The organism is Cellulomonas pakistanensis (genome assembly GCF_016862755.1).
In the GTDB taxonomy this organism is placed as follows: domain Bacteria; phylum Actinomycetota; class Actinomycetes; order Actinomycetales; family Cellulomonadaceae; genus Cellulomonas; species Cellulomonas pakistanensis.
Genome location: NZ_BONO01000017.1, coordinates 1 through 55,731, shown reverse-complemented (window position 1 = coordinate 55,731; position 55,731 = coordinate 1). Strand labels below are relative to the sequence as shown.

Genomic DNA, 55,731 nt, shown 5'->3' with positions numbered 1-55,731 from the left:
GGCGATGCTCGCCGACACGATGATCCCCGAGGCGTTCGAGCGCGCCCACCTGCTGACCGGGCTGATCACGGCGCTCGGGTTCCTGACCGCGTTCGCGATCGAGCGGGCGTGACCTGCCGATTCAGGACGGTGCACCCGGGTGTGAGACAGTGCGTCTCCCCCCAGCACCGGAGGAGCTCCGCATGACCGCGTCGACCGATGTGGACCCGTCCTTCTCGTCGCTCGACGCCTACGCGCGGGAGGCGGCGGCCCGGGTGGGCGTCCCGACCGAGTGCAGCATCATCGTGCGTCGGCACCACCTGCTCGAGCAGGTGGCGAGCAGCGGCGACCGCGCCGCGCGCTGCGACCAGGTCGAGGTCACCTCCGGCGAGGGTCCCTGCGTCGTGGCGATCCAGCAGCTGCGCGGCGAGCTCGTCCTCGACGTCCTCGCAGAGGAGCGGTGGCCCCGGTGGCGCACCGCCGCCGCGGAGGCCGGATTCCGCTCGACCGCGGCGCTGCCGGGCCAGGTCGACGCCGACACCACCGTGGCCCTGAACCTCTACTCCGAGGCCGTCGACCCGTGGGACCGCGAGGCGCTGGTCCGGATGGACCGGCTCGTGCAGGAGATCGCGGAGGCGCTCCGCACCGGCGGCGCCTGACCGCTCAGCCGCCCAGCCGGCTGGCGAGCATCGCCTTGGACTGCTCGGCCCCCTTCTGGCTCTCGTGCTGCGCGCGCCGGAAGAAGTCGGCGAGCTCGCCGTCCCCCGCGCGGTCCGCGTCCCGCGCGTACTGCTCCAGGCGCAGGACGTTGCTCAGGCACGCCTCGGCGAACCAGATCAGGTTGTAGTCCTTGTCCGGGGTGCCCGTGACGCCCCCGGTCTCGCTGTCCGACATGATGACCCCCTCGTCACGCGACGGTCGCGTGGGGCCCACGCTAGGCCCGGGCCTCGCGGCGGGCGAGCGCCCGTCGCCCCGCTCGGGTCGCCGCGGGCGGGCGGCGTGCCTAGCGTGGCCGCATGACGACCAGCCCCGACCCGGACCCGTCGAACACGCCCGGCCTCGAGCCCGGCGGCGGCGTGGCGCCCGGCGACACCCCGCCCGGCGAGTCCAGCACGTCCGGCGCGGCGTTCCAGGAGCCGGACCTGCCGAGCCGCAAGGCGAACTGGTTGGTGTACGCGCTGGTCGGGGTCGTGGTGGCGCTCGGCCTGCTGCTCTTCGTCGGCTACGTGGTGGGCCTGCTGGACTGAGCCGGCGCGCCCGGGCGGCTCACGCGCGCGCCGCCGCGATCGCGTCCGCCAGGCGGCCGGTCTCGTCCCAGTCCTCGACCGGCACGCCGTCCACCAGGATCGTCGGCACCCGCACCGCGCCGAGGTCGAGCGCCGCCCGGTGCGTGGCTGCGGCGACCCAGGGCGCGAGGACGCGCGACGTCGCCGTGCGCCGCTCGGTGCCGCCGTCCGCCGTGGCCACCTCGAACGGGGTCTCGGCGACCGCCGTGAACCGCTCGACCACCGCCTCCGGCACGCCCGCGGCGCGCGCCAGGTCGGCGATCTCGAGGTCCGTGAGCGCCTCGGTGTCGTCCGGGTCGGGCTGGTGCGCCATCAGCGCGTGCAGCACGTCGACGTAGTGCTCCGGCGACCCGTCGGCGACCACCGCCAGCGCGTGCACGGCGCGCGTCGAGTACGTCCCCCCGAACCGGTCGTCCAGGAACGCGAGCGGCCGGTGCACCAGCGTCACGCCGCCGTCGGCGACCAGCACCAGGAGCGCCTCGGCGTGCTGCGCGTCGAACCGCGCGCACCACGGGCAGGCCGGGTCGGCGTACACGTCGACGACCACGTCGCCCTCCCCCGCGACGCCGACCCCGGCGCTGCTCACCGGGATCCCGCCGCGGTCGTCGGCGGCCGCGGGCGCCACGACGTCCGCGAGCGCCGGGGGCAGCACGCCCTCGGCGCCGCCGCCGTACCGGACGCCGTCGCCGGCGTCGGTCGTCGGAGTCGTCGTCGGGGTCGTCGTCGCGGTGGCGGTCCCCACGGGCGGCGCGGGGTCCGGGCCGCAGGCCGCGAGGGGCGCGGCCACGAGGCAGGCGGCGAGGAGCCCGGGCAGCAGGCGCAACGTGCGGGCGAGGCGGGTGCAGGCGGGGCGCGGGCGGGCGCACCCCGCCGGGATGGTGGTCATGGGTGGCTCCCTCGGGTCCGGGCCCTCAAGACGTCGCCGTCCAGGCTCGCACGGGCTCCGGCGCCGCCGGCGGGCCCGAGGTCCCGGGCTGCCGACCGCGACCGACCCGACGACGATGGACGCACGCGCCACCCGGCGCCCACCCGGCGCCCGTCCGCGCGCGCCGTCGAGGAGGCCGCATGACCCCGCCGACCCACGCGGCCGCCCGCCTGCTCGCGACCGCCGGCCTCGGGCTCCTGCTCGCCGCCTGCACCACCGCCCCGGGCCCGGTCCCCGCGACCGCGTCCCCGGGCGCCGTCGCCACCGCCGCCGCCGCGCCGGAGGACGTCGCGACCGGGCTGGACGTCCCGTGGTCCCTGGCGTTCCTCGGCGAGACCGCGCTGGTCAGCACACGGGAGCGCGCCGAGGTGCTCGAGCTGCTGCCCGACGGCGGCACCCGCGTCGTCGGCACCGTGCCCGATGTCGCGCCGCAGGGCGAGGGCGGCCTGCTGGGCCTCGCGGTCGACGGGCGGCACCTGTACGCCTACGCGACGACCGCGGACGGCAACCGGGTCGACCGCTTCCCGCTCACCGGCGAGCCCGGCGGCCTGGACCTCGGCCCGCGCGAGCCGGTGCTGGACGGCATCCCGGCGGCGAGCAACCACGACGGGGGGCGCATCGCGTTCGGCCCGGACGGGATGCTGTACGTCGCGACCGGGGACGCCGGCTCGCTCGCGGGCAAGATCCTCCGGGTGACGCCCGACGGCGGGGTCCCGGACGACAACCCCTTCCCCGGCTCGCCGGTGTGGAGCCTGGGGCACCGGAACGTCCAGGGCCTGGCCTGGTCCGACGACGGCACGATGTACGCCACGGAGTTCGGCCAGGACACCTGGGACGAGCTCAACGTCGTCACCCCGGGCGGGAACTACGGCTGGCCGGTCGTCGAGGGCGCCGCGGGGCGCGAGGGCTACGCCGACCCCGTCCAGCAGTGGGACCCGGACGTCGCCAGCCCGAGCGGCCTCGCCCACGTCGACGGCACCCTCTACGTCGCGAACCTCGGGGCGAGGTCCTGCGGGCCGTCCCGACCGCCGACCCGGGCACGGCGCTCGACCTGTACGCGGGGACGTACGGCCGGCTGCGGGACGTGGTCGTCGCGCCGGACGGGTCGCTCCGGGTGCTCACGAACAACACCGACGGCCGCGGCACGCCGGGTGACGGCGACGACCGGGTGCTCCGCGTCCCGCTGCCGTAGCCGATCGCACCGGACGCGGGCAGCCGACCGCTCAGCGCGCCCCGGCGCTCGCGAACGCCCCACCCGCCCCGAACGCCGCCGCCGCGAACCGCTCGCCGATCAGCCGGTGCGTCGCCGCGTCCGGGTGCAGCGCGTCGGGCAGCGGGTGCGCGTCGGCGTCGCCGGGCCCGTACAGCGACAGGCCGTCGAGCAGGTGCAGGTGCGGGTCGTCGGCGCGGCGCTCGGCGACGGTCGCCAGCGCGTCCCGGACGACGCGCAGGGTCAGCCGCCCGGTCGACAGGTCGCCGCCCGCGTTCGCGGTGAACCGGACGACGCCGTCCGCGAGCGCCGCCGGGTCGAACGCGCCGGGGCCGGGCGCGTCCTCGTGGATCCCGCAGAAGATCGGCGTCATCAGCACCAGCGGCGTGTCCGGGTGCCCGTCGCGGATGGTGTCGAGGAACCCGTGCACCGCCGCGAGGAACGTCCGCAGGCGCATGCCGTCGAGGTTCACCACGTTGATGCCGAGCTTGACGCTGATGAGGTCGGCCGGGGCGTCCCGGATGACGCGCGCCGTCGCCGGGTCGACCAGCGCGCTGCCGCCGAGGCCGAGGTTCCGCAGGTCGACGCCGCCGAGCCGGGCGGCGACCGCGGGCCAGGTCCCCGTCGGCGTCGCGGCGTTGGAGCCGTGGCTGATCGAGGAGCCGTGGTGCACCCACACCGGTCGGTCGTCGGCGACGGGTCGTACCGGGGCGTCGGCGCGCAGGGCGACGAGCTCGATCGACTCCTGGTGCGGGAGCCAGAGCTCGACCACCTTCTCCCCCGCCGGCAGGCCCGCGAACGTCGCCGTGTGCGGCTCGCCGGGCTCGAGCGCGGTCGCACCCGTGGCCAGGTCGGTGACGTACGCGTCGCCGCCGGCCAGGGCGCCGCTCGCGAGCACGGCGCCGTCCACGACCAGGTCGACGGCGCCACGGGGACGGTCGACCTGGCGGTAGGCGAGGCGCGTCGGGTGCAGGACGAGGTCGACGGCGGTGGCGGTGGTCGCGAACGCCACGCGGACGCCGGACGGCTGCGCCTCCACGGCGAGCAGCTGACCGTCGGGGAGCTGGTGGCGCACCCACGCGGGCAGGCGGTGCGGCCGGAGCCCGCGCGGGGTGCGCTCGAGCTCGGCGGGGCCGCGGACGAGGGCGGCCAGGTCGGGGGTCGGGACGTCGATCATGCGGGGTCCTCGGGGTCGGGAGCGGGCCAGGCCCGCAGCAGGGCGTCGAGCGCGTCGACGGCGCGGTCCCACGAGTCCGCCGGTGCGGGCGCGCTGTGGTCGAAGCTGCCGATGCGCTCGAGCTGGACGAAGCCGTTGATGGTGCTGCCGAGCAGCCGGATGACGTGCACCCGCTGGTCGGGCGGGATCGCGTACCCGCGGAGCAGGGCGTCGGTGAGCGCGACGACGTCGACCGCGGACGGCGCGGCCACGGCGGCGGGCCCGGCCCGGCGCTGCAGGGCGGCCCACCGGCCCGGGTGCTCGCGGGCGTAGTCGCGGAACGCGTCGGCGTACCCGCGCAGGGCGTCCCGGCCCGAGCGCCCGGCCAGGCCGGTGGCGATCCGCGCGGCCACCTCCCCCATCGCGAGGGCGGTGACACCGTCGAGCAGGGCGGCGCGGTCCCGGACGTGCGCGTACAGGCTGGCGGTCTGCACCCCCAGCCGGCGGGCGACGGCGGACAGCGTGAGGGCGTCGAAGCCGGCCTCGTCGGCGAGCGCCGCGGCGTCGGCGACGACGCGGGCGGGGGTCAGTCCGGCGCGGCTCACGAGGCCAAACCTACAACCTTTAGGCCAGAACCTCCACTGCATAGGCTCCCGCCGTGCGAGAGGATGACCGGGTGACTGCTGCGTCCCCCGCGAAGTACGTGTTCCTCGACGTCGACGGCACCTACGCCCACCACGGCGACGTCCCGGCGGGCCACGAGCGGGTGGTCCGCGCGGCGCGGGCCCGCGGGCACCACGTCCTGCTGTGCACCGGGCGACCGAAGGCGATGCTGCCGGACCACATCCGCGCCGCGGGGTTCGACGGCATCGTGGCGTCCGCCGGCGGGTACGTCGAGGTCGACGGCGTCGTGCTGCGGGACCAGCGGTTCCCCGCCGACCTGGCGGCCCGGGCGATCGACGCGCTCGACCGCCACGACGCCGCGTACCTGCTGGAGGCACCGGACGCGCTCTACGGCCGCCCCGGGGTCGACCGGCGGCTGGACGAGCTGCTGGGCGGGCACTTCGGCCGCGCCGACGGCAGCACGGACGGCGCCGCCAGCCCGCTGGAGATCCTGCGGGCGCTGGAGACCCCGGACGACCTGACGGCGTGCTCGTTCGCCAAGATCACCTACTTCGGCGCCCGCGTCCCGTGGCAGGAGCTCACCGTCGAGCTCGGGGACGACCTCGGCATCCTGCCCAGCTCGATCGCCGCGATGGGGGACGCCGCCGGCGAGATCTACCTGGTCGGCGTGCACAAGGCGCTCGGCATCGAGGCCGTCACGACGCACCTCGGCGTCGCGCGGGAGGACGTCATCGCGTTCGGCGACGGGCTCAACGACCTGGAGATGCTGGAGCACGCCGGGCTGGGCGTCGCGATCGAGGGGGCCGACCCGCGGGTGCTGGCCGTCGCCGACCTCGTGGTGGCCGGGCCGCAGGTCGAGGGCCTCGTCGAGGGGTTCGCGCGCGTCGGGCTGGTCTGACCCGTCGGCGACCCCGGGGCGCGAACCCGCCGTCACGCCGTTCTCCCTCGCGGAACCGACCCCGGCGACCGCCGGGGCCCCTAGCGTCGAGGGCGTGACCGCCCGACCGCCGACCCTGCCCCCGGCGCCGGGGCAGCTCGTCCCCCGCGACACCAGGACGGCCGAGGTGCTGCGGGCGGTCCTGGTCCTCGTGCTCGCGCTCCTCGGCGTCCACGCCGCGCAGCAGCCGGAGGAGCGGTCGCTGGACGAGCTCGTCGCCGCCCTCGACGCCGGCGAGGTCGCGACCCTGACGATCGAGCGGCCGCGCGGCGAGGCGGCCGGCACGATGCGGGTGGAGTGGACCACCGACGGCCGCGGCGGCTGGACGACCTACCAGCTCGACCCGTCCGCGCCGGGCGCCCCGCTCGACGAGGGCCGGCGCGTCCTCGCGGCGGCCGAGCGATCGCCCCGCGACGTCCGGGTCACCCGGGTGGACCGGCTGACCCCGCAGTCGAGTCCGCCCTGGGTCGTCGTGCTGGCGCTCGGCGTGCTGGTGGCGATGCTCGTGCTGCTCACCGGCGGCACCTACCCGCGCCTGGCGACGCGCTGGGCCTGGTTCTGGCTGATGTCCGCCGCCTGGCCGGCCGCCGTGTGTTCCTGCTGCTGGAGCCGACGCCGCTGGTCGGCCGCTCCGAGGTGGCGCGGCCCGCGCGCGGGCTCACGGGCGGCTGGGCGTTCCTGCTCGCGGCCGCTCTCGGCCCGTCGGTGCTCGCGGCGTTCGGGTCGTGACGACCCGGCGGGTCACCAGCCCGCGACCTGGCGCAGCCCCTCGGCCGGCGTGAGCTGCACGAGCGAGAACCCGCCCGCGTCCTCGACCTCCAGGCTCACCGCGACGGAGCGGCCCCGCTGGTGCCGGGCGACCCACTCGAGCACCTCGAGCACGTCCGCCACGTCGACCAGCCGCCAGCGCTCGCCCGGCTGCCCCGCGGACGCGTGGTAGTCGACGACGTACACCGGGTGCTCCACCTGGACCCACGAGTACCGCGTGCCCACGTCCCTGACCGCCTGCATCCTCGCCAGCCCCTCTCGCGCGACCGCTTCCGGGCCGAGTCTGGCCGCACCAGGTGAACGCCGGGCGACCGCCAGGTGGGAACTCGCTGTGCGATCCGCGGTTCACCCGGGCGCCGTCGCGTCGAGTGCCCAGAAACCCGGGGACGAACCGGGACGAACCGTCCGGGTTCGTGGACAGTCGACGCCCTGCGCACTCGCTGCCACCCACCCTTGCGCTGATAGGTCGGCCGCCGATATATATCGTTCGTGGCGATGCGACTCACCGAGCAGGCGTACCTGGTGCTGCTCGCCCTCGCGGACGAACCCCGGCACGGCTACGGCGTCGTCCAGGAGGTGCGCGCGCTCTCCGGGGGCGCCGTGCGGCTCGGGGCCGGCACCCTGTACGGGATCCTCGACCGGCTCGTGTCCGCGGGCTACGCCGAGGGGTCCGGCGAGGTGGTCGTCGACGGGCGGCTGCGCCGCTACTACCGGCTGACCCCCACCGGGCACGACGCCCTGACGGCGGAGACCGCCCGCCTCGCCGCGCTGGCCCGCCGCGCCGACCGCCTGCTGGGCGGCGTCCCGCGGCCGGGGATCGCCTGATGGGCGGCGTCGACCCGGCCTTCGCGCGCTCCGTCGACCGGTGGCTGCGCGCCTACCCGCGGCGGTGGCGCGCGGCGCGCGCGGGCGAGATCACCGCGGTGCTCGCCGATCTCGCCGAGCCGGGCGCGCGGCGGCTCGACCTGCGCTCCGGGCTCGGGCTGGTCCGTGCAGGCTGGGCGACGCGGTGGCGCGAGCACCCGCCGCTGCTCGCCTATCTCGGCTACGTCCTGCTCGAGCTCCGCCTGGACCCGCGGTACCGCGACTGGGTGCGCGACGACCTCGACGGGCCCTGGTACACCGCGCGGCAGCTGCTGCGGACGTCCCCCGTGCTGGTCGTGGTCGTGGTCCTGGGCGCGCTGGACGGCAACGCGTTCCCGTCCGACGCCCTGCCCGTCTTCGCACCGACGATGCTCGGCATGATCGCCCTGTACGGGCGGCAGTGGACGACGCGCACCGTCGCGCGCCAGCTCGTCGTGCAGCCCGGCGAGGTCGTGACGCCGAGCGGCCTCATCCCGGGGCGCGTGGCGCGCCCCCGCATCGAGGCCCGGTCCTGGCTGGCCGCCGCACGGCTGGTCGCGCTCGTGACGCTCGGCGCGTGCGCGGTCGTCCTCGCGCTGGCACCCCGTCGCGTCACGGCGGTCGTCGATGTCGCCGAGGTCGGGATCACCTCCGTCCCCGTGGACCTCGCCGCCCGCGCGGGGGCGACCGGCCTGGCCGTGCTCGGCGCGGCGGTGGGGGTCGCGCTCGCCCGGCGTACCGTGCCCGCCCGGCTGCGCGCGTGGCAGCCGATGGCCCAGCCCTACCGCTGGCTGGTGCCGCTCGGGCCGGTCGGCCGGACCCGTCTGGCGGCGCTCGTGGCCTGCTGCGCGCTGCTCGCGGCCGCGCAGCCGTCGCTCGCCGCCGCGCTCGCCGGCCCGGTCGCCGCGGTCGCCGCCGCCGCGCTCCCGGTGCTGGCCGCCGCACGCCGGGCGCTCGGGACGGGTGGGACCGCGGCGCTGGCCGGCATCGACCTCGTCCGCGCGCTCCGCGAGCAGGGCGACCGCGGCGACGCACCGGTCGACGGGCACCTGCCCGCCGCGAGCTGGCTGCCGGTCGGCGCGGTCGTGCCGCGGCCCGGGGATCCGGTCCCGACCGCGGGCACCGACCTCGCGGGACGGGGTTGACCGGTCAGCCGACCGGCGCCCCGCGCCGGGACAGCCGCGCCCCCACCGCGCGCGCCAGCCGGTGCGACGGTCGCTCGACCGCGCGGAAGAACCCCTCGGCGAGCAGCAGGGACGCCGGCACCGTCAGCAGGAGCACCGCGGGCGTCGTCCACCCGGTCAGGTAGCCGACCGCCACGACGACCGGCTCGTGCACGAGGTACAGGCTGAACGACCGGCTCCCGAGCCAGCGCACCGCGGGGTGCCGCAGCGGCCGACCGAGCGGGCCGAGCGCGGCGGCGACCAGCAGGCCCGCGCCCGCGGCCTGCAGCACCCGGGTGAGCGCGACCACGCCACCGGGCAGGTCGGCGCGCAGCCCGCCGAGGTCGAGCAGCCAGTAGCTCGTGGTCAGCAGGACCGCCGCGAGCAGGACGGCGGCCCAGGCCGGTGCGCCCCACCGCGCCGCGACCGCACCGACCCGGTCGCGGCCGACCGCGAGCACGCAGCCGAGCGCGAACAGCGGCAGCTGGTAGAGCGCGCCGAGCGCGTACGGCGCCTCGACGGGCCCGGCGACCGCGCCGAGCCACGCGGTGGCCGCGAGCGCCCCGAGGACCAGCGGCGCCCAGTGCCGGAGCCGCGTCGCGGCGAGCACGAACACGGGCAGCAGCAGGGAGAACAGCACCTCCCAGCGCAGGGACCACAGCGCCGTCATCGTCGACCCCGCCGGGCCGACGAGCAGCAGCAGGTCGCCGAGCACCCCCGCCCGGCCGAGGTCGCCGTGGTAGGTCAACCAGGGGCTGAGCCCCGCGGTGTCGCCGGTCGGCACCGCGAGCCGCAGCGCGACGGCCAGGACCACCGCCGCCCACACCGGCACGTAGAGCCGGAGCAGCCGCTGCGGGTAGTAGGCGCCCCACCGGTGGCCCTCGCGCGTCGCGGCCACCGTGAGCACGAACCCGCTGAGCACGAAGAACACCTGCACGGCGACCTCGCCGTCCCAGAGCAGGTGCAGCGGCGTCGCGGACACGGCCTGCACGAGCGCGCTGCGGGGGGCGGACGGGTCGCCGTGGGCGGCCATCAGCGCGGGCGTGAGCAGCAGCGAGTGGTGCACCAGCACGACCAGGGCGGCGACGCCGCGCAACCCGTCGAGGGCCGGCAGGCGCCCGCCGCCCGCGGCCCCGGGAGCGGGGGCGGGCGCGCGCGACCCGGTGGTCGTGGGGACGGTCATGGCACCTCCGCGTCGAGGGCCGGTGCGGGCGCCGGGGCCGGCGACCGGCCGCGCGGCCTGCCGCTCCGTTCTAGCCGCTCCCAGACCCCCGCGTGTCCGGTTTGCGGGCATTTCGCCCGTTCGCCGCACTACGCCCCTCCGTTGAGTGGAGCGTCCTGCCCGACACGCCGGGGCGTGTTCGGCAGGACGCTCCACTCCAGCCCACCCCGGGGGCACCCAGCCTCCGGGAGCCGCTCGAGCCCGTCCGCGGCAGCGCCGCGGGTCCGAGCCCGGCCGGGTCAGCCCTGGACGCGGGACAGGCGGAACAGGAACGGCCGCGCCATCCCCCGCGCGTCCATGGCACCGAGCACCGAGCCGTCGCCGACCGCGCGGAACGCGTCGACGACCGGCAGGTCGTCGTAGACCAGCGCGGCGGACACCACCCCGCGGTACCGGACCTCGCGCAGCCGCGCCCGCGGCCGCCGGGTCGACGCGAGCGGCCGGGCGACCGCGAACGCCGCCGCAGCAGGACCGGTGCGCAGGAGCGGACCGGCCCGGAGCACGAGCCCGAGCGGCACCAGCCCCGGGTGCACGGCCACGAGCCCGCGGCGGCCGCGGAACACGAGCGGGTGCACGCGCTCGTCGTCGTCGAACCGCTTGCCGAACCAGCCGAGCCGCTCCAGCACCCCGTCGAGCGGGTGCCCGGTCGGCACGCCGGTCCCGCGCCACAGCCCCCGCAGGTCGGCGGGCGGCACCGGCGGCAGCGCGTCGAACCGGTCGAGGGCGGGGTGGGCCGTCGGCGTGGTCACACGCCCAGCCTGCCCGGCGGCCGCGCGCGCGGCCCGCCGGGCGAGGTGGTGCGGCGTCTGGCCGGGGTCTCCTCCCTGCCCTTCTCGGGCCCCCTCGCGAGAACCCGACCCGTGCCAGCCCTCACCGACAGGTCGGCCGCTGGCCCAGCGTAGGCGAGCGCCCGCGCGTCCGGCTTGCCTCCGGGCGCCGCGCGTGCGGGGATGGGGCGTGCTCGCTGACCCGACAGGCGCCCGCCGGTGACCGGCCGCCCGCCGCTGCGCATCTCCGTGGTCGTCCCCGCGCGGGACGAGGAGGAGCGCCTGCCCCGCTGCCTCGCCTCGCTCGCGGCGCAGACCCGCCTGCCGGACGAGGTCGTCGTCGTGGACAACGCGAGCGGCGACAGCACGGCCCGGATCGCCGCCGCGGCGGGGGCGCGCGTCCTGCACGAGCCGGAGCTCGGCATCTGGCCCGCCGCTGCGGCCGGCTACGACGCCGCGACCGGCGACGTGATCGCGCGGGTGGACGCCGACACGGTGCTGCCGCCCGGCTGGCTCGCGCGGGTCGAGGCGCTGCTCGCCGACGACCCCGGCGCCGCGGCTGTCACGGGCCCGGGGCGGTTCCGGCTGGGCCCGGTCGGCACCTGGCTGGCGCACGTGCTGTACATGCGGCCGTACTTCGCGCTGGCCGGCCTTGCCCTCGGCGGGCCGCCGGTGTTCGGGTCGGCCTGCGCCGTCCGGGCCTCGGCGTGGCGCGCAGCGCGCCGGGACGTGCACCGCGACGACGACGTGCACGACGACCTCGACCTGAGCTTCCACCTGCCGCCCGGCTCCGTCCGGTACGACGCCGGGCTCGCGGTGTCGATCTCCGCGCGGCCGCTGCGCTCGCCGGGCGGGATGGTGCGGCGCCTCGCGCGCGGCTGGCGGTCGGTGGTGCTGCACTGGCCCGAGCAGGCGCCGTGGCGGGCGCGCGGCCGGCTCCCCGGCACCCGCCGCCCCTGAGCGCCGGCCCCGGTCAGCCGACCGCCCGCACCGGCTGCCGCAGCACGGTGCGCAGCCGCTCCGGCGCGACCCGCCGGGGGTCGCCCAGGTAGATCTCGTGGTGCGGCCCGTTCCACGTCAGCCCGCGGGCCGGCATCACCTCGTGGTGGAGCCGGGCGAGCGTCGGCGCCTCGGCGTCGTACGGCCCCACGTGCAGGATCTGCAGCGACCGGCCCTCGTCGAGCGCGAGCGGCCGCACCCGGTCGACCGGCACGTCCGGCTTCCGCTCCACCGCCGCGGCAAGCCCCGCCGCGACGTCCTCCGCGGTGACGGCGGCCGGCAGCGGGATCAGCATCGTCCAGTCCCAGTCGTCCTTGCGCCCCGTCGCGAACGCGGCCGGGTCGGCGCTCGACCACAGCCCCTCGAGCGGCCCGACGACGAACGCCTCCCCCGTGCGCGCCGTGAGCGCCGCCCGGACCGCGTACCCGGCGGTGTAGAGCGCCGACACGGCCTCGGCGTAGTCCGGCGAGGTGTTCGGGTCGCCGTGCCCGTCGGCCGCGAGGTAGTCGGCGGGCGGCACGACGACCTCGTCGACGTCCCGGGCGCTCGCGCGGTACAGGGCGGCGCGCTCGCGCCGGATGTCGATCGCCATGCGGGTCTCCCGTCCGCCGTCCTCGGCCCCGGGCCATCATGGCGCGCCGGCTCGCCTCAGCGTGGGGCCAGGGGCCAGACGACCGGGACCAGGGCGACCACGACCAGGAGCCACGCCCCGGTGGTGACCAGCCCGAGCCGCCAGTAGTCGCCGAACCGGTACCCGCCGGCGTCCCGCACGATCATGTTGGCCGGCGTGGCGATCGGGGTCAGGAACGACGCGGCCCCGGCCGCGGCGACGAGCATGAGGACCGGCTCCGCGGCGATCCCGACCGCCTCGGCGGCGGACAGCGCGATCGGCGTGACCACCAGGACGGTCGCGGCGTTCGAGACGAACTGCCCGAGCGCCACCGTCAGCAGGAACAGCGCGACCAGGAGGAGGCGCCCCTCGCCCTCCGGCACCACCCCGACGACCGCGTCGGCGAGCAGGTCCGCGGCACCGGACTCCGCGATCGCGACGGACAGCGGGATCAGCCCGCCGATCAGCACGAGGGTGCCCCAGGGGATCGCGCGCAGCGCGTGCGGCGCCGTGGTGGCGCCGGTGAGCACCATCGCGGTCGCGCCGAGCAGGCCGGCGGTCGCGGCGGTCACCGCGCCGGAGGCGAGCAGGGCGATGGTGGCGACGAGCACGCCGAGCGCCCAGGCCGCCCGCGCGCCGAGCCGGTCCGGGACGGTGCGCACCGCGGGCGGGTGGTCGTCCGGGGCGGCGGCGGGGCGGTCGGGCAGCAGGCGGTCGCCCAGCAGCACCGCCACGGCGGCCGTGACGAGCACCAGCGGCACGCCGAGCGCGGCGAACTCGAAGAACCCGAACGTCCGCCCGGTCGCCTCCTGCAGCGCGTCGGCGACGATGACGTTCACCGGGCTGCCGCTGAGCGTGAGCAGGGCGCCCGCGCTGGCCGCCGAGGCGAGCGGGATCGCGAGCCGGGAGGCGGCCAGCCCGGCCCGCCGGGCCACCAGCACGAGCACCGGCAGACCGGCGGCGGCCGCGCCGTTGGGCGTGACCAGCGCGGCGAGGACGGCCCCGAGGCCCATCAGCCCGACCAGCACCCGCGTGCGGCCGACGCCGGCGTGGGCCAGCAGCTGCCGCCCGGCCCACGCGGTGACCCCGGACGCCTCGAGCCCGTCGCTGAGCACGAACAGGCTCGCGATGAACACGACCACCGGGTCGCCGAACCCCGCCAGCGCCTGCTGCTCGGTCAGCACCCCCGTCGCGGCGAGCGCCAGGGTCGTCAGCACGGCGACGACCGCCGCCGGGAGCCGGTTCCACACGAACAGCGCGACGGCCGCCCCGAGGACGATCAGGCTGAGGGTGGCGTCGGGCACCGCGCGGCTCCGGGTCGGTGGCCGGGGGCCGCGGGTCCGGCCGTCACGGGCCCGTCTGCCGCGCGATGTCCCGCAGGGTGTCCGCCGAACGGCGCAGCGCAGCGAGCTCGTCGTCCGACATCGGGGTCGGCAGCAGCGGCCCCGCGCCGTCGTGCGAGACGACCGTGGGCACCGAGAGGCACACGTCGCCGATGCCGCGGAAGTCCTCGACCAGCGTGGACACCGGCATGACGCGGTGCTCGTCGTCGACGATCGCCTCGACGACGCGGGACCCCGCCAGGCCGATCGCGTAGTTCGTGGCGCCCTTGCCGGCGATGATCTCGTAGGCGGCGTGCACGACGTCGTGCGCGATCGCGTCGCGCCGCGCGGCGGTGAGCGGCTCGCGGCCGTCCAGCGGCTCGAGGTCCAGCAGGGGCACGCCGCCGACGGTCGCCGAGGACCACAGCGGGACGGCGGTGTCCCCGTGCTCCCCGACGACGTAGGCGTGCACGTTCTGCACCGCGACGCCGACGTGCTGGGCGACCAGGAGCCGGAACCGCGACGAGTCCAGCACGGTGCCGGACCCGATCACCTGGGCGCGCGGCAGCCCCGAGCACTGCAGCGCGGCGTACGTGACCACGTCGACCGGGTTCGTGACCATGAGGTAGACGGCGTCCGGCGCGATCGCCGCGAGCCGCGGCATGAGCGTCCGCACCAGGCCGACGGTGCGGCCGGCGAGGTCGATCCGGGACTGGCCCGGCTGCTGCTTGGCGCCGGCGGTCACGACCACCACGTCCGCACCCGCGCACGCGGCCAGGTCGTCGGTGCCCACCACGTGCGCCATCGGCAGGAACTGGATCCCGTGCGCGAGGTCCAGCGCCTGGGCGCGCACCTTCGCGGTGTCGATGTCGTGCAGCACGACCTCACGGGCAGCACCGCGGGTCAGCACCGCGTAGGCGAGCGTCGCGCCCACCGCCCCGGCCCCGATCACCGCGACCTTCGCGGTCGGCCGCGCCGCCGACCCCCGCGCGCTCGGGACCGCCTCGCCGCCCTGGACCGTCCCCGCCTGCTCGTCCGCCATCACGACCCCCTCGCCGCGTCGGTGCCGCCGGCCGGCGCCGGCGGGACCAGGCTAGGGGCGGGCCCGCTCCGACGCGCCCCGTCCGGGCCAGGCGGTCGCGGACCCCGGGTCGGGGCCCTGCTCCCAGGCCCTCGCCCCGTGCCCGCACGGCCGACGGCCCGGCACCCCCTCGCGGGGGCACCGGGCCGTCGTGCGTCCTTCGGGCGATCAGGCCCGGCGCCGCCGCGCCGTCAGCACGAGCGCCGCACCGCCCGCCAGCAGCAGCGCACCGAGCCCCGCGACGCCGGCGACCTGCGAGCCGGTGACCGCGAGGCCCGCCGGGGCATCGGGCGCCAGGACCTCGAGCTCGGCCGCGAGCACCTCGCTCACCACGCCGTCCGCGTCCGTCACCGTGTAGGTGACGCGCACCGTGCCGGCGAAGCCCGCCGCCGCCACGAACGTGAGCCGGCCGGTGGCCGGGTCGATCGTGAGCGTGCCCTGCTCCGGCGTCGGGCCGTCCACGACGGCCCAGGTGAACGGGCCGGTGCCGACCGGCGCCGGCAGCTGCACCTGCGTCGTGCCGCCGGCGGCGACCGTCGTCCGCGGCCCGCCCGTCGCGACGGTCGGCCGGACGTCGATGCGGACCACCTGCGCGGCGCTCGCCACGCCGTCCGCGTCGAGGACCCGGTAGCGCAGCGACACCTTGCCGCTGTACCCGGGCGCCGGCACGAAGGTCAGCACGCCGGTCGTCGGGTCGAGGGTCACCGTGCCCTGGTCGGGCGTCGGGCCGCCGAGCACCTCGAAGGTGAACGGGCCGGTGCCCACCGGGGTCGGCAGGGTGATCGTCGTGGGCGTGCCCGCCGGGGTCGTCGCCGGCCGCGCGGGCGAGCCCGGGGACCGGTCGTCGACCGGCGTGGCCAGCGGCGCGATCGCGAAGGTCACCGTGCCGGGGTCGGCGGTGGCGCCGTTGGCGTCGGTCGCCGTGTAGACGACGTCCACCTCGCCGCTGAACCCGGGGGCCGGCACGAACGTCACGACGCCGGTGTCCGGGTCGATCGTCGCGGTGCCCTGCTCCGGGGTCGGGCCGGTGAGGATGGCGAACCGGAACGGGCCGGTGCCCGCCGGGTCCGGCGTCGGGCCGGTGACGGGGCCGCCGGTGGTGCCCGGCTGCCGGGCGGTGCCGCCGGTGCCCTCGTCGGGCGCGACCGGGTCGACCGTGACGGCCAGGACCGCCACGTCCGAGACCAGGCCGGCCGCGTCGGTCACGGTGTACCGGACCTCGAGCGGGCCCGAGTAGCGGCGCGCCGCCGTGACCGTCGCGACGCCGTCGGCGACCTGCACGGAGCCGGCCTGCGCGGGCCCGGCCGAGACCAGGGTCCACGCGAACGGGCCGGTGCCGGTCGGCGTCGGCAGCGTGACGCCGGCGGTGGCGCCGGACGCGACGTGCGCGGCCGCGCCGTCGACCGCCGGGCGCACGCGCAGCTCGGCCCGGACCGGGGCGCTCGTGAGCCCCGAGGCGTCCGTGACCACGTACTCGGCGACCAGGACGCCGGAGACGCCCGGGGCCGGCGTGATCGCCACGCCGGTGCCGTCCTCGTCGACCGTCGCGGTGCCGAGCGCCGGCGCGAGGCCGGAGGCGATCGCCAGCGTGAACGGCCCGGTGCCGGTCGGCGCGGCCGGGGTGAGGACGGTGGCGGCCGGGGTGGCCGAGGCGGTGGCCTCGCCGTCCACGGTCGCCGCGACCGGGTCGACCACGAAGGTGACGATCCGCTCGACGGTGTCCTGGCCGTCCGCGTCGTGGCCCACGAGGGTGACGTCGAACGTGCCGCTGCGGCCCTGCGGGTCGAGCGTGACGGCGCCGTCGGCGGCGACGAAGACCGCGGTGCCGGCCGGCTGCGACGCGTCGAACCCGACGACGCCGTGGGTGGCCGGCGCGGCCGAGGTGGCCGGGGCGTCGGCGGTGCCGTCGACGGCCGGGACCGAGCCGAGGTACGGTCGGATCGCGACGTCGACCGTGGCCTCGTCGCTGGTGCCGCCGCCGTCGGTGACGGTGTAGCGGACCGGGTACGTCCCGCTGACGCCGGTCGAGGCGACGACCGACAGCGCGCCGTCCTCGGTCAGCGTGGCCTGCGCGCCGTCCAGGTCGCCGTCGCCGACGAGTGCGTAGGTGAACGGGCCGGTGCCGTCGCCGACCGGGAGCTGCGTCGTGGCGGTCGCCGCGCCGTCCGCGTCCAGGATCGCCTCGACGGAGTCGTCGCCCGCGACCGGGCGGACGGTGACGTCGACGGTCGCGACCGCGCTCAGCACGCCGGTCGCGTCCGCGACGCGGTAGGTGATCGTGGTCAGGCCGCTCGCGCCCGGGGCGGGCACGGCGGTGACGACGGGCCGGCCGCCGGACATGACGACCGTGGCGTCCGCGAGCACGCCGCCGAACGCGAGCACCGTCGCCGTGAACGGGCCGGTGCCGGTCGGCGCGCCGAGCGTCGCGGTGCCGGTGACGCCGGCGGTCGTCTCGAGCTCGCCGCCGGGGGTGGTCGGGGCGACGCGCAGGGTGACGTCCGCGGTGTTGCTCACGCCGCCCGCCGCGTCGGTGACCCGGTAGGTGGAGCGGATCGTGCCGCTCGCGCCGGCGACCGGCCGCACGACGAGCCGGCCGTCGACCACGGAGGTGCTGCCGACGCCCGGCGTCGTGTTGCCGACGACCTCGACCGTGAACGGCCCGGTGCCGACGATCGTCGGGTCGATCGTCACGTCCGCCGGCGTGGCCGAGGCGACGACGTCGGCGGCGGAGACCGCGGCGACGCGGGGGTTCCACCGGAGCTCGAGCGCCGCGGTGTTGTTCGCCAGCAGGGTGGCGTCGTCGTTCACGCTGGACAGCGTCGCGGAGAGGGTCGACGTGCCGCTCGAGCCGGCGGACGTCCGCAGGATCGGCGCGGTCACCGCGGGCAGTGCCGTCGCCGGGTCGACCGCGGTCGCCGAGATCCGCGTGCAGGACAGCTGCGACTGGGTGCTCGCGGAGCAGTCCCAGCCGGCGCCGGCCGGGGTGCCGAAGCGCGTGCCCGCGGGGGCGGTCGACTGCAGGACGACCGGCTCGTTCGCCGGGACCGGGCCCGACGCGGCGTCGGTGCGGGCGGTCAGCGTGACCGACGCGGTGTCGTCGCTCGACACCGGGGTCGCGGTCGCGGCCAGCGCCAGGTCCGACCGGATCGGGTTGACCGACTCGACGCGGAGGAAGTTGATCTCGTGGAAGTCGTTCTGGCCGCCGGTCGAGGCGCCCCAGCCGAACTTGAAGGTGGGCGTGGTGGCGAGCTTGGCGGGCTGCGGGACCGACGTGACCTCGCGGTCGCCCAGGTAGATGGTGACGCGCGGCGACGGGTTGCTCGGCGGGTCGACGACGATGCGCACCGGGACCGGCGTCGGCCGGGCGCTGCCGTTGCGCGTGGCGAGCTCGGCGGCCGGGGCCACCGGACCGAGGAGGCAGTAGCCGGTCTTCCCGTTGCCCGGTCCGCGCACGGCGACGGTGTTCTTCTGCAGCTGCGTGTTGCGGTAGGTCGTGCCGCAGGTGGCGACGTCGTTGGTCTCGACGGTGTAGTTGCCGTAGACGTCGAGGCCGATGCCGAGCAGGGCGTTCGCGACGCCATCGGAACCGGTCGCCTGGTGGTGGTAGCCGAGCGACCCGCCGAAGGCGCCGGCCCGGTCGAGCGTGTACGCGCCGTCCGTGAGGAAGAACGTGATGCCGTCGGCCAGCGTCCCGCCGTACTGGTACTCGTTGAACGTGATGTCCAGGCCGGCCTTGGTCGGGAGGGCCTTGTCGTACAGCAGGAAGCCGGACTGGTTGTTGACGTTCGCGGTCAGCCGCAGCGCGCCGGCGCCGTTCGCGTCGGCGGTGCCACCGCAGCCCGGGATCGGCCGGCTGCCGGCGTTCGACCCGGCCGTGAGGCACGGCGTGAAGTTCGTGCCGCCGACGACGTAGCTGGACGCGACGGTGGTGGCCGACATGAAGTCGTCCTGGAGCAGCACGGTGCCGGTGCCTGCGGCCTCGGCGACCGACGGGCGGCCCACGCCGAGGGCCGACACGGCGACGGTGGCCACGGCGAGCACCAGGGCCAGGACCTGCCAGCGGCGGTCCGGGGCGCCGCGGTGGCGGGCGGCGCGAGGGGCGGCGGGGGCGAGCCGGTGCCGCTGCGGGGGGAGGAAGCGCATCGCTGTCCTTGCGTCGATGGAGGGAGCAGGGGCGTTCCTCACCCGTGCGGACGTGTCATCGGGTGACGGGGTGCCGGGGTTGACCACTCCTGAGGGTGATCGCGGGCACCTCAGGTGGTAGCACCCAGGCACGCGTGGTAGGCGGACGGAGCATGCAGCCCGGCCGCGGCCGGGCCGGTGTCGGACCCCGGTGCCAGGGTGGTGACGGCTCACCGAACGGCTCGTCCCCGAGAGGACCTCGATGCGCGCGAACGCCTTCGTCCGGGTCGACCCGGACCGGCTCCAGGACCTGTCCGACCGGCTGGCGCGCACGCGGCTGGTCGGTACCGGGGCGCTCGACCGCCCGGCGGGCGTGGACCCCGCCCTGCTCGCCGACCTGCTCGAGCACTGGCGGGCGCGGTTCGACTGGCGCGCCCAGGAGGACCGCATCGCCGCGTACCCCTGGGTCGAGACCGAGGCCGCGCCCGTCCCGGTGCGCGCGATCGTGCGCCGGGCGGACCCGGACACGCCGGTCGTCCTCCTCCTGCACGGCTGGCCCGACTCGGTGCTGCGGTTCGAGCGCGTCCTCGACCTCCTCGACGACGTGACCGTCGTGGTCCCCGCGCTGCCCGGCTTCCCGTTCGCGGCGCCGATCCCCGCCGGCGGCCTGTCGTCGACGGGCATGGCCGACGCCGTCGCCGCGGCTATGCGGGAGCTCGGGTTCCCGCGGTACGTGGTGTCCGCGGGCGACGTGGGCTGCGACGTGGCCGAAGCCCTCGCGGCCCGGGACCCGGAGGCCGTGACCGCGCTGCACCTCACGGACGTCTCGCAGTACCACTTCCTCGCCGGCCTCCCCGAGGACCTCGACGACGAGGAGCGCGCCTACGTCGCCCGCGGGCACCGCTGGCAGGCGGAGGAGGGCGGCTACATGCACGAGCAGGCGACCCGGCCGGGCACGCTCGCCGTCGGGCTGGGCGACTCCCCCGCGGGCCTCGCGGCCTGGATCGTCGAGAAGCTCGTGCGCTGGACCGACTCGGACGGCGACCTGTCCCGCGCCTTCACGGCCGACGAGGCGCTGACCTGGGTGAGCGCCTACTGGCTGACCGGCACGATCGGCACCTCGTTCACCCCGTACGCCGCGGGCGGCGCCGAGGACTGGCCCCGGATCGACGCGCCGACGGTGTTCACGGTGTTCGCCCGGGACCTGGTCAACGCGCCGCGGCGGTTCGCCGAGCGGTTCTTCGCGGTGGCCGACTGGCGGGAGCACGCCGAGGGCGGGCACTTCGCGGCCTGGGAGCGGCCGGCCGAGTACGCGTGGGGCGTGCGGCGCGCCCTGGAGGTGCGGCGGGGCCGCTGAGGCGCGGCGCCCAGGTCACGCGACGTCAGACCGCGGCGGCCCCGGCCTCGCTCGGCACCCGGCGCGCGACGAGCCGGTTCAGCCGCTCGGACATGACCAGGCCGAGCGCGACGAGCACGGCGGCGAACAGCGGGAAGATCCACGTGCCCGCCCAGGCCGACAGCAGCCCGAACAGGGGCGGGGCGAGCGTCGAGCCCGTGTACGCCGCCGCCATCTGGATGCCGATGATCGCCTGCGAGCTGCTCCGGCCGAAGTTGACGGGCGTCGAGTGGATGATCGCCGGGTAGATCGGCGCGCAGCCGAGCCCGGCCACGACGAGGCCGGCGAGCGCGAGCACGTCGGTCCCGACCGGGAGCGCGATGAGCACGACGCCCACCGCGACGGTCGCGAAGCCGCCGCGGATCAGCAGCGTGTCACCGATGCGGTCGGCGACGAACCCGGCCAGGAACCGCCCGCCGGTGATGCCCAGCAGGAACAGGGAGCCGAACGCCGCCGCGGTGGCGGTGTCGACGCCGCGGTCGGTGACGAGGTACGTCGAGGCCCAGAGGATCGCGGTGCTCTCGAGCGCGCAGTACGCGAAGAAGGCCGTGAGGATCAGCAGCACGCCCGGGATGCGCAGCGCCCGCGCGAGCGGGACGTGCGTCCTGCCGGTCGACGGGTCGTCGGCGCCGCCCTCGGTGGGCTCCACGGCGCGGACGGGGTTGACCCGGCCCCAGAGCGGCAGGCTCACGAGCAGCACGACCGTCAGGGCGATCTGGATCCCGCCGACGATCCCGTAGGCACCCGACCACCCCAGCCGGGTGCCGAGGGCGTAGCTCATGATGAACGGGCTGATCGACGCGCCCACGCCCCAGAAGCTGTGCAGCCAGTTCATGTGGCGGGCGGCGTAGTGCAGGGCGACGTAGTTGTTGAGGGCCGCGTCGACCGCGCCCGCCCCGAGGCCGTACGGGATCGCCCACAGGCAGAGCAGCCAGAAGGACCCGGACAGCGAGAAGCCGACGAGCGCGGCCGCCGTCATCCCGACGCTGACGGCGGTGACCAGCCCGGCCCCGAACCGGCGGGTGAGGCGGTCGGACGCGAGGCTGGAGACGATCGTCCCGACCGAGATGATCATCGTCAGGATCCCGGCGAAGGCCAGCGGGACACCGAGGTCCTCGTGCATCACGGGCCACCCGGACCCGACCAGGGAGTCGGGCAGCCCGAGGCTGATGAAGGCGACGTAGACGATCGTCAGGAGGAGCGAGTACACGGCCTGCTGCGCCGCCTTTCCGCGGTTCGGACGTCCCTGGGGCCCCGCCGGCGGGCGTCCGCAGCGTTGCCGGGAGATCCTACCGACCGGTCGGGGTCGGCCGCGGTCGACCGTGCGCCTGCCGACCGCTCCGGCACGGCAGAGCGCCGCGGACCGGTCCCGGCCCGCGGCGCTCCGTGCCCGCCAGGACCCTCACCGCACGGCCCCCGGCGTCCGCGCGCGCTCGGCCCTCCGGCGCTCGAGGGCGAAGGCCAGGAGCACGACCGTCACGGCGACGACGTAGAGCGCCGCGCACCGGAGCAGCGCGACGTCTGCCGAGCGGCCGCGCCGAGCCAACGGCGCGACGGCAGCGGCCACGGCACCGCACAGCACGCCGACCACCGCGCCGGAGACCACCACGACCGGCACGGAGAAGAGGAGGTAGCCGAGGCTCTCGGGGTAGTACAGGGCGCCCAGTCCTGCGACCGTCAGGTACCGGACCAGGAGCACGACCGGCCCCCACACCGCGCCCCAGCCGATCAGTCTGCTGGATGTCCAGGGGCCCGTGTTCCCGAGTGCGTCGAGGTGGACGGCGCCACGTCCCTGTCTCGGCGAGGCGTCCGCAGCGCTGCGGTGATCGGGGTGTCCCGCGGCGGGCCGGTGCGACGAGCCAGCTGAATGGCCCGCCGCACCGGGATCGGGGGGTCAGCCGAGCCCGGCGAACCGGTCCGCGACGTCCGCGACCGCGTTGTTGTACGCGAGGTCGTCGTTGTACGCGGCGACCGCGGCGATCCAGGTGTCGGGGTCGGCGAGGTCGCCGGAGTCGCACAGGTAGCGCGCGGCGGCCAGGGCGGCGTCGTGGACGTTCTGCGGGTCGCTGACGCCGTCGCCGTCGCCGTCGGCCGCCCAGGCGGCCCAGGACTGCGGGATGAACTGCATCGGGCCGACGGCCCGGTCCCACCGGGTGTCGCCGTCGAGGGCGCCGCCGTCCGAGTCGGCGACGGCGGCGCGGCCGGGGGACCCGTTCAGCGGCAGCCCGAGGATCGGCGGGGAGGCGAGGCCGGCGGCGTCCAGGGCGCTGCCGCCGGCGGTGCCGTGCGCGGACTCGACCTCGCCGATCGCGGCGAGGGTGTTCCACCCGAGGTGGCACCCCGGCTGCTCCTCGGCGGTCCGCAGCGCGGCGCCGGCGTACGCGGCGAGCGCCGTGGCGGGCACTCCGGAGGCGTCCGAGGTGCGGGCGAGCCACGCGGCGTCGACCAGCTCGGCGACCGCGACGGCCGTCGCGTCGGGCGTGGGTGTGCGGCTCGGAGCAGGTCGCGGGGTGCGGTCGGGCGCGGGCTCGGCGGGCCGGGACGTCGCACCGGGCGCCGGCGCGCCGGCGGGCTCGCCGGTGGTGCCGGCCGCGGCGGTGGCGACGGCGGCCCCGCCGAGGCCGAGGCCGGCCACGACGAGGGCGGCGGTGGCGGGGCCGAGCCACCGGCGTCCCGTGGTCGCACGCGGCGCGGTGGGGCGGGGGGTCGTCATCGGGTGGTCTCCTGGGTCTGACCGCGCCACCAGGCGCGTCCGGTGGTCACGGCTCCGGCGAGCGTCAGCGTCGCGAGCGCCCCGAGGACACCGGCGAGGACCCCGCGACCGGCGGGGTCCACGGAGGTGGGCGTGGCGCCGGTCGCCTGCTGGTCGACGTCGATGGTGGTGTCGCGCTCGGACGCGTGCCGGTCGTCCGCCTGGAGGACGGCCGCGGCCGCGTGGACCTGGGCGGCGGACCGGGCGGTCAGCGCCTCGGCCGTCGCCGTGGCGCCCGTGACGGACGCGAGCTGGTCGGCGGACAGGGCGCACTCGGCACCGGACGCCGTGCGTCCGACCCACTCGGTCACGGTCGTGGTGGCGGCTGCCGCCCGCGGGTCGCCGGAGCCGACGAACACGTGCACGACGCCGGTGGCCGAGACCCGCTGGCCGGACGTGGTGGTGCCGGTCTGGGTGATCGTCACGTGGTAGGCGCCGGGCTGCGTGAAGACCCAGTGGGCGTGCTGGTGGGTGTTCAGCGGGACGGAGACGGACCGGGGGCCGCCGACGGTGTCGAACACCCGCTGGTTCGGGCTGCCGAACGAACCACCCATGTAGACGATCAGGTCGCCGGGTCCGTCGACGCCCGCCAGGGTGAAGGTCACCGGCCCGCTCAGACCGGAGGTCACGGACGGGTGCTGGGTGTTCCAGCCCAGCCAGGGGATCCCGGCCTCCTGCGTCTCGGGGATCTCCCAGATCGTCGATCCCGCCGACCCGAGGAACTCGAACCCGGCCGGGACGGTGCGGCGCGCGGTCTCCGACACGTGCAGCACGAGCCCCGCGGGGTCGCGCCAGGCGCCGGCGTCGTCCTTGGTGCGCGCGACCAGCTCGCCGTTGATGAGCTGAGAGCCGAAGTCGAAGTGGCCGCCGGTGGCCACCGTGGCGTCGGCCGCGGACACCTGGCGCGTGACCGGTGTCGGGGTGCACACCTCGGTGCCGGCGGGGATCGCCCCGGGTTGCGGCCCGCCGGGCCCCGGGTCGGGCGCCGGGACCGGGGCGGGGCCCGGGTCCTGGGACGCGGGCCGGACCGTGACCGGCGCCCAGCCGATCAGGTCGCCGTCACGGTCGAGCGCGGCGAGCTTGTGCGCGCCGGCCGTGGTGGCGGCGACGGGGACGGCGCGGACCCACCCGTCGGACGCGACCCGGTGCCAGCCGAGGTCGCGCGGCGTGGAGTACCACCACAGCGAGGCCCACCGGCCGGCCCGATCGGTGCCGACGAAGACGTCGACGGTGCCGCCGTCGGTGGTGACGGTGGAGCTCGCGGCGCGCACCGGGCCGCGCGCGGAGCCGGTGAGCTCGCTCGGGGCGACCGGGTCCGGCGCGGTGCCGGGTCGGGCGTCGCCCTCGACGATCTCCTCGGGGGTCTTGCCGCACATCTCCTCGGTGACCCGCTCGGGGTCGACGTCGCCGACGGCGAGCAGGAGGGTGGCGGAGTCGGCGCGCCGGTCGGCGCCGGAGCCGGTGGAGAACGTGGAGTCCAGGCAGTAGACGCCCTGGCGGGTGAAGGCCCAGGAGCCGTGGCCGTGCTCGTCGTAGGAGAACGAGCCCGGAGTGCCGGAGTCGGACAGCAGCATCCGGATGGCGCCGAAGCTGCCGCTCTCGAACAGGGCGAACCGGCCCGGTCCGCGGACGTCGTCGAGGGTCCAGGTGACGCGGGTGCCGGACGGCGAGACGTTCCACCCCGGCCACACCAGGGAGAAGTCCTGGGCCTGCGGCAGCACCCACGCCTCGTCGACGCCGGGGCCGAACACCTGCTGCAGATGCGCGCTGGTGACGGAGGAACCGGGCGCGGCGTAGAACGTGGCGTCCTCGACCTCGTGCGCGGTCGCGGGAGTGGTGGTGTCGTCGTGCACGTCGACGTGCAGCGACGACGCGGTCACGGTCGACAGCACGTCCATGTGGCCGACGGAGAGCACCTCCCGGCCGGACAGCGGCAGGTCCGCCCACCCGCCCTCGGCAGGATCGGTCGGGTCCGTCGGGTCCGCCGGGTCCGCCGGGTCCGCAGGCTCGGCCGGGTCCGTCGGGTCGCCGCCCGGCGCCGGGTCGGTCCCGCCGGCGTCGGGCGCCGACCCGCAGGCGGCGTCGGCGGGGATGGTCGGGCCGACGGCGATCCGCAGCGGCTGGCTGCTGGTGGACGCCGTGCCCGCGCCGGCGAGGGTGGCGGAGGTCTGCACGTCGAGGCAGTACATGCCCTCGGCGGTGAACCGCATCGACATGGTCGCGCCCTGCGTGTAGCCGGGGCCGATGTCGGTGCTCGCGGCGCGGTCTCGCCCGTCGGGTGCCGTGCCGGTCCCGAGCGCCGGGGTGCCGGGCGCGTACGGGGCGGGAGCGCTCACCGGGTCGCCGGCGACCCGGTACCAGAGCACGTCACCGGGTGCCCGCACGTCCGCGAGCGAGACCGTGAGCGAGGGATCGGCGGCGGACAGGTCGGCCGCCTCGACGCCGCCGGTGTCCAGACCGAGCGCCAGGCCGCCGGCGGCGGGCCGCTGCGGGTCGGGGTAGGTGCTCCACCCGGTCGCGCCGGCATCCCCGAGCCAGGAGTACGCCGGGTCGTCCGGCACCGCGTGCTCGTCACCCACCACCCGGAGCACCACCGGGCCGGGGTCCTCGAGCCAGGTGCCGGTGCTCTGCGCCAGCCCGGTGCGCAGCGCGCCGTCGACCACCCCGGTGCGCACCAGGTAGGCGCCCGAGGAGATCTCGGTGGGTGCGGCGCCGGCGACGGCGCCGGCGGTGGCGGCACCGGCGACGGCGCCGGCCGCGAGCAGGGCGGTCGACAGCGCGGCGGCGACCGCCCGCCGCGCGTGGCGGCGGCGCGGCGGGCGGGCGAGGGCTCGGTCGTGCGGCATCAGGTTCCGATCGGGGTGCGGGGCGAGGGGGTCAGCGGCGGCAGGGGCCGCAGGTGCCGAACACCTCGACGGTGTGGGTGACCTCGGAGAAGCCCGACTGCTCGGCCATCCGCCGGGCCCAGTGCTCGATGGCGGGGCCCTCCACCTCGACCGCGCGGCCGCAGGAGCGGCACACGAGGTGGTGGTGGTGGGCCTTGCGCTCGCAGCGGCGGTACACGGCGGTCTCGCCGCCCGCCGATCGCAGGACGTCGACCTCGCCGCGCTCCTCCATGCGGTGCAGGGAGCGGTACACGGTGGCCAGGCCGATGTCGTGACCGCGCTCCCGCAGGACCAGGTGGATCTGACGGGCGCTGCGGAAGTCGGGCAGCTGGTCCATGACGGCCACGATCGCGGCGCGCTGCCGCGTGCTGCGCTCACCCGAGGGGGTCACGCCGCCGACCTCGACCCCAGCCACGGCTCGAGGACGTCCTCGCGACCCAGCCACGGGAGCAGGCCGGCGGCGTACTCCTCCGGCGTCATCAGGATGTCCTCGAACGCCGCGCGCAGCTGCTCGCGGCCCTCGCCGACGCCGGTGAACACCAGGCACGTGTGCGGCGCCCGCCGGTGCCACAGGCCCATCGCGCCGACCGACAGCTGGCCGCCGGACCCGTCCCACACGCACAGCGAGTCCGGGCGGCTCGGGACCCAGAACCGCCCGCGGCTCCGGAACGGCCCGCTGCCGAGGCGGTGCACCTCGGCGACCATCCGCTCGGGGTGCAGCGGGCGGTCCGAGCGCAGCTCGAGCGTCCACACGCCGTTGCCGGTCGGCGCCCCGGGCACCGCCGAGGCGTGCAGCGGATCGAGCCGGCGGTCCGCCGCGCTCGCGTCGTGCCGGCTCTCGAACAGCGCGGCGACGTCGAGGGAGTACAGGCCGTCCACGCGCCGGCTGTCGGCCGCGCGCACGTGCTCGACCAGGTCCGAGGCGATCCGGTCGTCCAGCGCGGTGTCCGCGTCCTGCTCTCCCTCGGACCCGCCGGTGGCGACGAGGACCACGTCCGCGTGCCCGAGCTGTGCCGCGAGCGCCTCGCCGACCCCTCGCCGGTCGTCCTCCGTGAGAGCGATGCCGCGCTCGTCGAGCAGGTCGTCGCCCAGCAGGTCGTCCTCGACCGTGTCGCGGTCGACGGCGGTCAGGACCGTCGCGAGCTCCAGGCTGCGCAGCACGCCGCCGCGGCGGGTGGCCGCCCCGAGCGCCCGGGTCACCGGCAGCGGCTCGGCGGAGACGGGGAGCGCCAGCAGCACCGCGTCCCAGCGCGGGTCGCGCGCCAGCCGCTCGAGCGTCGGCACGGCGTCCTCCCGCACGGAGCAGCTGAGGCACGCGTGCTCGAGCGGGACCAGCACGTCCTCGAGGACGCCCGAGGCGTCGACGACGACGCGCCGGATCCCGCCGCCACCCGGCCCGTCCACGATGTCGTGCCGCAGCACGACCGTTCCGGGCCGGTCGACCACGACGGTGAAGACCGCCGAGTCCCGCAGGACCGGGTCGATGGTGGCCAGGACGGCCAGGGGCTTGCGAGGGCGCACGGGTCCTCCTCACGTGTTCTGCTCGGCGTGGGCGCGGCCCAGCATAGCGCTTGGCGGGAACGATTCTCATTCTCTATGCTGACGCCCATGTCCGCTCACTGCCAGGTCCTCGGGACGTCCCCGGGGTTCGGCCACTCCATCTCCCACTCGCACCGGCGCACCAAGCGCCGGTTCGACCCGAACATCCAGCGCAAGCGCTACTGGGTGCCCTCGCTCGGCCGGCACGTGACGCTGACCGTCTCGGCCCGGGGCATCAAGACGGTCGACAAGCTCGGCATCGAGGTCGTCGTCGCCCGGATCCGCGCCCGCGGGGAGAAGGTCTGATGGCCCGCGCCGCCGACGTCCGCCCGATCATCAAGCTGCGCTCCACCGCGGGGACCGGCTTCACCTACGTCACCCGCAAGAACCGCCGCAACGACCCCGACCGCCTCGTGCTGAAGAAGTACGACCCGGTCGTCCGCCGGCACGTCGACTTCAAGGAGGAGCGCTGATGGCCAAGAAGTCCAAGATCGCGAAGAACGAGCAGCGCAAGGAGGTCGTCGCCCGGTACGCCGAGCGCCGGCTCGAGCTCAAGGCCGCCGCGGTGAACCCGCACCTGTCCGAGGCCGAGCGGGTCGCGGCGCGCACCGCCCTGCAGGCCCTGCCCCGCGACGCCAGCCCCACCCGGGTGCGCAACCGGGACGTCGCCGACGGCCGCCCCCGCGGGTACGTGGGCAAGTTCGGGCTCTCGCGCGTGCGGATGCGGCAGATGGCCCACCGCGGCGAGCTGCCCGGTGTCACGAAGTCCAGCTGGTGAGGAGCACGACATGAAGCAGGGCATCCACCCCGAGTACCGCCCCGTGGTCTTCCGGGACATCAGCGCGGACTTCGCGTTCCTGACCCGCTCCACCGTGACCTCGGACAAGACCGTCGAGTGGGAGGACGGCCACACCTACCCCGTCGTGGACGTCGACGTGTCCTCCGCGAGCCACCCGTTCTACACCGGCAAGTCCCGCGTCCTGGACACCGCCGGCCGCGTCGAGAAGTTCCGCCAGCGCTACGGCCTGAGCACCCCCGAGGAGACCCGATGAAGGTGCGCGCCTCGCTGGCGTCCCTGAAGAAGAAGGAGGGCTCGATCGTGGTGCGCCGCCACGGCAAGACCTTCGTCATCAACAAGAAGAACCCGCGCTGGAAGGCGAGGCAGGGCTGATGGCCGTCCCGAAGCGGAAGCTCTCGCGCAGCAACACCCGCGCCCGCCGGTCCCGGTGGAAGGCGACCCCGGTGCCGCTCGTCACGGCGCGCACCCCCGACGGCCGCACGGTCGAGGTCCCGCGCCGCCTGGCGCGGGCCGTGGAGAAGGGACTGGTGGAGGTCGGCTGACCTGTCGACCCCCGACCGCGGTGCCCCGACGTCAGCAGCCCGTCGGGGCACCGCTCGTCGTCCCCTCCGACCCCCTCGACACCCCGGGTGCGTCCGGGGTCCCGGTCGCCGCTTGCGCAACACATGAAGACATGTTGATATGAACACATGTCTTCCGATCCGGTCGTCGCCGCGGCCGAGCTCTTCCGCGCGCTGGGCGCTCCCGCCCGGCTCACGATCCTGCGCGAGCTGACCGCCGGCCCGCGCTGCGTGCACGAGCTCGTCACGGCGACCGAGGCGTCGCAGTCGCTGGTCTCCCAGCACCTGCGGGTCCTGCGCGGCGCACGCCTGGTGCGCAGCGAGCGCCGCGGCCGGGAGATCGAGTACTCCCTGATGGACGTCCACGTCGGGCACCTCGTCGAGGACGCCCTGGCGCACATCGGCGAGGACGGCGCCGCCCAGCCGGGCGACGCCCCGGACCCCACCCTCGACGAGGGCCGATCGCCGGCGCACGAGCCGGCGTCCACGAGGAAGGACCTGCCATGACCGCGACCACCGAGCACGAGGTCCACGACTCCCACGAGCACGCGCACGCCGCGGACTGCGGCCACGCGGCGGTGGAGCACGAGGGGCACGTCGACTACCTGCACGACGGCCACCTGCACCACGCGCACGAGGGCCACGTGGACGAGCACCACGGTGCGGTGCACGCGACCGACGGCGCGCACGACCACCAGCACGGCGCCGACTGCGGCCACGAGGCCGTGCAGCACGGCGACCACGTCGACTACGTCCACGGCTCGCACCACCACGCCGAGCACGCGGGTCACTACGACGAGCACTGACGACACCCGACGGCGGGGCGGCGACCCAGGAACGTCGCGGCCCCGCCGTCGTGCTCCCGCCCCCGGTCCGGGGCCCGCCCGCTCAGGCCGGGGTCGCGCCCGACAGCCACCCCCCGCCGGTGGTGCTCACGCGGTGACCGGGACGGGTCGGGCACGACGGGTGCGGTTGCGCAGCGCCCGCGCCAGGCCGTGCCGGGGGGCGAGGAACCACGCCAGCAGGAACCCCGCGGTCGCGACGAGCACGATCGTGCCGCCGGTCGGCAGGTCCAGGCTCCAGGACAGGTACACGCCCACGACCGCGGCCAGCCCGCCGAAGCAGGGCGCGAGCGTCATCATCACGCCCAGCCGGTCGGTGAGCATGCGCGCGGTGGCCGCCGGGGTGATCAGGAGCGCCAGGACCAGGATGTTGCCGATGGTCTGCACGGAGATGACGATCGCGATCGTCACCATCACGTAGAGCACCAGGTCGAGGGCGAACACCGGCAGGCCGGAGGCCCGCGCCATCTCGCGGTCGAGGCTGACGGTCACGAGCTCCTTGTGCAGCAGCAGCACGCCGAGGATGAGCAGGGCGCCGGCGACGGCGACCGTGACGACGTCGCGGTCCGGGATGCCGGTGATGGACCCGAACAGGAAGTCCTGCAGGGAGCCGGCGTAGCCGGGGGCGCGGCTGATGATGACGATGCCGAGCGCGAACGCGGCGACGAAGAAGATCCCGATGATCGAGTCCTCCTTCAGGCGCCGGTTCTGGGAGAACACGGCGACCAGGACGGCCGTGGTGATGCCGGCGACCGCGCCGCCGAGGACGAGCGAGCCCTGGAGCAGGAACGCGACGGCGAGGCCGGGGAACACGGCGTGGGCGACGGCCTCGCCGATGAACGCCATGCCGCGCAGGACGACGTGGCTGCCGATGACGCCGCAGATGACGCTGGACATCAGCGCGACCAGCAGGGCCTTGGGCAGGAACGCCAGGTCGGGGTTGGTGAGGTCGGCGAGGAAGTCGATCGGGGAGATCACGCGGGCACCTCCAGGCCGATCGCGCGCAGCAGCGGGGAGTGCGGGGAGATCTGAAAGGCACGCGCCCACAGATCGGGGTCGCGCACCTCGGCGGGGGTCCCGGTGGCCAGCACGGTGCGGTTGAGCAGGGCGATGCGGGTGCAGGAGTACAGGGCGCCGGCGAGGTCGTGCGTGGTCATGACGACCGCGACGCCCTCGGCGGCGAGCTCGGTGAACAGCCCGGTGAGCAGCTCCTGGGTCGGCATGTCCAGCCCGGTGAACGGCTCGTCCAGCAGCAGCACCCGGGGCCGCAGCGCGAGCGCGCGGGCGACCAGGACGCGCTGACGCTGCCCGCCGGACAGCTGGCCGACGGGCCGGCGTCGGAGGTCGGTCAGCCCCACCCGGTCGACCGCGTCGCGGACGGCGCGGTAGTCGTCGACCCGGGCGCGGCGCAGCAGGCCGATGCGGCGGGTGCGGCCGCTGAGCACGGCGTCCTCGACGCTGATCGGGAAGTCCCACGCGAACTCGTGGCGCTGGGGGACGTAACCGACCCCTGCGCGCGCCGCGCGGCTGCTGCGCCCGGCGACCTGGACCGTGCCCGACGCGACGGGGACCAGCCCCAGCACCGAGCGCAGCAGGGTGGTCTTGCCGGCCCCGTTCGGGCCGATGAGGCCGAGGAAGTCGCCGCCGTGCACCTGCAGGTCGGCGCCCTGGAGCACGAGCCGGCCGCCGAGGACGACGTGCAGGTCCCGCACGTCCAGCGCCGTGGCCTGCGTGCCGGCCGCCGCCGCGACGGCGACGCGCTCCGCGGCGGCGGTCACCGCTCGCCCCGGGTGGGCTCGACGCGCCGGGGCGCCGTCCGGTCGGAGTACTCCGCGTCGACCAGGGCGCGGCGCCTGCGGGCGGCCAGGACGCTGCCGCCGGCGACGACCAGGACCAGGGCGACGCCGACGCCCACGAGGGCGCCGACCACCGGAGTGGGCAGCCCGGCGGAGCCGCCCGGTGCGGGCGCGGCCTCGGCGGGTGCCTCGGCGTCCCCGGCGCCGGACGGGGTCTCCTGCGCCTGCGCCGAGGTGTCCGCCGCGAGGACGGCGGTCATCGCCTCCTGGGTGTCGGTGGCGTCGCCGACCGCGAACCGCAGGACGGTGCGGTCGACGACCTGCTCGCCGCCGGTGAGGTCGGCGTGCACGTCGACGTCGAGCAGGTACGTGCCGGGCTCCGTGAACACCCAGTTGGCGTGCACGTGCGTGTTGACGTCCATCCACAGGTCCTGCGGGAACGCCTGGTTCGAGTCCCACAGCACGTTCGGCGCGCCGGCGACCCCCTCCTGCAGGAACACGTAGACGTCGCCGGGACCCTGCACGCCGTGCAGCGTCAGGGTGGCGCCGCGGTCGACCTGGGCGACGACCTCGGGGTCCTGGGTGTTCCACCCGAGCCACACGACGTCGGGGGCCTGGGTCTGCGGCACGACGTGCACGGGCGTGCCGGGCTCGGAGCCGAGGAACGCGTAGTCCGGCCCGTCGGGGACGGGCAGGACCGCGGTGTCGAGCACCCGCAGGACGGTGTCGTCCGCGTCCCGCCACACCGCCGGCACGGCACGGTCGTCACGCGCCTGCAGGCGCCAGCCGCCGTCGACGAACCGGGGACCGACGTCGACGTGCCCGGTGTCGACGACCGCCTGGTCGGCCGCGGTGCCCTCGCCGCCCTCGACCTGCTGCTCGAGCGCGGGGTCGCTGTCGCCGGCCGCGTGCGCGGCGGTGGACGCACCGCCGAGCACCGCGAGCGAGGCGGCCAGGGCGAGCGTGAGCCGGGCGGGCGCGCCGGCCCGGCGGAGGGTGGTGGTCATCGGTGGGTGTCCTCGGTCTCGTGACAAGGGGGGTGGGTCAGGTGAGGCAGCGGGCGAGCGAGTCGGCGTTGAACCGCATCAGCTCGACGTACGACCCGGCGTCCGGGCCGAAGGAGTCGGAGTAGATCGAGCAGACCCGCACGCCGGCGTCGTCCGCGACCTCGCGGAGGACGGACGAGCGCTGCGCGAGCGCCGGCTCGAGGAACACCGCGGGTACGTGCAGGTTGTCGATCGTCTCGGCGAGCTTGCGCCGGTCGGCGAGGCTGGGCTCGACCGCGGGGTTGGGCGTGACGAACCCGGCGATCGTCACGTCGTACGCCAGGCCGAGGTACGCGAACGCGTCGTGCGTCGTCACCAGGTAGCGGCGCGACTGCGGGATGCTCGCGATGCGCTCGGTGACGTAGGCGTCGGTCGCGGTGAGCTCGTCGAGGTAGGCGTCCGCGTTCGCGCGGTAGGCCCCGGCCCCGGCCGGGTCGGCCGCGACGAGGGTGTCCCGCATGATCTCCACGTAGGCCTGCGCGTTGCGCACGTCGAGCCACAGGTGCGGGTCGATCTCGCCGTGGACGTGCTTGCCGAGCACCGCCTGCGGCAGCTGGTAGATCTGCTCGTCGGCGCGGCCCAGGAACCCGAAGCCCTGCCCGGCGGGGACGGGCGCGAGCGCCTTGTTCGGCACGGAGATCACGACCTCGTCGGGGTCGTAGGTGTGCTGCACCGGCGCGGCGTCCGCGCCGTGGTCGTGCCCGGCGGCGGTCTCGTCGGCGACGACGACGAGGCCGCCGGTGTCCAGGTCGACGGCGAGGTCGGCGTGCCCCTGGTCCAGGATCGCCGCGCCCGCGGCGTCGGCGACCTCGTGCGGGTCGACCCCGACGGCGAAGGTGAACGTCCCGCCGCCCGCGTCGACGGGCTCCGCGTCGTCGGTGACGGCGAGCTGCGCAGCGAGGTCGAGCCGGTAGACGCCCGGCTCCGAGAACGTCCAGCTCATGTGGGTGTGCGCCTCGGTCGGCAGCGAGACGCTGTCGGCCCGGCCGAGCCCGTCGCCGGAGTCGAAATACACCCGCAGGGACCCGAACGACTCGGTGAGGTACCCGGTGAGCTGCCCCGGCCCGTCCATCCCGGTCGCTGTGACCTGGACCTGCGAGGCGCGGGTGGCGCCGTGCTGCGCGCCGGAGCCCTGGACCCGCAGCCCGAGCCACACGGTGTCGAGGTTGACGTTCTCGACCAGCGGGATGATCTCGGCGGCGTACTTCACCGCGGACTCCGCCAGCGAGACGTTCGGCACCCCGGGCCGCAGGTTGGCGTCGAGGGTGCGGATGATCGCGTGCTCCTCGAGCAGCATGTAGTTGCTGAACGCCACGTCGGCGTAGACCACGTCGCGCACGTCGCGCAGGGACGGCTCGTAGGAGTGCGGGTCGCCGCGGTCCGGGACGATCGACGTCACCCGCGCCCGGTCCCCGGCGACGTGCCGGGCGAGATCCGCGAGCACCGGCGTGGTGGTCACGACCTGCAGCCGCTGGTCGCCCTCGACGCCGGCCACCGGGCCCGCGCACCCGGCCAGGACCGTCACCGCCACCCCGGCGGACAGCACCCTGCCTCGTCTCGACATGCCTCTCCTCATCGCACACGCGCGCTCCCAGCGGCGCCCGGGCCTTGCCACCCGGAGCGTCCACTGTGCCATAGTGATAGTCATTATCACTGCTGACCAGAGAGGTCCATGCATGCGCACGCGCACGCGAGCCGGGACCGCGGCGCTCGGAGCGGTCACGCTCCTGGCCACGTCGCTCCTCCCGCTCACCGCCTTCGCCGCCGACGGTCCCCCGCCGGCGAGCGCGGAGAAGCGAGTCCTGTCGAAGGTGCACACCGACGCGGTGTCCACCTTCCTGAACGGCACCACGTTCGAGCTGGCGACCAAGGCCGACGTCCCCGAGGGCAACGGCACCCGCCTCGACCCGACGAGCGTCCTGTTCCACGTCGACGACGCGGCCCAGCTGCAGGTCCCGGCGGGGTACGAGTTCATCGGCCCGGTCGGCTCGACCGTGTGGATGGCCCCGGAGACCAACCCGTCCGGTGGCGCCGGGTACACCCAGCTGTGGCCCGGCTTCTCGACCGAGTCGGTCCCGGCCGGCGCGCTGGTCCGCGACGAGACGACGTTCACGCTGACCGACCTCGAGGGCCCCGGCGACCTCGAGCTGTTCTCCGGCGGCGGCCTCGGCCAGCCCAAGCGGCTGTGGTCGAGCGACGAGGGCATCTCCTCGTTCACCGTGGGTCGCACCCACATGCACGCCAACTGGGCGTTCACGGCGGCGGGCACGTACACGCTGCACGTGCGCGCGCAGGCGACCACGACGGGCGGCACCGCCCTGTCGGCCGACAACGCCTACACGTTCGTCGTCGGCGAGCTGCCGGCGGCCGTGGCGACGTCGACCACGCTGACGGCCGGCACGGCCACGGCCGTGCCCGGCGACACCGTGACGCTGTCGTCGACCGTGACCCCCGCGGGCGCGACCGGGTGGGTCGAGTTCCTCGACGGCACCACGTCCCTCGGGCACGCCGAGGTCGTCGCGGGCGCGGCGTCGCTCGACGTCACGACCCTGCCGCTCGGCGCCCGCAGCATCACCGCGCGGTTCGCCCCGGCCCTGCTGAACGACTTCGCCGGCTCGACGTCGGCGCCGACCACGGTCACGGTGACGGAGGAGACCGGCGGCGAGGAGTTCGGCATCGCCGGGTTCCGCGAGTCGTACGCCGCGGGCGACCTCATCCACCTGCGGCCGCAGGGCGTGACCCCGGGCGCCGACCAGCACCTGTGGTGGCTGGTCCGGGAGTCGGAGACCGACACCGAGTACCTCACGGGCCAGGACGTGGACTTCGTGCGCGACGCCACCACCGGCATCGACGGCGCCCAGATCGCGCTCGTGCTGCGCGGCCCGGTCGACGGCAAGCAGCAGATCATCCAGCAGTCCGCGTGGCACACCCTGCGCGTCACCGGCGCGAACGTCGGCTCCGGGCAGCCGATCACCCTCGCCGGAGTGCCCGCGTCCGCCTACGCCGGCGACCCGATCGAGGTCACCGCCGACCACGCGCCCCTCACCGCGGGGCAGACCTACCAGTGGGTCTCCCGCTCCGTGCCCTACGGCGGCCGGGACGACTGGTACGAGCTGTGGAGCAACAACCCCACCGGGACCAACCCGTTCCAGATCGACACCGGCGCCCTCACCTACGCCGAGATCGCCCTGCGGATCGTCGCGGAGGACGGCACCGTCGTCGGGCAGTCGCCGGCCATCCGCCCGGACATCACGTCACGCGAGCTGCTGCTGTCCGGCGCCCGGTCGGTGTACCGCGACGGCGAGACGCTCGAGCTCGCCTCCGAGCTCTTCCCGGCCCGCGAGGACCTCGCGTACCAGTGGGGCACCGGCTCCGAGTGGGACTTCGCCCCGATCGACGGCCAGACCCGGCCGACGCTGAGCATGCCGGTGACCACCGCGATGGACGGCACGACCGTCTCGCTGCGGGTCCTCGACGGGACCACCGGGTTCCAGGTGGCCGAGTCGAGCGTCACGGTCCGCGTGACCGACGCCGCCGCCGGCGACCAGCTCGTCCTGCTGAACGCGCTGGCCGGGCACTACCACCAGGGCAACACCGTCGCGCTGCGCGCCACGGCGGACCCCGTCGCGAGCGACACCGACACCTACCGGTGGGAGTGGAAGCGCCCCGACCAGGCGCGCTGGACGACCGTCCCGGGCGCCACGACCGCGAGCCACGACCTGACGGCCGAGCAGGCCCTGGACGGCACGGAGGTCCGGGCCACCCTGCTCACCGCCGGCGGTGACGAGCTCGCCACCAGCGAGACCGTCACCATCCACGTCGACGACCACGGCGCCGCCCCGGTCCAGAAGGCGACCGTCACGGGGCTGCAGGCGGCGTACGAGGCCGGCGACCAGGTCGAGCTCACCGCGGCGGTCGCCCCGAGCTCGGTCCTCGAGCGCTGGGAGTGGTACCTGCAGCGCCCGGGCAGCGACACCCCGGCGCTGCTGGACGACTCGCTGACCTCGACCCTGGCGTTCGAGGCCACCGAGGAGCTGGACGGCGCGGCGATCTTCGCGCGGCTGACGTTCGACGACGGTCGCGCGTACGTCGAGTCGGCCCCGGTCGTGCTCGCGGTGGACCCGGCCCAGCCGGGCGAGCCGACCGACCCGCCCGTGGACCCCACGGACCCGCCGGTCGACCCGACCGACCCGCCCGTCGACCCGACGGACCCGCCGGTCGACCCGACGGACCCGCCCGTGGACCCGACGGACCCGCCGGTCGACCCGACGGACCCGGCTGAGCCGGGCGCGTCCGACCCGAAGCCGGCGCAGGCCCCTGCCTCGCGCACCGGTGCGGAGCTCGAGGGCGTGGCGGCCGGCGGCCTGACGCTGTCGACCACGTCGCCCCGCCAGGGCGAGGTCGTCACGGTGCGCCTCGGCGCCGAGCACGCGGACGAGTGGGTCGCGGCGTGGATGTTCTCCACCCCGACACTGCTCGGCGGCGACTGGGTGCAGGCCGACGCCGCCGGCTCGATCGCGGTGCGGATCCCGGCCGACGCCCCGGTCGGTGAGCACCGGGTGGCCGTGTTCGCGGCCGACGGCACGCTCATCGGGTGGACCGCCGTCCAGGTGGACGCCTCGGCGGGCGCCACGCCGACGGACAGCCTCGCGGTGACCGGCTCCTCGGCCGCGCCGCTGGTCGCCGTCATCGCCCTGATGCTCCTCGCGGGCGCCGGCGCGCTGATCGTCAGCCGCCGCGGCCGCACCACCGTCCGCGGCTGACGCCGCGCGAGAGGGCGTGGCGGCGAGCACCGCCGCCACGCCCTCTCGTCCTGCCACCCGCACCCACGTCGGAGCCGATGCGGTGCGGCCGCTGATCCTCGGTACCCCCGCGCGACTCCTCGTCGGCCGCGCGGCCGTGCTCCTGTCGCGTCGCCGACGGGAGGTCCTGCCGCCTCGCGACCCGACCTCACCTCGTCCCGCAGCGGGACCGGGTCGACCGGGTCGTGGCCCTCGGACCACACGGACTGACCCGGAGCGCCGGAGCCCCCGGCGCAGAACGCCCCGCCGCAGCGCGATCGCTGCTGGCGGGGCGTTCCTGGTCCTGTGCGCCCGGAGGGACTCGAACCCCCAACCTTCTGATCCGTAGTCAGATGCTCTATCCATTGAGCTACGGGCGCATCGGCCCTCGGAAGGGCCGTGAAGAAGAGTACAGGCCAAGCGGCCGTCCGCCCAAACCGGATCGACGTGCGTCCCGCCACACCCCGCGCCCGCGCGCCGGGACCGCGCCCTCCGTAGGTGCCGACGCCCGCATACCGCACGCCGCCAGTCCCCGTAGCGTCCCCGGCGTGCCCCGCCCCCACACCCCCGCCGCCGTCACGTCATGGTCCGTCGCCCGCGGCGTCCTCGTCGGCGCCGCCGAAGCGCTCCCCGGCATCAGCGGCGGCACCGTCGCCCTGGTGACCGGCGTGTACGAGACCGCGGTGACCGGCGCCGGCCACACCCTCACCGCGGTGCGCCTCTTGGCCACCGGCCGCGACCGCGCCGCCGCCCGGGCCGCCGCGCGCGCCGAGCTCCGCCGGGTCCGCTGGTCGGTCGTCGTGCCGCTGCTGCTCGGCATGGTCCCCGGCCTGCTGGTGACCGTCCGGTTCGTCGCGCCGCTGCTGGACGAGCACCCCGCCCCGCTGTACGCGCTGTTCCTCGGGATGACCGCCGCCGCGCTGGTCGTGCCGGTGCGGATGGCGGGACCGCGCTGGTCGGCGCCCGAGGTCGCCGGCGCCGTCGCCGTCGCCGCGGTGGTGTTCCTGCTCGTCGGCTTGCCGCCGCAGCACCTGACCCCGTCGTACCCCGTGGTGCTGGTCGCCGCGGCGGTCGCGGCGTGCGCGCTCGCGCTGCCCGGGACGTCCGGCTCGTTCCTGCTGCTGACGTTCGGGCTCTACCAGCCGACGCTCGCCGCGCTGAACGAGCGGGACTGGGCCTACGTCGCGGTGTTCGTCGCCGGGATCGCGCTCGGGCTCGGCGCGTTCGTGAAGGCGCTGCAGTGGCTGCTCGAGCACCGGCGCCGCGGGACGCTGGTGCTGCTGTCCGGCGTCATGGCCGGGGCGCTCCGGGCGCTGTGGCCGTGGCAGGACGACGACCGGGGCCTGCTCGCGCCGGACGGGCAGGTCGGGCTCGCGGCGGCGCTGGGCGTCGTCGGGGCGGCGGTCGTGCTCGGGCTCGTCGCGGCGGAGCGCCGCGCGCGACGCCGCCGGGCCGCGGCACCCTGAGCGCGCGGCGTCAGCAGCCCACGAGCAGCGCGTCCGGCTCCACGACCTCCACGGGGTGCAGCTCCGGGCGAGCCCGGAGGAACTGCGCCGGCCGCGCGAGCACCCCGCCCGACCACGGGACGTCCGCCGACACCTCGACGACGAGCGGCGCGATCCGGGTCGCGATCGCCGAGGACGGCGCGCCCCCGAGCGGCACGACCTGCCGACCGAGCGCGATGCCCGCCGAGAGGCCGATCGACGCCGAGCGCCCGACCGGAACCAGCTCGCCGTCCACGGGCAGCGCGAGCAGCAGCGCGCCCGGCTGGGCCACGGAGCCGGTGACCGCCGTCGCGACGAGGTCGACCGCGGTGCGGTGCTTGACCTTGCGCCAGTCCCGGGTGCCCGGGCGGTACGGCTGGTCGAGGCCCTTCGCCACCAGGCCGTCGACGCCGAGCCCGGCGAGGTCGCGGAACCAGCGCGCCGCCAGGTCGACGTCGCCGGTGAGCGGCGAGGTGGACAGCGGCTCGGCCCACCCGGCGGCGAGCTCCTCGAGGGCGATCCGCCGCTCGATGAACGGGCGCGGCCGCAGGTCCACGTGCGCGCGCTGGATCACGTCGAAGACGACGAACCCGGCGGGCAGGTGCGCGGCGAGCGCCGCGGGGTCCGCCGACGACGCCCGGCGCTGCAGCGCCCCGTAGTCGACCCGCCCGGACCGCCGGACGACGAGCTCGCCGTCGAGCACGGTGCCCGCGGGGACCTGCGCGGCGACGGCGCGGGTCACCTCGGGGAAGTCCCGGGTCAGGTCGCCGCCGTGCCGCGACCGGAGCAGCGTCCGCGGGCCGTCGGCGAGCGCCAGGAGCCGCATGCCGTCCCACTTGGGCTCCCACGCGGTGCCGCCCGGCAGGTCGACCGTGTCTCCCAGGCCGGGGACGAGGCGCGCCAGGGCCAGGCCGCTGGCATCCTCCGGCGTAGGGGGCACGGCCGAACAGTACGCCCGTTTTCCTCCGCGTATGTCCTGATTCGTCCGAATTCCACCGACCGGGTGTCGCGCAGCCGGTTCGTGGTCAGCCGCGCGCGGCGGCGCCGGGCTCCGGGTCAACCTCCGTCGGGTGCAGCTCCGGCCGGGCCCGGAGGAACTGCGCCGGCCCGACGAGGGCCCCGCGGGACCAACGCACGTCGGCCGACACCTCGACGACGAGCGGCGCGATCGCGGTCGCCACGGTCGACGCCGGCCCCGGCGGGATGTCCGGCGGGGAGGCCGGCGCGAGCACCCGCCCGAGCGCCAGTCCCGCGACCGCGCCGACCGGGCGGGACCGGCCGACCGGCACGAGCTCGTCGCCGACCGGCAGGGCCAGGAGCAGCGCCTCCGGCTGCTCGACGGGCCCGGTCACGGCCGTCGCGACCAGGTCGACGACCGACCGGTGCTTGACCTTGCACCAGTCGCGCGCGCCGCCGCGGTACGGCTGGTCCAGGCCCTTGGCGACCAGGCCGTCGACGCCGGTGCCCGCGAGGTCGCGGAACCAGCGCGCGGCGACCTCGACGTCGCCCGTCACGGGCGACAGCACCAGCGGCGCCGTCCACGGCCCGGCGAGCTCCTCGAGCGCCATCCGCCGCTCGAGGAACGGCAGCTCCCGGACGTCGACGTGCTCGCGGCGCAGCAGGTCGAACGCGAGGTACTCCGCGGGCGCCGCCGGGCCGCGCGCGGCCAGCCGGTCCTGGAGCGCCGCGAGGTCGAGCCGCCCGGACCGGCGCACCGCGAGCTCGCCGTCCAGGACGGTCCCCGCGGGCACGCTCCCCGCGATCGCGGCGACCACCTCCGGGAACGCGCGGGTGACGTCCTCGCCGTGCCGGGAGCGCAGCGCGGTCGCGGGGCCGTCCGCGAGCGCCAGCACCCGCATCCCGTCCCACTTGGGTTCCCACGCGGTGCCGCCGGGCAGGTGCTGCGCCTCGGCGAGGCCGCGGACCGGGCGGGCGAGCGCGAGCTCGACCCTGTCGTCGCGGGTGTGGCGCACGCTCGCCTCCTCAGGCCGTCGCGTGGGGTCGCACCGGAGCCGGCCCGACCGCCGACGCCGTGCGCATCCCGTCCGACGCGGGCGGGCGCCGGCCGGGGTCCGGGTCGCCGGCGACGCGGACGTCGAGCGCGAGGGTGCCGCCGCAGTCCGCCGCCGGCGCGGAGTCGGGCAGCGACGCGGTCCCGTGCACGGTGACCGGCCCGTCGTCGACGACGCCGAGGTCCACGCGGGCGCCCCGCAGGCGCGCGGCGCTGCCCGCCGCGAGCACGGCCCCGGTGTCGTCGCTCAGCGTCAGCTCGACGTCGCGGTCCCCCGGCCCGGTGGCCTCGTCGAGCACGAGGGTCAGCGCCGCGGGACCGGCGCCGCCCGGGTGGGCGGTGACGTGGAACGACGTCGACGCGCCGGGCGCGGGGACGGGGACGTGCACCCGGCCGGCCGCGCCCTCGCGCAGGTCCACGCCGGTCGTGGGCAGGGCCGTCGAGACGCCGAGCGCGCCGGCCCCGAGCACCCCGGCGACCGTGGTCGCGATCCCGGCCGCGACCACCCGCGACACCAGCCTCCGCACCGCCGTCCTCCCTTGTCGGTCGTCGGGCGGCGCGCGCCGCCCGGGCGTGGGACACGTCGCCCCGCCGGCGGCGGCGCAGGGCCGACGGGGCCGGCGGCGGACGACCCTGGCCGGCCGTGCGCGGCGGGCGGGCGTCCCTGGAGAAGTCGTCCCGCCGCGGCCGCGCGCACCGCACGCCGGTCGCGGCGCCGGAGCGCGTCCCTCGCGAGCCGCGACGTCGTCGACGCTACGTCGGACGCACCACTCAGCCGCCGCACGGGGCGCGCGGTGAGGGGTCGCCACGGCGCGGCACCCGGCCCGCGCGGGTGCGTGTAGGTGGCACGCGCCTCCGGCCGACGCGCGACGGCGGTCAGAGCGCCGCCGCCACCGCCCGCCCCGCGGTCCGGCCGGTGAGCAGGCACCCGCCGAGGAACGTCCCCTCCAGCGCCCGGTACCCGTGCGCACCGCCGCCGCCGAACCCGGCCGCCTCGCCCGCCGCGTACAGCCCCGGCACCGGCGCCCCGTCCAGGCCGAGCGCCCGCGCGTCGAGGTCCGTCTGGATGCCGCCGAGCGTCTTGCGGGTGATCACCCGCAGCCGCACGCCGATCAGCGGCCCCGCGGTCGGGTCGAGCACGCGGTGCGGCCGGGCGACGCGCAGCAGGCGGTCGCCGCGGTACCGGCGGGCGTTCCGGATGCTCTGCACCTGCGCGTCCTTGGCGAACGGGTTCGCGAGCTGGGCGTCCCGCTCGCGGACCTGCCGTTCGATCGCGCCCGGGTCGAGCAGCGGCTCGTCGGTCAGCGCGTTCATCCCGGCGACGAGCTCGCGCAGCGTGCCCGCCACCACGAAGTCCTCCCCGCGGTCCTTGAACGCCTCGACCGGCCCGGGTGCACCGCGGCCGAGCCGGGTGCGCAGCAGCAGCCGGTAGTCGCGCCGCGTGATGTCGGGGTTCTGCTCCGACCCCGACAGCGCGAACTCCTTCTCGATGACGCGCTGGGTCAGCACGAACCAGGAGTGGTCGTACGGCTGCAGGTCGGGGTCCGCGCGCAGCAGTCGCAGCGTGCCGACGGTGTCGTGGCCGGGCAGGCCGGGCGGCGGCAGCCGCCGACCCAGCGCGTCGAACCACACCGACGACGGCCCCGGCAGGATCCGGATGCCGTGCCCGGGCCAGACCGGCGCCCAGTTCGCGACACCCTCGGTGTAGTGCCACATCCGGTCGCGGTTCACCAGGCGCACCCCGTCGGCGGCGGCGATGTCGAGCATCCGGCCGTCGACCGACGCGGGCACACCGGTGAGCATCGTGCGCGGCGGGGTGCCGAGCCGGTCGGGCCACCAGCGCCGGACCCGCTCGTGGTCGCCGCCGATGCCGCCGGTCGCGAGCACCACAGCCTGGGCGGTCAGCGCGAAGTCGGCGACCGCGTCCCGGTTGCTGCGAACCCCGCGCGGCGAGTCGTCGTCGGCCAGGACGGTGCCGTGCACCCCGGTGACGACGCCGCCGGTCCGGACCAGCCCGTCGACCCGGTGCCGGAACCGCAGGACCAGCCGACCGTCCTCGGCCGCGGCGCGCACCCGGTCGGCGAACGGGTCGCTGATCCCGGTGCCGCTCCCCCACGGCACGTGGAATCGTGGGACCGAGTTGCCGTGCCCGCCGGGCAGCCCGTCCCCGCGCTCCGCCCAGCCGACGACCGGGGTGAACCGCACCCCGCGCGACCGCAGCCACGGCAGGGCATCGCCGGCGGCGAACTCGACGAACGCCCGGCCCCAGCGCACCGCCCAGGCGTCCTCGGGCAGCTCGCCGTCCAGCCGGTCCCAGCCGGCCGTGCCCTGCCAGTCCCGCCACGCCAGGTCGACCGAGTCCCGCACGCCGAACCGGCGCTGCATCGGGCTGTCGACGAGGAAGATCCCGCCGAACGACCACCACGCCTGCCCGCCCAGGTTCGCCGCGCTCTCCTGCTCGACCAGGACCACCCGGCGCCCGGCCCGGACGAGCTCGTCCGCCGCGACCAGCCCGGCCAGGCCGCCGCCCACCACGATGACGTCCGCGTCCACGCGCCACACCCCCGCCGCCCTGCGGCGTCGCCCCGTCGCGGCACCGGCTGGGGCGACTGTAGCGAGGGACACGGCGCGCCGGTCAGGCCCGCGGCGCCGACGGCGCCTACCCCCGTGCTGCGCTCGCGGGGAACTGGCCGGCGCCCTCGACCGCCTCGGCGACCAGCACGTCACGGTCGACCGGCGCCTCGTCCGCGAAGGTCGAGAAGCCGACGGCGAGCAGGCGCCACTCGTCCAGCGGCACCAGGACGTACTCCCCCCACTCGCCGTCGTTGCGCCGGGTGCTCCAGCCGACCTCGCCCTCGTCGAGGTCGGTGAGGGGTTCGATGTCGTGACCACGGGCCCGGACGGACGAGTCGGTGCAGACGTCCGCCTGCTCCTCGATGAACGCGAGGACGCGTTCGGCCGGGATGCCGTCGCTCGACCGGTCGACGACGACCGCGCCCGCGAGACCGCGCTCACCGAAGCTGAGCACCGTGCCCGGGGAGTGGGCGATCGTGTAGCCGCCGGGCGCCATGCTGTCGCACCACGTGGGCCCGGGCACGTTCCCGGTCCAGGTGTCGTGGCTCGCGTCCTCGACGTCGTCGAACGCGGCGCGATCGAGCAGCACCGGGTCCCCGGCGCACCCGCCGAGGCCGACGACCGCGGCCAGGGCCGCAACCAGACCGGTGGCACGCGCCCGGGCGACGCGCGTCCGAGGGCCGGCAGGCGGCGGACCGGCGCCCATCAGCCCTCGGTCGGCGCGAGACGCTCGGCGCCCTCCCGGGCCAGCTCGCCGAGCTCGTCGAGGTCGACCGGCGGCTCCTCGGACCGGGTGACGAACCCGTACGCGAGCACGCGCCACTCGTCCAGGGGCACCACCACGTACTCGCCCCAGCGGCCTTCGGGGTCGCGGGTCCGCCAGCCGTGCGCATCCTGCTCGAGGTCCGTGAGCGGTTCGATCGACGTCCCGAGACCGTCCGGTCGCGCCTCGAGCGTGCACTGGTCGGCATCGGCCACCAGGTCGCCGAGGAGCTTCGCCGACGTCAGTCCCTCGGCGCGGCGGTCCAGGACGGTCGCCCCGACCGAGGACCCGTCGTCGAGCTCGAACCGCGACCCCGTGTACGGCTCGCGCATGGTGCCGCTCGGGCTGATGGCCGAGCACCACGTCCAACCCGGGGCGATGGCGAACTCCGTGTTCTGCTCGGCCGAGGCCACGTCGTCGACGGCACCTTCGTCCAGCAGCACCGGAGGCGACGAGCACGCCGCGAGCGACGTCACCACCACGACCAGCGTCAGCCAGCCCCGCCTCATCAGCGCGGCTCCGTGCTCAGGACGACGAACGGGTCCTGGTAGGCGCTGCGGAGGTCGTCCACCGAGACGAGGTGCCCGAGGGCGTTCGCGGCCTCGCCGTGGCGGTAGCTCAGCTCGTCGAGGTCGATGTCGGCGAGCGAGATGAGCTCGCCATCCGGCATCCAGATCGCCTCGAGCTCGGGCGGCACGTCGACGATCCCGGCCTCCGCGAGCGCCAGGAAGCTGCTCACCACCGACCTCGTCTGCCCGTCGACGAGCCGGTCGGTCGCGAGCTCCCGCGCGGCGTTCTCGTTGCCGCCGAAGATCTCCGTGATCTGGCCGCTCGGCACGTTCCGGATCTCGGACCACGCGGCGTCCGCGAGCTTCTTCCCGGTCTCGCCGGCGATGTCGACCAGATCCTCCGCCCCGGGGACGGGGACGAGTGCGGCCGCCTTGGACACGAGGCTGGTGAACGCCGCGACCTGCTGGTCCTTCGACTTCGCACCCTCGATCTCGGCGTCGCTGACCACGCGCTGGATGTGGCCCTCCAGGCCGATGCTCGACGTGAGGATGCGCTCGAGCGACTGCGGGTTCGCGATCTCGACCCCGGCGCCGTGCAGGGCGCTCCAGCCACCGAGCGCCGTCTGGCGGAAGTTGGCCACGCCCTCGGCGACGCGGGCCATGCCGTCCTCGGTGCTGACCGCGACCGCGAGCAGCTTGTCGAGGTCGCCCGTGTAGATCACGGGCTGGTCCTGCAGCTGCGGGAGGAACGAGTTGGTCAGGTTCGCGACACCGGGAGCGCCGTTCGCCGACGTGCTGCCCTCGACCGCGACCTGGACGCTCTGCATGTAGTGCTTCAGGAGGGAGCCGACCGGCTCGGCGGCTCCGCCGGCGTGCTCCGCGGTGAACTCGGGGTTCTCCGGCAGCAGCCCGAAGAACCGGGACACGAGCATGCCGGTGTCCTCCCCGCGCTCCGCGATGTTCTCCGGGTCCGTGCCGATCCCCAGCGCCGCCTCCGCGACGCCCTGGAACCCGTCGCGGCTCCAGTCGCGCTCGGCGAAGTAGAACTCCGCCCGCTTCTCGCCGTCGGCGTCGGAGAAGAACTCCAGCCCGAGCTCCGGGTGCTTCCCGAGCTGCCCCATCGTCGCGCCCATCGGGTCGGGCGTCCGGCCGAGCAGCGACGCCGGGTCGGCGTCGAGCCCGTTGAGCGGCGACATCCCGGTGTGGTGCATCCAGCTCTGCACCATCTGCGGGTCGACCGTGCGCTCGAACTCGTCGAGCTGCCACGCCACGCCCCGGACGAACTCCTCGCCGTAGTCGCCGTCCCGCATCAGGTAGTCGAGCACCGCGGCGTGCATCGGGCTGCTCGGGTACGTGCCGAAGAACGCGTCCATCGTGTCGTCGTCGGCGGTGCGCGTCGCGAGCTGCACGAGCTCCTCGCCGAACGCGGTGCCGTCGAACGCGTCGGACCGGGTCGCGGTCTGCAGGCCGGACCGGAGCTCGGCGGCGAGGGTCGCGAGGTTCGGGTCGTCCGAGAAGCCCATGAACGAGGCGAGGCCGTCGTAGGTGCCGAGCAGGCCGTCGGCGCCGAGGCGCTCGTACATCGGCGCCATGACGCCGGGGTCGTCGCCCACGGCGCCGAGCAGCGCGGTGTACCTCGCCACCAGCTCGGGGTCGCCGAAGTCCTGCGGATCGCGCGCCATCCGGTCGAGGGCGTCCGCGACGTGGGTGCCGACCTCGGCCTTCACCTCGTCCGACAGGTGCTCCCCGAGGAACGCGTACGCGTCCGGGTGGTCCAGCAGGTACTGCACCTGGTCCGCCGGGCTCTTCGCCTGGAAGTCGAGCAGCGTCTGCTGGTCCGCGAGGCTGCCGATGTGGTTGACGTCGGTGGTCGCGGCGGCGGTGAGCGCGGCGGCGAGCGCCTGGTCGGCGGCGGCCGCGTCGGCGAGCGCGGTCTCGATCTGCTCGGCGACCTCCTGCTGGACGGTGCGGGCGTAGGCCAGCTCGTCCTCGTCGTCGAACGTCCGGGCGAGGCTCACCGCACCGGTGGCGTGGTCGATGTGCAGGCCGTGGTGGCCGCCGCGGCGCATCGCCCCCTGCAGCAGCTCCTTCGCCGCGGTCAGCGCGGTGGCGGCCGCGTCCAGGGCCTCGATGACGCCGGTGGTCTCGGCGACCTGGGTCGCGAGCGCGTCCGACAGCCGGCCGTGCTCGGCGCGCGCGGAGGCGGCGTCGCCGAGGGTCCAGGACGCCGGCGGCCTCCCGGCGTCGAGGTCGTCGTGCAGGCCGGTGAGGGCGCGGCGGTGCGCGACGACCGACTCGGCGATCTCGGACAGGCGCGCGGGCTGCCAGGAGGCGAGCTGGGACGGGGAGACCATCAGCGGGGCACCGGTCCGAGGCGGTCGAACCGGGTGGCGACGCCGTCGTTGGTGGCGGTCCAGGTGCCGGCGGCGGAGCGCATCGACGCGGCGTGCGTCTCCGCGCTCGTGGCCCAGCCGGTGTACGCGTCGGTCCACGCCGTGGCGAGGGCCGAGCCGGCGCCCGCGCTCGCGCTCCCGGCGAGCGCGCCGGCGATGTCCCCGACCTCCGACGGGACGTGCTGCCGCACCGTGCCCGCGGCGGACTCGACGGTGTCCGCGGCGGCCCGGACGGCCGCCGTGTCGATCTCTCCCACGGCTTCTCCCCCTGCTGACGTGGTGCTTCACCGACGAGGGTAGAGGGAGACCCCGGTGCCGCACGTCAGACTGGGGTCGCCGTCCCCCACCCGGGTGGCGCCAGCCGCCCGTCCGACCGACCCGGAGCCCGCATGCCCCTCAGCCCCCGCGCCGCCCGCCGGACGCGCGCAACCGCCGCGCTCGCCGCCGTCGGGTCGGCCGCCCTCCTCGTCGCCGGGCCGGCCGCCGGACCCGCGTCGGCGGAGCCGCCCCTCGACCTGCCGTCGACGGTCACCGACACCGCGGGCGTGCTGTCGCCCGAGGACCGGGGCCGGGTCGCCGAGGCGGCGCACGCCCTGGCGGAGGCGACGCCGTACGACCTGTTCGTGGTGTTCGTCGACTCGTTCGACGGCATGAGCAACCGCGACTGGGCGGATGCGACCGCCGAGGCCTCCGGGCTCGGGCGGGACGACATCCTGCTGGCCGTCGCGGTCGGCGACCGGCGCTACCAGGTCTCGGTGGACGCGGACATCGCGCTGGGCGACGACGCGCTCACCCGGGTGGAGCAGGAGGACATCGAGCCCGCGCTGGGCGACGACGACTGGGCGGGCGCCGCTGTCGCGGCCGCCGAGGGCTACGAGCGCGCGGCGAACCCGCCCGCGGGCGCGGGGACGATCGCGTTCCGGGTGCTGCTGGCGCTCGGCGTGCTCGCGCTGCTCGGGTACGGGGTCGCCCGCCTGGTCCGCACCCGCCGGGCCGCGGCGCGGGCCGCCGCCGAGCTCGACGCGCTGGACGACCGGTCCGCGCGCGCCCTGGTCGGCGCCGACGACGCGGTGGCGGCCGCGGCGCAGGAGGTGGCGTTCGCGGAGGCCGAGTTCGGGGCCGAGGCGGCCGCGCCGTTCGCCGCCGCGCTGGCCCAGGCCCGCGAGCTGCTGGCCGAGGCGTTCCGGTCGCGGCAGCTGCTGGACGACGACGAGCACGACACCGACGTCCGCCGCAGCAGCCTCGCCTACGCGGTGCTCGACGGCTGCGCCCGGGTGGAGGAGGCGCTGGCCGCGCAGCGCGGACCGCTCGTCGAGCTGCGGGCGCTGCACGAGCGCGCGCCCCAGGACCTCGCCGCGGCCCGGGACGAGGCCGCCGCGCTCGGCGTCCGGGCGGCGGAGACCGGCACGGTCTGGGACGCCGTCCGCCCGCGGTACGCGCCCGCGGCGACCGACGACGTGCCCGGCGTGCTCGCGGACGCGACGGCGCTCGCGGCCCGCGCGGGCGCCGAGGCGGACGCGGGCCTGGCCCTGGTCGACACCGACCGGGTCGCCGCCGTGGCGCACGTCGGGGAGGCGCGGACCGCGCTCGCCCGGGCCGCGGCGGTGCTCGACGCGCTCGACCAGCGCGCCCGGGACCTGGAGACCGCACCGCAGGCGATCGCCGCCGTGGTCGCCGAGATCGACGCCGACCTCGTCGACGCAGCCCGGTTCGAGGCGCCGGGCCTCGCCGAGCTCGTGGCCGCCGCCCGGGGCGCGACCGGACGGGCGGGGTCGACCGAGGCCGGCCAGGACCCGCTCGCGGTCCTCGGCGCGCTGCGCGAGGCGGAGCAGGCTCTCGACGGCGTGCTCGACCCGCTCCGGGAGACCGAGGCCGCGCGGGCCCACGCGCTCGAGCGGCTGCCGCAGGCGACGTCGACGGCCCGCGCCCGGATCGCGGCGGTCGAGGCGACGATGGCCCGCAACCGCTGGTCGATCGGCGCCACCACGCGCACGCGGCTGGCGGAGGCCGCGCGGCTGACGACGCAGGGCGAGGTGGCCGCGTCGTCCGACCCGATCGCCGCGCTGCGCGTGCTCCGCGCCGCCGCCCAGCGCGCCGAGGAGGCGCAGCGCGCGGCGCAGGCCGACATCGCGGCCGCGGCTCGGCGTGCAGCGGCCGTCTCCGACGACGGGCCGTCGTGGGGCCTCGGCTCGGGCGGCAGCCGGCGGTCGGGGTCGTCCTGGTCGGGCGGGGGCCGGTCGGGCGGGACCCGGTCGCGGAGCCGCTCCGGCGGCGGGCGCTCCGGCGGCGGGCGCTCCGGCGGCGGCCGGTCGAGCAGCCGGTCGGGCGGCGGGCGGCGCGGCGGGGGTGGGCGGTTCTGACCCGCGCCCGCCCGGGTCCGCGAGCACGCCGCCGGGACGGCGCACCGCCACACGTCGACCGTCTCGCCGACGTGGAGCGTCACCGGCGCGCCCGGCGCGCCCGGCGCCGCCGACGACGGGGCCCGCACGTCGCCACGCGTCGCCTCGGTCGGCGACCCGGCGGGGGACGCGACGAGGGCCCGGTCGCGATCGACCGGGCCCTCGTGGAAGCGGAGACGGTGGGATTTGAACCCACGGAAGGGTTGCCCCTTCACGACCTTAGCAGGGTCGCGCACTAGACCTGGCTATGCGACGTCTCCAGACTGCGCCACAGTACCGGGCGCCCCGGGCACCCGGCAAAGCGGCCCACCGGCGGCCCCTCCCCGGCCCTCGCCGGTCAGTGCTCGAACCCCCACTCGCGGTCCGTCAGCATGCGGGCGACGGCGAGCCCGACCGACAGCGCGACCACGACCAGCCCCGCCTGCACCCCGTAGGCCAGGGCCTGCGTGGTGTCCCCGTTCGACAGGTAGAACACCGACCGGTACGCCGAGACCCCGGGGACCATGATGACGACGGCCGGGACGGAGACGGTGATCCGCGGCACGCCCAGGCGCGGCGCGATGACGGCGGCCAGCAGCCCGACCAGCAGCGCGGCGCCCGCGGCCGCGGCCTGCGGCGCCAGCTCGCCCGTGAGGTACAGCCGCCCGGTGTTCGCGAACATGCCGACCACGGCCGCACCGAGCGCCATCCGCCACGGGCTGTTGAACATGAGCGCGAAGCCGAGCACGCCGACGAAGCTCGCGACCATCCGCAGCGGCAGCAGCAGCGCGGCGTCGATCACCGGCGCGGCCTCGGGGTCCGGCGACAGCCCGACGGCGATCGACACGCCCCACACCGCGAGCGCCGCGGAGGTGAGGATCATCAGGGCGTAGGTGAGCCGGGCTACCCCGGCGGAGAAGTCGAGCTTCGCCAGGTCGAGGCCGCCCGTCACCAGCGGGAACCCGGGCACGAGGAACAGCACCGCCGAGATGTACCCGGCGGCGTGCCGCACCTCCGTGGCGCCGAGGCCGTGCACGGCGGACACCAGGCCGAGGTAGGCGAGGCAGGCGAGCGCGGCGGCGAGCATCGTCACGCCGAACTGGTTGAACCCGCGGTGCAGCAGCAGGCGCCTGGTGAGCTGCCCCAGCCAGGCCGCGACGAACGCGCTCGCCATCTCGACCGGCCCCCCGTTGTTGAGGAACGCGAAGGCGGCGCAGGCGACCGCCGCCCACAGGGCGTTGACCGCGTCGGGGTAGAGGGGCGGCTTGCGCTCGATCCGGTCGAGCTCGGCCGACACCTCCTCGACCGTGGCGCGCCGCCCGGACCGGGCGAGCGACCCGGCCAGGTGCTCGAGCTCGGCCAGCCGGTCGGCGTTGATCCCGACCGACCGGACCTCGGCGACCTCGGTGCGGAAGCTCGGCCCGCGGTGCGACGTGGTGGTGATCTCGGTGAGCGTCACGTGCGCCTCGTGACGGTCGACGCCGATCGCCCGGGCGATCCGGGCCATCGACGACTTGACCCGGTAGGAGCCGGTCCCGGCGGACAGGCTCAGCCGGCCGACACGCAGGGCGACGCCGGACTGGCGGATCAGCTCGAGCTCGTCGTCTGCTGGCTGGGTCGGCACGCGCACCATGATGGCGCCCCGCGGCGCGGCCGGCCGGGACGTCGGTCCGCCGCGGCGCCGGCCCGCCCGGCCCCTCGCCGCGCCCGGTACCGGTGGGTACGGTGAGGCTGGCGCGCTGGTCAGGGGGATCGACGCGACGAGGCATCGGGGGCACGGTGCGGACGACGACGTCGGGCAGCAGGGCGCGGCACGGGGCGACGAGGCGGGGCGCCCGCGCGCCCGGCAGGGCAGCGGCTGCGCTCGCCGGGCTCCTCCTCGCAGCGCTCGTCCCCATCGGTCCCGCGCAGGCCGCCCCGGCCGACGACTGCGCCGCGCCGACCCGGACGGTGACCGGGTCCACGTCGGGCGCGGCGCTCGACGTCGCGGCCGGGGAGGTCGTGCTCCTGGCCGGCGGCACCCAGGCCGGCGGCGTGAGCTCGCTGCCGGCGGGCGCGACCCTGTGCGTCGCGAGCGGCGCCACCCTCGCGCCCGCCTACCTGAACAACGCCGCGGGCACGCTGTACGTGGCTCCCGGCGGGACGGCGACGATGCCGTCCGTCGCGGTGGCCGCGGGCTTCGTGCTGGACAACGCGGGGACCGCCACCTTCGCCGGGCTCAACCTGAACGGGCCCGGCACCGTGCGGAACGCGGCCGGGGCGACCCTGACGGTCACCGGCGCCTTCACGCCCGCGGCCGGCACGGTCGTCAACGACGGAGCGCTCGCGCTGCCGGGCGGGGCGACCCTCAACTCCCCCGTGACGCTGACCAACAACGGCACGCTCACCGCGTCCGGCACGACGATCGTGAACGGGCCGTTCGAGAACGCCGGCACCGCGACGCTGACCGGCGACCTCGTGGTCAACGGCTCCGGCTCGCTGACCAACCGCTGCGTCCTGACCGCGACGGGCGGCTTCACGAACGACGGCGGGTCCAGCAGCACCGGGCTGGTCGCGCTCGGCGGCGGGTTCGTCAACCAGGGCGCCTGGCGGCAGCTGCCGGCGGCCGCGCTCACCGCCACGACGCTGACCGACGACGGCACGGTCACCGGGTTCGGGCGGTACGTGTTCAGCGGCGCGACGAGCGTGCAGGGCGGGTTCGACGGCGACAGCCCGTTCGTGCCGATCTTCGTCGACGTCCCGGGCACGACCTTCCCCGGCACCGGCGGCGGCTCCGTGACCAACGTCGACGTCCGCGACCTCGACGTCCCGGGGCCGGCCGGCTACCCGGGGCCCGACTGCGCCGACCCGGCCGCGGCGCCGTCGGCGGACGTGCAGGTCAGCAAGACCGGGCCGGCGTACGTCGGCCCCGGCGGCCGGGTCACCTACACGATCGACGTGACCAACGCGGGCCCCGACGAGGCGGCCGGGGTCGTCGTCACCGACGACCTGCCGCCCGCGCTGTCCGCCGTCACCGCGTCCGGCGGCGGGGTCGTCGCCCCGCCGACGGTCACCTGGTCGCTCGGCACCCTCGCGGCGGGCGCGACCGTCACGCTCACCGTCACCGGCACCGCCCCGGACAGCGGCGTCCTGGTGAACACGGTGCGCGCCGGCGCGACCACCGCCGACCCGGACGCCTCGAACAACGACGGCACCGCGGACTCCGAGACGGTGACCACCGAGGTCACTCCCGGTCCCGACGTGGTCGACCCGCCGACCGCCGACGACCTGGTGCGCGAGACCGTCGCCGGCCGGCCGGTCGTCTCGACGGTGACCGGCAGCAGCCCCGACCCGGACCTGCAGCTGCGGTTCAGCACCGTGACCGGGCCGTCGGACGGCGTGCTGGTCCTGCTGCCGGGCGGCCGGTTCGGGTACCTCCCCCGTGCCGGCTTCGTCGGCACGGACTCGTTCACCTACCGCGTCTGCGACAACCAGGACCCGGCGCAGTGCAGCGCGCCCGCGACGGTGACGCTGGTCGTGCACCCGCTGGCGGTCGACGACGAGACGACGACGCTGGTGGACACGCCCGTGACCATCGACGTGCTGGCCAACGACCCCGCCGGCGCGGTGCTGTCGACCACGCTGGTGGACCTGCCGGACCACGGGCTCGCGGCCGCCGACCCGGCGACGGGGACCGTCCTGTACACCCCCGGCCCCGGGTACCTCGGCACGGACCTGCTCACCTACCAGGCGTGCGCGCCCGACGACCCGACCGACTGCGCCACCGCCGTCGTGACGGTGCACGTCTGGCCGGACAACGCGCCGCCCGTCGCCCCGCCGCTGCTGCTCGAGACCTCCGTGGACACCCCGGTCGCCGGCACCCCCGCCGTCAGCGACCCCGACGGCGACGAGGTGACGATCACCTCGACGTTCCCGACCGCGGCGGGCGGGACCGTGACGCTGACCGGCGGCACCACGACGTACACGCCGCCACCCGGGTTCGCGGGCCGCGACCTGTACCAGTACACGGTGTGCGACGACGGCGTCCCGGTGCTGTGCAGCACCGGCCTGGTCACGGTGCTCGTCGACCCCGTCGCCGTGGACGACGCCGCCACGACGCCCGAGGGCACGCCGGTGACCGTCGACGTCGCCGCCAACGACCGGGGCACCGTGCTGCCGCCGGACGTCACCGTGCCGCCCGCGCACGGCTCGGTGGCCCTGGTGGACGGCGCCCTCGTCTACACGCCGGCGCCCGGGTTCGTCGGGACGGACACGTTCACCTACCAGGTGTGCGCCGCGGACGTGTCGCCGGCGTGCGCGAGCGCCGTGGTGACCGTCGTGGTGACGGGCTCCGACGACGCGGGCGGCGGGGGCACGGGGGCCGGCGGGGGCACGGGCGCGGGCGACGGGTCCGGCGGGCCCGGCACCGGCTCGGCGACGCCGGGCGGCGGCACCCTGCCCCGGACCGGCGCGGACAGCGCCCCGCTCGCGGCGCTGGCGCTCGGGCTGGCGGGTGCGGGGGCGCTGCTCCGCGCGGCCGGGTCCCGGCGGGCCCGGCGCCGGCTCGCACGCTGACCCGCGCCGATACTGGACCCGTGCCGACCCCGACCCGCTGCCCCTGCCTCAGCGGCCTGCCGTACGACGAGTGCTGCGGCCCCCTGCACCGCGGCGAGCGCACCGCCCCGACCGCGGAGGCGCTGATGCGGTCGCGGTACAGCGCGTTCGCCGTGGGGGACGCCGGCTACCTGCGCGCGACGTGGCACCCCGCCAGCAGGCCCGCCGACCTGGACCTCGACGCGGGGACCCGCTGGCTGCGCCTGGACGTCCTGGCGACCGCCGCCGGCGGGCCGTTCGACACCGCCGGCACCGTCGAGTTCCGCGCCACGTACCGCGACGCCGACGGGACGCGCGGGGCGCTGCACGAGCTCAGCCGGTTCGTCCGCGAGGACGGCCGCTGGCTGTACGTCGACGGCACGACGCCGCGCGGCTGACGCGCCCGACGCTCCCGCGCCCTCGCGTCGAACGTCGAACGTCGAACGTCGAACGTCGAACGTCGAGATTGCACTAGTTGCGGGGTTCAGGCGGGCCCAACCCCGCACCTAGTGCGATCTCGGCGACAGGCGCGGCGAGCAGCGTGGCGTCGAGCGTGGAGCGTGGGCGGGCCCGATCGCGGGCCACGCGTCCCGGTGATCACCCACCCCTGGGGGATCTGTCTGTTCCGTCCGGTTTCTCCGGGAGTTCACCGGCCGGTCACGCGCGCCGCAGAGGGTCGGTGCGGCGGGTGATCGCCCGCCGTGACTCGACAGGAAAAGAGATCATGACCCGACGACCCACCCGGTGGCTCACGCTCGCCGGGACGAGCGCCATCGCCGCCGCCGTCGCCCTGACCTCGGCCGTCCCCGCGGCCGCTGCCGACCCCACCGGCCCCAAGAACGTCATCGTGCTCATCGGTGACGGCATGGGCTACAACCACATCGACGCCGCGTCGCTCTACGAGCACGGCACGACGTACGCGCAGGTCGCGGTCGACCCGGCCGCGGGCACGATCCAGCACCTGCCGGGCACCGCGTCGCAGGTGTTCCAGTCGTTCCCCGTCCAGGTCGCCATGTCGACCCACTCGGCCAACGGCCGCGCGGAGTACGACCCGGCCAAGGCCTGGGCCGACTTCGACTGGATCGCCGAGGGCGCCACCGACTCCGCCGCCGCGGGCACCGCGCTGGCCACGGGCGTCAAGACGAACAACGGCATCCTCGGCCTCGACCCCGAGGGCGACGTGGTCAAGAACGTCGCCGAGCGCGCCGCCGAGCTCGACAAGGCCACCGGCGTCGTCTCGTCCGTGCAGTTCAGCCACGCGACGCCGGCCGCCTGGGGTGCGCACAACGCCAGCCGCAACGACATGACCGGCGTGGCCCACGAGATGATCGAGGGCCCGCTCGACGTCATCATGGGCGCCGGCCACCCGGGCTACGACGACGACAACCAGGCGGTCACGCCGTCGTACTCGTCGGTCAGCGAGCGCGACTTCCAGCGCCTCCGGGACGGCCAGACCGCCCGGACGTTCATCGAGGACCGCGCCGCCTTCGAGGCGCTGGCGGCGGGCGAGGACGTCCCGGAGAAGGTGTTCGGGCTCGCGCAGGTCGCCACCACGCTCCAGCAGGCGCGCTCGGGCGAGTCGGAGGGCCAGCTGCCCTTCGCGGTCGAGCAGAACGACGTCGCGTCCCTCGCCACCA

General features: G+C 76.4%; 53 protein-coding genes, 2 tRNA genes and 1 pseudogene (1 of these 56 only partly in view). 24 read left to right on the top strand and 32 right to left on the bottom strand.

The genetic code is table 11. From position 1 onward, the window contains the following. Positions 1-112, top strand: the 3' portion of a protein-coding gene (locus tag Cpa01nite_RS11955; RefSeq protein ID WP_203668992.1) for a ZIP family metal transporter. The gene continues 638 nt to the left of window position 1, outside the view; the window shows 112 of its 750 coding nt (coding positions 639-750); its start codon lies beyond the left edge, outside the window; its stop codon occupies positions 110-112. Positions 113-182: 70 nt separating this feature from the next. Beyond that, positions 183-638 carry a GAF domain-containing protein gene (locus Cpa01nite_RS11950; protein ID WP_203668991.1) on the top strand — a complete coding sequence of 152 codons (456 nt, stop codon included), beginning with the start codon at positions 183-185 and terminating at the stop codon, positions 636-638. A 4-nt stretch (positions 639-642) separates the two neighbouring features. Here the strand turns inward: Cpa01nite_RS11950 and Cpa01nite_RS11945 are convergent, their stop codons facing one another. Continuing rightward, entirely contained in the window at positions 643-873 is a 231-nt protein-coding gene (locus tag Cpa01nite_RS11945) for a hypothetical protein (protein WP_239068736.1), read from the bottom strand. A 122-nt stretch (positions 874-995) separates the two neighbouring features. Here Cpa01nite_RS11945 and Cpa01nite_RS11940 point away from each other — a divergent pair, with 122 nt between their 5' ends. Next, positions 996-1,226 (top strand): DUF6480 family protein, encoded by a 231-nt coding sequence (locus Cpa01nite_RS11940; protein WP_203668990.1) that lies wholly within the window; start codon positions 996-998, stop codon positions 1,224-1,226. Between the two features lie 19 nt (positions 1,227-1,245). Here the strand turns inward: Cpa01nite_RS11940 and Cpa01nite_RS11935 are convergent, their stop codons facing one another. Beyond that, positions 1,246-2,151, bottom strand: a complete 906-nt coding sequence (locus Cpa01nite_RS11935; RefSeq protein ID WP_203668989.1) for a DsbA family protein — start codon at positions 2,149-2,151, stop codon at positions 1,246-1,248. Between the two features lie 179 nt (positions 2,152-2,330). On the opposite strand from Cpa01nite_RS11935, the pseudogene Cpa01nite_RS11930 reads away from it, so the two are divergent. Continuing rightward, positions 2,331-3,382 (top strand): annotated as a pseudogene (locus Cpa01nite_RS11930) (PQQ-dependent sugar dehydrogenase). Positions 3,383-3,413: 31 nt separating this feature from the next. On the opposite strand, the gene Cpa01nite_RS11925 reads toward Cpa01nite_RS11930, so the two are convergent. After that, entirely contained in the window at positions 3,414-4,577 is a 1,164-nt protein-coding gene (locus Cpa01nite_RS11925; RefSeq protein WP_203668988.1) for a GDSL-type esterase/lipase family protein, read from the bottom strand. Further along, positions 4,574-5,161: a TetR/AcrR family transcriptional regulator gene (locus tag Cpa01nite_RS11920; RefSeq protein ID WP_203668987.1), complete on the bottom strand. Its 588-nt coding sequence runs from the start codon at positions 5,159-5,161 to the stop codon at positions 4,574-4,576. Before Cpa01nite_RS11920 ends, Cpa01nite_RS11925 begins: the two co-directional genes overlap by 4 nt. Before the next feature lie 71 nt (positions 5,162-5,232). On the opposite strand from Cpa01nite_RS11920, the gene Cpa01nite_RS11915 reads away from it, so the two are divergent. Next, entirely contained in the window at positions 5,233-6,078 is an 846-nt protein-coding gene (locus tag Cpa01nite_RS11915; RefSeq protein WP_203668986.1) for an HAD hydrolase family protein, read from the top strand. Between the two features lie 630 nt (positions 6,079-6,708). Continuing rightward, positions 6,709-6,846, top strand: coding sequence for a hypothetical protein (locus Cpa01nite_RS11910; protein WP_203668985.1), 138 nt, complete (start codon positions 6,709-6,711; stop codon positions 6,844-6,846). Positions 6,847-6,858: 12 nt separating this feature from the next. Here the strand turns inward: Cpa01nite_RS11910 and Cpa01nite_RS11905 are convergent, their stop codons facing one another. Beyond that, on the bottom strand, positions 6,859-7,128 hold the full coding sequence (locus Cpa01nite_RS11905; RefSeq protein WP_203668984.1) for a hypothetical protein: 270 nt from the start codon (positions 7,126-7,128) through the stop codon (positions 6,859-6,861). 252 nt (positions 7,129-7,380) lie between these two features. Between Cpa01nite_RS11905 and Cpa01nite_RS11900 the strand changes: the two genes are divergently transcribed. Beyond that, complete coding sequence (locus tag Cpa01nite_RS11900) at positions 7,381-7,710, top strand: PadR family transcriptional regulator (RefSeq protein WP_239068735.1); 330 nt, start codon at positions 7,381-7,383, stop codon at positions 7,708-7,710. Further along, the gene (locus tag Cpa01nite_RS11895; RefSeq protein WP_203668982.1) at positions 7,710-8,873 is read left to right on the top strand and encodes a hypothetical protein; all 1,164 of its coding nucleotides are present in this window, start codon (positions 7,710-7,712) and stop codon (positions 8,871-8,873) included. The genes Cpa01nite_RS11900 and Cpa01nite_RS11895 overlap by 1 nt, the downstream gene beginning before the upstream one ends. 4 nt (positions 8,874-8,877) lie before the next feature. Here Cpa01nite_RS11895 and Cpa01nite_RS11890 read toward each other — a convergent pair whose 3' ends face one another. Continuing rightward, positions 8,878-10,074 (bottom strand): acyltransferase family protein, encoded by a 1,197-nt coding sequence (locus tag Cpa01nite_RS11890; protein WP_203668981.1) that lies wholly within the window; start codon positions 10,072-10,074, stop codon positions 8,878-8,880. Between the two features lie 278 nt (positions 10,075-10,352). Next, on the bottom strand, positions 10,353-10,862 hold the full coding sequence (locus Cpa01nite_RS11885; RefSeq protein WP_203668980.1) for a GXWXG domain-containing protein: 510 nt from the start codon (positions 10,860-10,862) through the stop codon (positions 10,353-10,355). A 237-nt stretch (positions 10,863-11,099) separates the two neighbouring features. Between Cpa01nite_RS11885 and Cpa01nite_RS11880 the strand changes: the two genes are divergently transcribed. After that, positions 11,100-11,840, top strand: a complete 741-nt coding sequence (locus Cpa01nite_RS11880; RefSeq protein WP_239068734.1) for a glycosyltransferase family A protein — start codon at positions 11,100-11,102, stop codon at positions 11,838-11,840. Positions 11,841-11,853: 13 nt separating this feature from the next. Here Cpa01nite_RS11880 and Cpa01nite_RS11875 read toward each other — a convergent pair whose 3' ends face one another. From Cpa01nite_RS11875 to Cpa01nite_RS11860, 4 genes are all read right to left on the bottom strand, one after another. Beyond that, positions 11,854-12,471, bottom strand: a complete 618-nt coding sequence (locus tag Cpa01nite_RS11875) for a GyrI-like domain-containing protein (protein WP_203668979.1) — start codon at positions 12,469-12,471, stop codon at positions 11,854-11,856. A gap of 56 nt (positions 12,472-12,527) precedes the next feature. Continuing rightward, positions 12,528-13,793 (bottom strand): SLC13 family permease, encoded by a 1,266-nt coding sequence (locus Cpa01nite_RS11870; RefSeq protein ID WP_203668978.1) that lies wholly within the window; start codon positions 13,791-13,793, stop codon positions 12,528-12,530. A 43-nt stretch (positions 13,794-13,836) separates the two neighbouring features. Further along, positions 13,837-14,853 (bottom strand): L-lactate dehydrogenase, encoded by a 1,017-nt coding sequence (locus tag Cpa01nite_RS11865; RefSeq protein ID WP_203668977.1) that lies wholly within the window; start codon positions 14,851-14,853, stop codon positions 13,837-13,839. 207 nt (positions 14,854-15,060) lie between these two features. Further along, a complete protein-coding gene (locus tag Cpa01nite_RS11860; RefSeq protein WP_203668976.1) occupies positions 15,061-19,035 on the bottom strand; it encodes an Ig-like domain-containing protein in 3,975 nt (1,324 codons plus the stop codon). 241 nt (positions 19,036-19,276) lie between these two features. On the opposite strand from Cpa01nite_RS11860, the gene Cpa01nite_RS11855 reads away from it, so the two are divergent. Beyond that, entirely contained in the window at positions 19,277-20,371 is a 1,095-nt protein-coding gene (locus Cpa01nite_RS11855; RefSeq protein ID WP_203668975.1) for an epoxide hydrolase family protein, read from the top strand. 25 nt (positions 20,372-20,396) lie between these two features. On the opposite strand, the gene Cpa01nite_RS11850 is transcribed toward Cpa01nite_RS11855, so the two are convergent. The 6 genes from Cpa01nite_RS11850 to Cpa01nite_RS11825 all read right to left on the bottom strand — a co-directional run bounded on the left by Cpa01nite_RS11850 (position 20,397) and on the right by Cpa01nite_RS11825 (position 27,568). Then, positions 20,397-21,620, bottom strand: a complete 1,224-nt coding sequence (locus Cpa01nite_RS11850; protein ID WP_203668974.1) for an MFS transporter — start codon at positions 21,618-21,620, stop codon at positions 20,397-20,399. A 192-nt stretch (positions 21,621-21,812) separates the two neighbouring features. Next, complete coding sequence (locus Cpa01nite_RS11845; protein WP_203668973.1) at positions 21,813-22,124, bottom strand: hypothetical protein; 312 nt, start codon at positions 22,122-22,124, stop codon at positions 21,813-21,815. 180 nt (positions 22,125-22,304) lie between these two features. Further along, a complete protein-coding gene (locus Cpa01nite_RS11840) occupies positions 22,305-23,123 on the bottom strand; it encodes a lytic transglycosylase domain-containing protein (protein WP_203668972.1) in 819 nt (272 codons plus the stop codon). Next, on the bottom strand, positions 23,120-26,008 hold the full coding sequence (locus tag Cpa01nite_RS11835) for a TIGR03773 family transporter-associated surface protein (RefSeq protein WP_203668971.1): 2,889 nt from the start codon (positions 26,006-26,008) through the stop codon (positions 23,120-23,122). Before Cpa01nite_RS11835 ends, Cpa01nite_RS11840 begins: the two co-directional genes overlap by 4 nt. Before the next feature lie 31 nt (positions 26,009-26,039). After that, positions 26,040-26,438, bottom strand: coding sequence for a Fur family transcriptional regulator (locus Cpa01nite_RS11830; protein ID WP_203668970.1), 399 nt, complete (start codon positions 26,436-26,438; stop codon positions 26,040-26,042). Continuing rightward, the gene (locus tag Cpa01nite_RS11825; RefSeq protein WP_203668969.1) at positions 26,435-27,568 is read right to left on the bottom strand and encodes a CobW family GTP-binding protein; all 1,134 of its coding nucleotides are present in this window, start codon (positions 27,566-27,568) and stop codon (positions 26,435-26,437) included. Before Cpa01nite_RS11825 ends, Cpa01nite_RS11830 begins: the two co-directional genes overlap by 4 nt. Before the next feature lie 87 nt (positions 27,569-27,655). Between Cpa01nite_RS11825 and rpmB the strand changes: the two genes are divergently transcribed. The 8 genes from rpmB (at position 27,656) to Cpa01nite_RS11785 (ending at position 29,751) form a co-directional block, all read left to right on the top strand. Next, positions 27,656-27,892, top strand: a complete 237-nt coding sequence (rpmB, locus tag Cpa01nite_RS11820) for a 50S ribosomal protein L28 (protein WP_203668968.1) — start codon at positions 27,656-27,658, stop codon at positions 27,890-27,892. Then, the gene (gene rpmG / locus Cpa01nite_RS11815) at positions 27,892-28,059 is read left to right on the top strand and encodes a 50S ribosomal protein L33 (RefSeq protein ID WP_203668967.1); all 168 of its coding nucleotides are present in this window, start codon (positions 27,892-27,894) and stop codon (positions 28,057-28,059) included. Before rpmB ends, rpmG begins: the two co-directional genes overlap by 1 nt. Continuing rightward, the gene (gene rpsN, locus Cpa01nite_RS11810; RefSeq protein ID WP_203668966.1) at positions 28,059-28,364 is read left to right on the top strand and encodes a 30S ribosomal protein S14; all 306 of its coding nucleotides are present in this window, start codon (positions 28,059-28,061) and stop codon (positions 28,362-28,364) included. The genes rpmG and rpsN overlap by 1 nt, the downstream gene beginning before the upstream one ends. 10 nt (positions 28,365-28,374) lie before the next feature. After that, positions 28,375-28,638 (top strand): type B 50S ribosomal protein L31, encoded by a 264-nt coding sequence (locus Cpa01nite_RS11805; RefSeq protein ID WP_203668965.1) that lies wholly within the window; start codon positions 28,375-28,377, stop codon positions 28,636-28,638. Then, positions 28,635-28,757 carry a type B 50S ribosomal protein L36 gene (gene ykgO / locus Cpa01nite_RS11800; protein WP_034227039.1) on the top strand — a complete coding sequence of 41 codons (123 nt, stop codon included), beginning with the start codon at positions 28,635-28,637 and terminating at the stop codon, positions 28,755-28,757. The genes Cpa01nite_RS11805 and ykgO overlap by 4 nt, the downstream gene beginning before the upstream one ends. After that, entirely contained in the window at positions 28,757-28,927 is a 171-nt protein-coding gene (gene rpmF, locus Cpa01nite_RS11795) for a 50S ribosomal protein L32 (RefSeq protein ID WP_203668964.1), read from the top strand. The genes ykgO and rpmF overlap by 1 nt, the downstream gene beginning before the upstream one ends. A gap of 147 nt (positions 28,928-29,074) precedes the next feature. Continuing rightward, positions 29,075-29,452 carry an ArsR/SmtB family transcription factor gene (locus Cpa01nite_RS11790; protein WP_203668963.1) on the top strand — a complete coding sequence of 126 codons (378 nt, stop codon included), beginning with the start codon at positions 29,075-29,077 and terminating at the stop codon, positions 29,450-29,452. Next, positions 29,449-29,751 carry a hypothetical protein gene (locus Cpa01nite_RS11785; protein WP_203668962.1) on the top strand — a complete coding sequence of 101 codons (303 nt, stop codon included), beginning with the start codon at positions 29,449-29,451 and terminating at the stop codon, positions 29,749-29,751. The genes Cpa01nite_RS11790 and Cpa01nite_RS11785 overlap by 4 nt, the downstream gene beginning before the upstream one ends. 126 nt (positions 29,752-29,877) lie before the next feature. On the opposite strand, the gene Cpa01nite_RS11780 is transcribed toward Cpa01nite_RS11785, so the two are convergent. The 4 genes from Cpa01nite_RS11780 to Cpa01nite_RS11765 are packed head-to-tail and all read right to left on the bottom strand — an operon-like array spanning position 29,878 to position 34,193. Next, on the bottom strand, positions 29,878-30,765 hold the full coding sequence (locus Cpa01nite_RS11780) for an anchored repeat-type ABC transporter permease subunit (protein WP_203668961.1): 888 nt from the start codon (positions 30,763-30,765) through the stop codon (positions 29,878-29,880). Continuing rightward, positions 30,762-31,565, bottom strand: a complete 804-nt coding sequence (locus Cpa01nite_RS11775) for an anchored repeat-type ABC transporter ATP-binding subunit (RefSeq protein ID WP_239068733.1) — start codon at positions 31,563-31,565, stop codon at positions 30,762-30,764. Before Cpa01nite_RS11775 ends, Cpa01nite_RS11780 begins: the two co-directional genes overlap by 4 nt. Beyond that, a complete protein-coding gene (locus Cpa01nite_RS11770; protein WP_203668960.1) occupies positions 31,562-32,590 on the bottom strand; it encodes a TIGR03773 family transporter-associated surface protein in 1,029 nt (342 codons plus the stop codon). Before Cpa01nite_RS11770 ends, Cpa01nite_RS11775 begins: the two co-directional genes overlap by 4 nt. A gap of 37 nt (positions 32,591-32,627) precedes the next feature. Further along, a complete protein-coding gene (locus tag Cpa01nite_RS11765; RefSeq protein ID WP_203668959.1) occupies positions 32,628-34,193 on the bottom strand; it encodes an anchored repeat ABC transporter, substrate-binding protein in 1,566 nt (521 codons plus the stop codon). Positions 34,194-34,305: 112 nt separating this feature from the next. Between Cpa01nite_RS11765 and Cpa01nite_RS11760 the strand changes: the two genes are divergently transcribed. Continuing rightward, positions 34,306-37,392, top strand: a complete 3,087-nt coding sequence (locus tag Cpa01nite_RS11760; protein ID WP_203668958.1) for a choice-of-anchor M domain-containing protein — start codon at positions 34,306-34,308, stop codon at positions 37,390-37,392. 325 nt (positions 37,393-37,717) lie between these two features. Here the strand turns inward: Cpa01nite_RS11760 and Cpa01nite_RS11755 are convergent. Further along, positions 37,718-37,790: transfer RNA gene (locus Cpa01nite_RS11755), tRNA-Arg, on the bottom strand. Between the two features lie 168 nt (positions 37,791-37,958). Here Cpa01nite_RS11755 and Cpa01nite_RS11750 point away from each other — a divergent pair. Continuing rightward, entirely contained in the window at positions 37,959-38,876 is a 918-nt protein-coding gene (locus Cpa01nite_RS11750) for a DUF368 domain-containing protein (protein WP_203668957.1), read from the top strand. A gap of 10 nt (positions 38,877-38,886) precedes the next feature. Here Cpa01nite_RS11750 and Cpa01nite_RS11745 read toward each other — a convergent pair whose 3' ends face one another. The 8 genes from Cpa01nite_RS11745 to Cpa01nite_RS11710 form a co-directional block, all read right to left on the bottom strand. After that, on the bottom strand, positions 38,887-39,834 hold the full coding sequence (locus Cpa01nite_RS11745; RefSeq protein WP_203668956.1) for an ATP-dependent DNA ligase: 948 nt from the start codon (positions 39,832-39,834) through the stop codon (positions 38,887-38,889). Positions 39,835-39,919: 85 nt separating this feature from the next. After that, positions 39,920-40,867, bottom strand: coding sequence for an ATP-dependent DNA ligase (locus Cpa01nite_RS11740; protein WP_203668955.1), 948 nt, complete (start codon positions 40,865-40,867; stop codon positions 39,920-39,922). A gap of 10 nt (positions 40,868-40,877) precedes the next feature. Beyond that, positions 40,878-41,432, bottom strand: a complete 555-nt coding sequence (locus tag Cpa01nite_RS11735; RefSeq protein WP_203668954.1) for a hypothetical protein — start codon at positions 41,430-41,432, stop codon at positions 40,878-40,880. A gap of 349 nt (positions 41,433-41,781) precedes the next feature. Next, on the bottom strand, positions 41,782-43,458 hold the full coding sequence (locus tag Cpa01nite_RS11730) for an FAD-binding dehydrogenase (RefSeq protein WP_203668953.1): 1,677 nt from the start codon (positions 43,456-43,458) through the stop codon (positions 41,782-41,784). 106 nt (positions 43,459-43,564) lie between these two features. Beyond that, positions 43,565-44,068, bottom strand: coding sequence for a hypothetical protein (locus tag Cpa01nite_RS11725; protein ID WP_203668952.1), 504 nt, complete (start codon positions 44,066-44,068; stop codon positions 43,565-43,567). Positions 44,069-44,184: 116 nt separating this feature from the next. Next, positions 44,185-44,751: a hypothetical protein gene (locus tag Cpa01nite_RS11720; protein WP_203668951.1), complete on the bottom strand. Its 567-nt coding sequence runs from the start codon at positions 44,749-44,751 to the stop codon at positions 44,185-44,187. Beyond that, positions 44,751-47,105: a hypothetical protein gene (locus tag Cpa01nite_RS11715; protein WP_203668950.1), complete on the bottom strand. Its 2,355-nt coding sequence runs from the start codon at positions 47,103-47,105 to the stop codon at positions 44,751-44,753. Before Cpa01nite_RS11715 ends, Cpa01nite_RS11720 begins: the two co-directional genes overlap by 1 nt. Continuing rightward, on the bottom strand, positions 47,105-47,401 hold the full coding sequence (locus tag Cpa01nite_RS11710) for a hypothetical protein (RefSeq protein WP_203668949.1): 297 nt from the start codon (positions 47,399-47,401) through the stop codon (positions 47,105-47,107). The genes Cpa01nite_RS11715 and Cpa01nite_RS11710 overlap by 1 nt, the downstream gene beginning before the upstream one ends. 132 nt (positions 47,402-47,533) lie before the next feature. On the opposite strand from Cpa01nite_RS11710, the gene Cpa01nite_RS11705 reads away from it, so the two are divergent. Next, positions 47,534-49,504 (top strand): TPM domain-containing protein, encoded by a 1,971-nt coding sequence (locus tag Cpa01nite_RS11705; RefSeq protein WP_203668948.1) that lies wholly within the window; start codon positions 47,534-47,536, stop codon positions 49,502-49,504. A 210-nt stretch (positions 49,505-49,714) separates the two neighbouring features. Here Cpa01nite_RS11705 and Cpa01nite_RS11700 read toward each other — a convergent pair. Further along, positions 49,715-49,803 (bottom strand) — tRNA-Ser (locus Cpa01nite_RS11700). A gap of 77 nt (positions 49,804-49,880) precedes the next feature. Next, positions 49,881-51,146: a threonine/serine exporter family protein gene (locus Cpa01nite_RS11695; RefSeq protein WP_239068732.1), complete on the bottom strand. Its 1,266-nt coding sequence runs from the start codon at positions 51,144-51,146 to the stop codon at positions 49,881-49,883. 326 nt (positions 51,147-51,472) lie between these two features. On the opposite strand from Cpa01nite_RS11695, the gene Cpa01nite_RS11690 reads away from it, so the two are divergent. The 3 genes from Cpa01nite_RS11690 to Cpa01nite_RS11680 form a co-directional block, all read left to right on the top strand. Continuing rightward, positions 51,473-54,076 (top strand): Ig-like domain-containing protein, encoded by a 2,604-nt coding sequence (locus Cpa01nite_RS11690; RefSeq protein WP_203668946.1) that lies wholly within the window; start codon positions 51,473-51,475, stop codon positions 54,074-54,076. A 20-nt stretch (positions 54,077-54,096) separates the two neighbouring features. Beyond that, positions 54,097-54,492: a YchJ family protein gene (locus Cpa01nite_RS11685; protein ID WP_239068731.1), complete on the top strand. Its 396-nt coding sequence runs from the start codon at positions 54,097-54,099 to the stop codon at positions 54,490-54,492. A 326-nt stretch (positions 54,493-54,818) separates the two neighbouring features. Then, positions 54,819-55,731 (top strand): alkaline phosphatase (locus tag Cpa01nite_RS11680; protein WP_239068730.1); only part of this gene is annotated, 913 nt, incomplete at its 3' end.

Bases quoted from the DNA above. Each gene is read 5' to 3' on its own strand.
- Cpa01nite_RS11950 (WP_203668991.1), top strand. From the start codon at position 183: ATGACCGCGTCGACCGATGTGGACCCGTCCTTCTCGTCGCTCGACGCC.
- Cpa01nite_RS11945 (WP_239068736.1), bottom strand. From the start codon at position 873: ATGTCGGACAGCGAGACCGGGGGCGTCACGGGCACCCCGGACAAGGAC.
- Cpa01nite_RS11940 (WP_203668990.1), top strand. From the start codon at position 996: ATGACGACCAGCCCCGACCCGGACCCGTCGAACACGCCCGGCCTCGAG.
- Cpa01nite_RS11935 (WP_203668989.1), bottom strand. From the start codon at position 2,151: ATGACCACCATCCCGGCGGGGTGCGCCCGCCCGCGCCCCGCCTGCACC.
- Cpa01nite_RS11925 (WP_203668988.1), bottom strand. From the start codon at position 4,577: ATGATCGACGTCCCGACCCCCGACCTGGCCGCCCTCGTCCGCGGCCCC.
- Cpa01nite_RS11905 (WP_203668984.1), bottom strand. From the start codon at position 7,128: ATGCAGGCGGTCAGGGACGTGGGCACGCGGTACTCGTGGGTCCAGGTG.
- Cpa01nite_RS11900 (WP_239068735.1), top strand. From the start codon at position 7,381: ATGCGACTCACCGAGCAGGCGTACCTGGTGCTGCTCGCCCTCGCGGAC.
- Cpa01nite_RS11895 (WP_203668982.1), top strand. From the start codon at position 7,710: ATGGGCGGCGTCGACCCGGCCTTCGCGCGCTCCGTCGACCGGTGGCTG.
- Cpa01nite_RS11890 (WP_203668981.1), bottom strand. From the start codon at position 10,074: ATGACCGTCCCCACGACCACCGGGTCGCGCGCGCCCGCCCCCGCTCCC.
- Cpa01nite_RS11875 (WP_203668979.1), bottom strand. From the start codon at position 12,471: ATGGCGATCGACATCCGGCGCGAGCGCGCCGCCCTGTACCGCGCGAGC.
- Cpa01nite_RS11865 (WP_203668977.1), bottom strand. From the start codon at position 14,853: ATGGCGGACGAGCAGGCGGGGACGGTCCAGGGCGGCGAGGCGGTCCCG.
- Cpa01nite_RS11860 (WP_203668976.1), bottom strand. From the start codon at position 19,035: ATGCGCTTCCTCCCCCCGCAGCGGCACCGGCTCGCCCCCGCCGCCCCT.
- Cpa01nite_RS11855 (WP_203668975.1), top strand. From the start codon at position 19,277: ATGCGCGCGAACGCCTTCGTCCGGGTCGACCCGGACCGGCTCCAGGAC.
- Cpa01nite_RS11840 (WP_203668972.1), bottom strand. From the start codon at position 23,123: ATGACGACCCCCCGCCCCACCGCGCCGCGTGCGACCACGGGACGCCGG.
- Cpa01nite_RS11835 (WP_203668971.1), bottom strand. From the start codon at position 26,008: ATGCCGCACGACCGAGCCCTCGCCCGCCCGCCGCGCCGCCGCCACGCG.
- rpmB (WP_203668968.1), top strand. From the start codon at position 27,656: ATGTCCGCTCACTGCCAGGTCCTCGGGACGTCCCCGGGGTTCGGCCAC.
- rpmG (WP_203668967.1), top strand. From the start codon at position 27,892: ATGGCCCGCGCCGCCGACGTCCGCCCGATCATCAAGCTGCGCTCCACC.
- rpsN (WP_203668966.1), top strand. From the start codon at position 28,059: ATGGCCAAGAAGTCCAAGATCGCGAAGAACGAGCAGCGCAAGGAGGTC.
- Cpa01nite_RS11805 (WP_203668965.1), top strand. From the start codon at position 28,375: ATGAAGCAGGGCATCCACCCCGAGTACCGCCCCGTGGTCTTCCGGGAC.
- ykgO (WP_034227039.1), top strand. From the start codon at position 28,635: ATGAAGGTGCGCGCCTCGCTGGCGTCCCTGAAGAAGAAGGAGGGCTCG.
- rpmF (WP_203668964.1), top strand. From the start codon at position 28,757: ATGGCCGTCCCGAAGCGGAAGCTCTCGCGCAGCAACACCCGCGCCCGC.
- Cpa01nite_RS11790 (WP_203668963.1), top strand. From the start codon at position 29,075: ATGTCTTCCGATCCGGTCGTCGCCGCGGCCGAGCTCTTCCGCGCGCTG.
- Cpa01nite_RS11785 (WP_203668962.1), top strand. From the start codon at position 29,449: ATGACCGCGACCACCGAGCACGAGGTCCACGACTCCCACGAGCACGCG.
- Cpa01nite_RS11770 (WP_203668960.1), bottom strand. From the start codon at position 32,590: ATGACCACCACCCTCCGCCGGGCCGGCGCGCCCGCCCGGCTCACGCTC.
- Cpa01nite_RS11765 (WP_203668959.1), bottom strand. From the start codon at position 34,193: ATGTCGAGACGAGGCAGGGTGCTGTCCGCCGGGGTGGCGGTGACGGTC.
- Cpa01nite_RS11760 (WP_203668958.1), top strand. From the start codon at position 34,306: ATGCGCACGCGCACGCGAGCCGGGACCGCGGCGCTCGGAGCGGTCACG.
- Cpa01nite_RS11720 (WP_203668951.1), bottom strand. From the start codon at position 44,751: ATGAGGCGGGGCTGGCTGACGCTGGTCGTGGTGGTGACGTCGCTCGCG.
- Cpa01nite_RS11715 (WP_203668950.1), bottom strand. From the start codon at position 47,105: ATGGTCTCCCCGTCCCAGCTCGCCTCCTGGCAGCCCGCGCGCCTGTCC.
- Cpa01nite_RS11705 (WP_203668948.1), top strand. From the start codon at position 47,534: ATGCCCCTCAGCCCCCGCGCCGCCCGCCGGACGCGCGCAACCGCCGCG.